Source organism: Pseudomonas sp. BS3767 (assembly GCF_900099665.1).
Classification (GTDB): domain Bacteria; phylum Pseudomonadota; class Gammaproteobacteria; order Pseudomonadales; family Pseudomonadaceae; genus Aquipseudomonas; species Aquipseudomonas cerasi.
In genome coordinates, this window is sequence record NZ_FNCX01000006.1 from 285139 (window position 1) to 342809 (window position 57671).

The 57671-nt window shown below is 60.5% G+C and carries 42 protein-coding genes and 1 tRNA gene (2 of these 43 only partly in view); 24 read left to right on the forward strand and 19 right to left on the reverse strand.

Annotated elements, in window-relative coordinates; all coding sequences use genetic code 11:
* A protein-coding gene (fucP, locus tag BLR16_RS18800) for an L-fucose:H+ symporter permease (protein ID WP_060708867.1) crosses the window boundary here: on the reverse strand, nt 1–594 show its 5' end (the start). Its footprint begins 738 nt before the window's first position; the window shows 594 of its 1332 coding nt (coding positions 1–594); it begins with the start codon at nt 592–594; its stop codon lies beyond the left edge, outside the window.
* 29 nt (nt 595–623) lie between these two features.
* On the reverse strand, nt 624–1550 hold the full coding sequence (rbsK, locus tag BLR16_RS18805) for a ribokinase (protein WP_074808045.1): 927 nt from the start codon (nt 1548–1550) through the stop codon (nt 624–626).
* Nucleotides 1551–2734: 1184 nt separating this feature from the next.
* Between rbsK and BLR16_RS18815 the strand changes: the two genes are divergently transcribed.
* Entirely contained in the window at nt 2735–2920 is a 186-nt protein-coding gene (locus tag BLR16_RS18815) for a hypothetical protein (RefSeq protein WP_004664555.1), read from the forward strand.
* A 254-nt stretch (nt 2921–3174) separates the two neighbouring features.
* On the opposite strand, the gene BLR16_RS18820 is transcribed toward BLR16_RS18815, so the two are convergent.
* Together BLR16_RS18820 and BLR16_RS18825 are read right to left on the reverse strand one after the other, a co-directional pair.
* Nucleotides 3175–3264 (reverse strand) — tRNA-Ser (locus BLR16_RS18820).
* A gap of 178 nt (nt 3265–3442) precedes the next feature.
* The gene (locus BLR16_RS18825; protein ID WP_003436634.1) at nt 3443–4192 is read right to left on the reverse strand and encodes a 3-oxoacyl-ACP reductase family protein; all 750 of its coding nucleotides are present in this window, start codon (nt 4190–4192) and stop codon (nt 3443–3445) included.
* 113 nt (nt 4193–4305) lie between these two features.
* Between BLR16_RS18825 and BLR16_RS18830 the strand changes: the two genes are divergently transcribed.
* Entirely contained in the window at nt 4306–4872 is a 567-nt protein-coding gene (locus BLR16_RS18830) for a cysteine hydrolase family protein (RefSeq protein WP_003371601.1), read from the forward strand.
* A gap of 13 nt (nt 4873–4885) precedes the next feature.
* Here BLR16_RS18830 and BLR16_RS18835 read toward each other — a convergent pair whose 3' ends face one another.
* The 3 genes from BLR16_RS18835 to mfd form a co-directional block, all read right to left on the reverse strand.
* The gene (locus BLR16_RS18835; protein ID WP_074808048.1) at nt 4886–7630 is read right to left on the reverse strand and encodes a DEAD/DEAH box helicase; all 2745 of its coding nucleotides are present in this window, start codon (nt 7628–7630) and stop codon (nt 4886–4888) included.
* A 75-nt stretch (nt 7631–7705) separates the two neighbouring features.
* Nucleotides 7706–8230 carry a CsiV family protein gene (locus tag BLR16_RS18840; protein ID WP_003436629.1) on the reverse strand — a complete coding sequence of 175 codons (525 nt, stop codon included), beginning with the start codon at nt 8228–8230 and terminating at the stop codon, nt 7706–7708.
* Between the two features lie 11 nt (nt 8231–8241).
* Nucleotides 8242–11694 carry a transcription-repair coupling factor gene (gene mfd, locus BLR16_RS18845; protein WP_003436628.1) on the reverse strand — a complete coding sequence of 1151 codons (3453 nt, stop codon included), beginning with the start codon at nt 11692–11694 and terminating at the stop codon, nt 8242–8244.
* 190 nt (nt 11695–11884) lie between these two features.
* Between mfd and BLR16_RS18850 the strand changes: the two genes are divergently transcribed.
* Together BLR16_RS18850 and BLR16_RS18855 are read left to right on the forward strand one after the other, a co-directional pair.
* Nucleotides 11885–13348, forward strand: a complete 1464-nt coding sequence (locus BLR16_RS18850) for a glyceraldehyde-3-phosphate dehydrogenase (RefSeq protein ID WP_003371610.1) — start codon at nt 11885–11887, stop codon at nt 13346–13348.
* 146 nt (nt 13349–13494) lie between these two features.
* Entirely contained in the window at nt 13495–14757 is a 1263-nt protein-coding gene (locus tag BLR16_RS18855) for an MFS transporter (RefSeq protein ID WP_003371612.1), read from the forward strand.
* A 62-nt stretch (nt 14758–14819) separates the two neighbouring features.
* On the opposite strand, the gene BLR16_RS18860 is transcribed toward BLR16_RS18855, so the two are convergent.
* Nucleotides 14820–16112 carry an MFS transporter gene (locus tag BLR16_RS18860; protein ID WP_003371614.1) on the reverse strand — a complete coding sequence of 431 codons (1293 nt, stop codon included), beginning with the start codon at nt 16110–16112 and terminating at the stop codon, nt 14820–14822.
* Nucleotides 16113–16494: 382 nt separating this feature from the next.
* On the opposite strand from BLR16_RS18860, the gene BLR16_RS18865 reads away from it, so the two are divergent.
* Together BLR16_RS18865 and sthA are read left to right on the forward strand one after the other, a co-directional pair.
* On the forward strand, nt 16495–17517 hold the full coding sequence (locus BLR16_RS18865) for an FAD:protein FMN transferase (RefSeq protein WP_161437871.1): 1023 nt from the start codon (nt 16495–16497) through the stop codon (nt 17515–17517).
* Between the two features lie 165 nt (nt 17518–17682).
* On the forward strand, nt 17683–19077 hold the full coding sequence (gene sthA / locus BLR16_RS18870; protein WP_003436620.1) for a Si-specific NAD(P)(+) transhydrogenase: 1395 nt from the start codon (nt 17683–17685) through the stop codon (nt 19075–19077).
* Between the two features lie 42 nt (nt 19078–19119).
* On the opposite strand, the gene BLR16_RS18875 is transcribed toward sthA, so the two are convergent.
* Both BLR16_RS18875 and BLR16_RS18880 read right to left on the reverse strand, forming a co-directional pair.
* Complete coding sequence (locus BLR16_RS18875; protein ID WP_003371619.1) at nt 19120–19842, reverse strand: glycerophosphodiester phosphodiesterase; 723 nt, start codon at nt 19840–19842, stop codon at nt 19120–19122.
* Nucleotides 19843–19886: 44 nt separating this feature from the next.
* Nucleotides 19887–20474, reverse strand: a complete 588-nt coding sequence (locus BLR16_RS18880; RefSeq protein WP_003371621.1) for a PilZ domain-containing protein — start codon at nt 20472–20474, stop codon at nt 19887–19889.
* Nucleotides 20475–20576: 102 nt separating this feature from the next.
* Here BLR16_RS18880 and BLR16_RS18885 point away from each other — a divergent pair, with 102 nt between their 5' ends.
* The 4 genes from BLR16_RS18885 (at nt 20577) to queF (ending at nt 24798) form a co-directional block, all read left to right on the forward strand.
* Nucleotides 20577–21827 (forward strand): lipoprotein-releasing ABC transporter permease subunit, encoded by a 1251-nt coding sequence (locus BLR16_RS18885; protein ID WP_003315078.1) that lies wholly within the window; start codon nt 20577–20579, stop codon nt 21825–21827.
* A 7-nt stretch (nt 21828–21834) separates the two neighbouring features.
* Nucleotides 21835–22518 (forward strand): lipoprotein-releasing ABC transporter ATP-binding protein LolD, encoded by a 684-nt coding sequence (lolD, locus tag BLR16_RS18890; RefSeq protein WP_016567727.1) that lies wholly within the window; start codon nt 21835–21837, stop codon nt 22516–22518.
* A gap of 75 nt (nt 22519–22593) precedes the next feature.
* Nucleotides 22594–23838, forward strand: a complete 1245-nt coding sequence (locus BLR16_RS18895; RefSeq protein WP_003371628.1) for a lipoprotein-releasing ABC transporter permease subunit — start codon at nt 22594–22596, stop codon at nt 23836–23838.
* A gap of 129 nt (nt 23839–23967) precedes the next feature.
* Nucleotides 23968–24798, forward strand: a complete 831-nt coding sequence (queF, locus tag BLR16_RS18900; protein WP_003436606.1) for an NADPH-dependent 7-cyano-7-deazaguanine reductase QueF — start codon at nt 23968–23970, stop codon at nt 24796–24798.
* 172 nt (nt 24799–24970) lie between these two features.
* Here queF and BLR16_RS18905 read toward each other — a convergent pair whose 3' ends face one another.
* Nucleotides 24971–25240, reverse strand: a complete 270-nt coding sequence (locus BLR16_RS18905) for a DUF4404 family protein (RefSeq protein ID WP_003315072.1) — start codon at nt 25238–25240, stop codon at nt 24971–24973.
* 103 nt (nt 25241–25343) lie between these two features.
* Complete coding sequence (locus tag BLR16_RS18910) at nt 25344–25952, reverse strand: HAD superfamily inactivated hydrolase PcrP (protein ID WP_003436603.1); 609 nt, start codon at nt 25950–25952, stop codon at nt 25344–25346.
* Between the two features lie 198 nt (nt 25953–26150).
* On the opposite strand from BLR16_RS18910, the gene BLR16_RS18915 reads away from it, so the two are divergent.
* Nucleotides 26151–26852 carry an MlaA family lipoprotein gene (locus BLR16_RS18915; RefSeq protein WP_003371636.1) on the forward strand — a complete coding sequence of 234 codons (702 nt, stop codon included), beginning with the start codon at nt 26151–26153 and terminating at the stop codon, nt 26850–26852.
* An 88-nt stretch (nt 26853–26940) separates the two neighbouring features.
* Here BLR16_RS18915 and BLR16_RS18920 read toward each other — a convergent pair whose 3' ends face one another.
* The gene (locus BLR16_RS18920; protein ID WP_003371638.1) at nt 26941–27240 is read right to left on the reverse strand and encodes a PilZ domain-containing protein; all 300 of its coding nucleotides are present in this window, start codon (nt 27238–27240) and stop codon (nt 26941–26943) included.
* A 267-nt stretch (nt 27241–27507) separates the two neighbouring features.
* Between BLR16_RS18920 and rssB the strand changes: the two genes are divergently transcribed.
* Nucleotides 27508–28692 (forward strand): two-component system response regulator RssB, encoded by a 1185-nt coding sequence (gene rssB / locus BLR16_RS18925; protein ID WP_003315068.1) that lies wholly within the window; start codon nt 27508–27510, stop codon nt 28690–28692.
* A complete protein-coding gene (rssC, locus tag BLR16_RS18930; protein ID WP_003315067.1) occupies nt 28689–29174 on the forward strand; it encodes an anti-sigma factor antagonist RssC in 486 nt (161 codons plus the stop codon). Before rssB ends, rssC begins: the two co-directional genes overlap by 4 nt.
* Nucleotides 29175–29259: 85 nt before the next feature.
* Here rssC and tal read toward each other — a convergent pair whose 3' ends face one another.
* On the reverse strand, nt 29260–30189 hold the full coding sequence (tal, locus tag BLR16_RS18935; protein ID WP_003423528.1) for a transaldolase: 930 nt from the start codon (nt 30187–30189) through the stop codon (nt 29260–29262).
* 354 nt (nt 30190–30543) lie between these two features.
* Between tal and BLR16_RS18940 the strand changes: the two genes are divergently transcribed.
* The 6 genes from BLR16_RS18940 to BLR16_RS18965 all read left to right on the forward strand — a co-directional run bounded on the left by BLR16_RS18940 (nt 30544) and on the right by BLR16_RS18965 (nt 35776).
* Nucleotides 30544–31806 (forward strand): M20/M25/M40 family metallo-hydrolase, encoded by a 1263-nt coding sequence (locus tag BLR16_RS18940; protein ID WP_074808054.1) that lies wholly within the window; start codon nt 30544–30546, stop codon nt 31804–31806.
* Between the two features lie 137 nt (nt 31807–31943).
* Entirely contained in the window at nt 31944–32387 is a 444-nt protein-coding gene (locus tag BLR16_RS18945; RefSeq protein ID WP_003371644.1) for a LexA family protein, read from the forward strand.
* 78 nt (nt 32388–32465) lie between these two features.
* Nucleotides 32466–32705 (forward strand): hypothetical protein, encoded by a 240-nt coding sequence (locus BLR16_RS18950; RefSeq protein WP_003346461.1) that lies wholly within the window; start codon nt 32466–32468, stop codon nt 32703–32705.
* Nucleotides 32706–32838: 133 nt separating this feature from the next.
* Nucleotides 32839–33966 (forward strand): sensor histidine kinase, encoded by a 1128-nt coding sequence (locus BLR16_RS18955; RefSeq protein WP_161437870.1) that lies wholly within the window; start codon nt 32839–32841, stop codon nt 33964–33966.
* 263 nt (nt 33967–34229) lie between these two features.
* On the forward strand, nt 34230–35228 hold the full coding sequence (dusA, locus tag BLR16_RS18960; protein WP_042931028.1) for a tRNA dihydrouridine(20/20a) synthase DusA: 999 nt from the start codon (nt 34230–34232) through the stop codon (nt 35226–35228).
* Between the two features lie 116 nt (nt 35229–35344).
* Complete coding sequence (locus BLR16_RS18965) at nt 35345–35776, forward strand: universal stress protein (protein WP_003371651.1); 432 nt, start codon at nt 35345–35347, stop codon at nt 35774–35776.
* Here the strand turns inward: BLR16_RS18965 and BLR16_RS18970 are convergent, their stop codons facing one another.
* The 4 genes from BLR16_RS18970 to BLR16_RS18985 are packed head-to-tail and all read right to left on the reverse strand — an operon-like array spanning nt 35777 to nt 40423.
* Nucleotides 35777–36241, reverse strand: a complete 465-nt coding sequence (locus tag BLR16_RS18970; protein WP_003406975.1) for a response regulator — start codon at nt 36239–36241, stop codon at nt 35777–35779.
* Nucleotides 36238–38577, reverse strand: a complete 2340-nt coding sequence (locus tag BLR16_RS18975) for an ATP-binding protein (RefSeq protein WP_074808061.1) — start codon at nt 38575–38577, stop codon at nt 36238–36240. Before BLR16_RS18975 ends, BLR16_RS18970 begins: the two co-directional genes overlap by 4 nt.
* On the reverse strand, nt 38574–39242 hold the full coding sequence (locus BLR16_RS18980; RefSeq protein ID WP_003371654.1) for a response regulator: 669 nt from the start codon (nt 39240–39242) through the stop codon (nt 38574–38576). Before BLR16_RS18980 ends, BLR16_RS18975 begins: the two co-directional genes overlap by 4 nt.
* Nucleotides 39239–40423, reverse strand: a complete 1185-nt coding sequence (locus BLR16_RS18985) for a sensor histidine kinase (protein ID WP_003371656.1) — start codon at nt 40421–40423, stop codon at nt 39239–39241. Before BLR16_RS18985 ends, BLR16_RS18980 begins: the two co-directional genes overlap by 4 nt.
* Before the next feature lie 192 nt (nt 40424–40615).
* On the opposite strand from BLR16_RS18985, the gene BLR16_RS18990 reads away from it, so the two are divergent.
* On the forward strand, nt 40616–41140 hold the full coding sequence (locus BLR16_RS18990; RefSeq protein ID WP_003371658.1) for an SgcJ/EcaC family oxidoreductase: 525 nt from the start codon (nt 40616–40618) through the stop codon (nt 41138–41140).
* Between the two features lie 78 nt (nt 41141–41218).
* On the opposite strand, the gene BLR16_RS18995 is transcribed toward BLR16_RS18990, so the two are convergent.
* Nucleotides 41219–41755, reverse strand: coding sequence for an RNA polymerase factor sigma-70 (locus BLR16_RS18995; RefSeq protein ID WP_003319375.1), 537 nt, complete (start codon nt 41753–41755; stop codon nt 41219–41221).
* 315 nt (nt 41756–42070) lie between these two features.
* Here BLR16_RS18995 and BLR16_RS19000 point away from each other — a divergent pair, with 315 nt between their 5' ends.
* From BLR16_RS19000 to BLR16_RS19015, 4 genes are all read left to right on the forward strand, one after another.
* Complete coding sequence (locus BLR16_RS19000; RefSeq protein ID WP_003371661.1) at nt 42071–42829, forward strand: thioesterase II family protein; 759 nt, start codon at nt 42071–42073, stop codon at nt 42827–42829.
* A 95-nt stretch (nt 42830–42924) separates the two neighbouring features.
* On the forward strand, nt 42925–55935 hold the full coding sequence (locus BLR16_RS19005) for a non-ribosomal peptide synthetase (RefSeq protein WP_074808063.1): 13011 nt from the start codon (nt 42925–42927) through the stop codon (nt 55933–55935).
* Nucleotides 55936–56099: 164 nt separating this feature from the next.
* Nucleotides 56100–57512, forward strand: coding sequence for an aspartate aminotransferase family protein (locus tag BLR16_RS19010; RefSeq protein WP_058415952.1), 1413 nt, complete (start codon nt 56100–56102; stop codon nt 57510–57512).
* An 81-nt stretch (nt 57513–57593) separates the two neighbouring features.
* A protein-coding gene (locus BLR16_RS19015; RefSeq protein WP_003304661.1) for an MbtH family protein crosses the window boundary here: on the forward strand, nt 57594–57671 show its 5' end (the start). Its footprint extends 141 nt past the window's final position; 78 of the gene's 219 nt are visible here — the first part of the coding sequence; it begins with the start codon at nt 57594–57596; the stop codon falls past the right edge of the window.

Below are 57671 nucleotides of genomic sequence, written 5' to 3' on the forward strand. Positions count from 1 at the left end.
CATTTGCAATTGCTGCGCTGCTGCCTCGCTGGCGCTCATCTGGGCCAACTGTTCGCTGGTGGCGTCGGTGTCCTTGAACATCACGAAGCTGCCGACGTATACCCCGGTCATTGCGCCGAACGGGTGGAAGGTCTGCGAGATGTTCAGGCGCCGTGTGCCGGTTTCCCGTGGCCCCATCAGTGTCGAATAGGTGTTGCACGCGGTCTCGAGAAACGACAGGCCGGCGGCGATGACGAACAGCGCCATCAGGAACATGCCGTACTTGGCGGTCGACGCTGCTGGAAAGAACAGGGCGCAGCCGAACAGGTACAGCATCAGGCCGATGAGGATGGTGGTCTTGTAGCTGAAGCGGCGCACCACCAGTGCCGCCGGAATGGCGACGAAAAAGTAGCCCAGATAGAACGCCGACTGGACGAAAGCGGTCTGGAAGTCGCTGAGCAGGAAGGCCTTCTTGAAGTGCGCGATGAGTACATCGTTCATGCTCGCGGCCGCCGCCCACAGGGCGAAGATGCTGCAGAGCAGGATGAAGGCGAACCACGGCGTGCGGTTCAGGTAGAACCCGTCCGGGGTTTGTTGCAGCGCAGGCTTATTCATTATTGTTCTCCGCGAGATGCTGGTGAGTGTCAGTTGGCCGATGCATCGAGGAAGCGCGCAAACGTCGGCGCATCGGGGTAAGAAGATTGCGTGCCGAGGCCGGTGACCGAGCAGGCCGAGTAGGCCACCGCCTGGTGCATGGCCTGGCGAATATTTCCGTCCTGACTCCAGTGCCGGGCGAAGCAGCCAATGAAGGCGTCACCGGCACCGGTGGTGTCACGCGCCTGAACCTTGACCCCTGGCACCTGCCATTCGCCTTCGGCGCCGACGTACAGCGCCCCTTGTTCGCCCAGGGTGACGATGACGTGGCGTACACCCAGCGTGACCAATTGCCGTGCCGCCTGAGCTGCCTCTTCGGCGCACGTCACCGGCTGGCCGCTGATCAATGCCAGCTCGCTTTCGTTGGGGATCAGGAAGTCCAGTTGCGCCAGGTGCTCGCGGCTCAGGCCGGCCAAGGCCGGCGCCGGATTGAGCAGCACCGGGATGGCATGCCGGTGAGCGAAGGCGATGGCGTGGTAAACGGTCGCCAACTCGACTTCCAGTTGCAGCACAATCAACGCGCAATCGCGCAGCTGCGCCTCGGCGCGGTCGATATCAGTCGGGCTCAGGTGGGCATTGGCGCCTTTGACGATGAGAATGCTGTTGTGGGAGTTCTCCTGAACGAAGATCGGCGCCACGCCGCTCGACACGCCCGGCACCCGTTCAACGAAGCGCGTATCAATACCCAGCCGTTGAAAATTGGCCAGGGTGGTATCAGCAAAAGCATCGTCGCCGACCTTGCTGAGCATCAGCACGTCCGCGCCCAACAGCGCTGCGGCAGCGGCCTGATTGGCACCCTTGCCGCCGCAGCCCATGGCAAAACGCGGTGCTTCGAGCGTCTCGCCTTGGGCAGGCATGCGTTCGATGTAAGTGATCAGGTCGACCATGTTGCTGCCGATGACTGCAATCTTGCTCATTGTTATTTTGACCTCACCAGCGCCGATGGAAGCCTCGACGGCTTTATTTATGTTATTTAAATAACATTTTCTGTGAGGATTCAATCTTTATTTTTTGATGTGAGCGTGCGCTATCAAAACGCCTGTAGGGCGTTTGGGTGGCCGTTCCGGATTGGAGAAAGGGGTGGCCGCGTGTGAGGCATGCTGCTAAGCAATCGATCCCACGACCATTTTTTCAGGCCCATAAACCACTAAACCCCTGAAATTCTTAAATGAATTCAGGGGGTTTGTGTGTTTCAAGTATGGCGGTGAAGCAGGGATTCGAACCTGTCCGATATAGGACTCGGAAGGAAAAGGGTGACTAAATTAGTGCAATCTTGGATGTTTTAGTCGGTTGCACCTGACCGCTTTTTAAGTCGTCAACAATTTCTTGGACACATCTGACCCACAGCTTTTGGTCGACTCTTTTGAACATGTCGTTTTTCTTCGAAATCGTCAGTAGGCTGGCCAGGAAACTTTGGCGGTGCACGTCACGTTTTCATATCACTGCTTTTCGCGCAAATACAGCGCGGAGAAAAATTCTGCTGGTGAACCGATTATTGATCCGATCAGCCAGCGACCACGCACGTTCTGTCCGATCCGTTATCGGCTGCCCAAGCAGCTGCCAGTATTGATACTTGGTCTGATTCACCGAAGTGCAAAGTGAGCCAGACCAAGGCACTACGAAATTGGGCATACACCCTGCAAATCAACGATCCATCGGGGCTGTAGTACTTCATCTTCTAGATCCGCAAAGCGGTGCAGCCAGGATGGCAGAAACAGGATCTGACAATCAGAAAAGCTTGTGGACGCGATTTCTGACGGCAATCTAGTACTTTTCAGAAAAACCCTAGGAAAAACCGGAGAGGTGACAAATATTCTGACATCGGTGACGCGTGTGCTGCCTGACCTTGTGGCATGAGGCTATTAGCCCATTCGTGCTATTGATCGTATTGGGTTTTAGTACTCAAATGTGCCATAGAGAAGCGCATCTCTAAATCAAAAATCATACAGCTGACTTAGGGTCGCTGTTTGCCTGGTCACAGTTTAGGGCCGCTGCAGTGTACCTTGAGTGCCGACAATAAAGCGTTAAAGTCGGTAGGGTATTGTGACGTTCATGCAGCCTTTACAGGCTCGCATTACCTGCTAAAACTATGGAGCATTTTATGAAAGACAATATGAAGAAAGTGCGTTCGCGAAATATTGGAATAGCCTTGGCGCTCGCATTGGGCGTTGCATTCAGCGGCACTGCAAGTGCGTTTACATTTGAACACGGGTGGAGTTGCCAGAATAAATGGTATCAAATGGGACTTATTGAACTGATTTCGTGCGGCGGTGGCGGCGAAGGTTGAGTTTTTTACGATACACGCGATATGCGGTAAAAGTAACATATGCTTCAAGCCTGTGCATGCCTGTGAAGATGCGGTCAAACGGTCGCATCTTCACGCCGCATCATCGTGTCCGACGTCCTTGGCATTGCCACCCTTAATTTCTGCTCTGTCCCAGCTCTGTCCCATGAGCGTCCAACGATCACTTTTTCAGACCCCGGAAACCAAAAAACCCCTGAATTCGTTGAGGAATTCAGGGGTTTTGTGTATTTCAAATATGGCGGTGAAGGAGGGATTCGAACCCTCGATACAATTTCTTGTATACACACTTTCCAGGCGTGCTCCTTAAGCCACTCGGACACCTCACCGTATCTCGACGACAACGTTGTGTCTGTCGAGGCGCGCTAATGTAGTCGAAACCTTTTCCTAACGCAAAACTTTTTTTCAGATTTTTCATGCGCTTAAGCAAATAAACGCTTATGTGCCACTGAAAAGCCCAAGAAGGCGGTGCGGCGCTGAGGCGCAGCGCCGCTCGTCTCGTGAAGTTCAGGCGCTAAAGCCGCCATCGATGGTCAGGCTGGCACCGGTGATGTAGCTCGCTTCCGGCCCAGCGAGGTAGGCAACGAAGCTGGCGATTTCTTCGCTTGTGCCATAGCGGGGCAGGGCCATCAGTGCTTTCAGGGTTTCGGCGAATTCGCCCTGCGCCGGGTTCATGTCGGTGTCCACCGGGCCGGGCTGGACGTTGTTGACGGTGATGCCCTGCGGGCCGAGGTCGCGGGCCATGCCTTTGGTCAGGCCGATCAGCGCCGACTTGCTCATGGCGTACGTGGCACCGCCCGCAAAGGGCATGCGATCGGCGTTGGTGCTGCCGATGTTGATGATGCGGCCGCCTTCTTCCATGTGCCGAGCGGCTTCCTGGCTGGCGATGAACACGCTGCGCACGTTGATTGCCAGAGTTTTGTCGAAGTCCTGCATGCTGAATTCATTGAGCGGCGCAATGGCCAGAATGCCGGCGTTGTTGACCAGAATATCCAGCCTGCCTAGGGTCTCGGCGGTGGTCTGTACGGCCTGGCGGATGGCTTTTTCGTCGGCGCTGTCTGCGCGAATGGCCAGGGCCCGGCCGCCGTTGGCGACGATGCTGTCCTGAATCTCCAGAGCGTTGACCTCGGAGCTGACGTAGGTAAACGCCACGGCAGCGCCTTCTTTGGCCAGGCGCTGGACGATGGCCGCGCCGATACCGCGTGAGCCGCCCTGCACGAGCGCTACTTTGCCGGCGAGTTTAAGGTGTTCGATCATGATGTTCTCCTTGGGGGCAGGTCTCGGACAGGCCTGAGCCTATCGACGATTGCGACCAGAATAGACCTTGATTGCGATAGTCTTGCTGAACCAAAAGTTCGGACTGATTCATCATGGATATTCAAGGCAACAGCGCGCTGATCCTGATCGACATGCAGCAGGGCATCAATCACCCCAAGCTGGGGCGGCGTAACAATCCGCAGGCCGAGGCGAATATCGGCGCGCTGCTGAGTGCCTGGCGACAATCCGGGCGGCCGGTGATTCATGTCCGGCATTTCTCGACGTCGCCGCAATCAGTGTTCTGGCCGGAGCAGTCGGGGGTCGAGTACCAGCCAGCGTTCTTGCCGCACGCCGATGAGCGGGAATTGAGCAAGCAGGTGCCTGACGCGTTTTGCGGATCGTTTCTGGAGATGTGGTTACGTTCGGACGGGATTGGGCAGGTGGTGATTGTCGGCGTGATCACCAACAATTCGGTCGAGTCCACCGCGCGCAGTGGCGGCAATCTGGGGTTTGATGTGCTGGTCGCGCACGATGCCTGCTTTACCTTCGATCAACAGGACTTCTTCGGCACGCCGCGCAGTGCCGAGGACGTGCATGCAATGTCGCTGGCCAACCTGCACGGTGAATACGCCACGGTCCTGTCCACGGCGCAAATTCTCCAGCAGGTTGCTGTCGAATGAGCGCCTGACGGGCTTACTTGCGGGTTTTCTTCGGCGCGGCGGGCAATGGCGCGAACAGGGCCTGCAGGTCTTCATCGCGCAGTTTCCAGTCGCCGGTTGTACGGCCGTCGAGCACGCCCGAGGCCAGCGCTGATTTTTCCCGTTGCAGGCGCTGGATTTTCTCTTCCACGGTGCCGCGCGCGATCATCTTGTAGACGAACACCGGCTTGTCCTGGCCGATACGGTACGCGCGGTCGGTCGCCTGATTTTCCGCTGCCGGGTTCCACCACGGGTCGTAGTGGATCACCGTATCGGCGGCGGTCAGGTTGAGGCCGGTGCCGCCTGCTTTGAGGCTGATCAGGAAGATCGGCAGCTTGCCACTCTGGAAATCATGGATCGGTGTGCGGCGATCGCGAGTCGACCCGGTCAGCAGGGCGTAGGCGATACCGCGTTGCTTGAGCTCTTCCTCGATCAGGCTGAGCATCGAAGTGAACTGCGAGAACAACAGAATCTTGCGACCTTCGGCCAGCAGTTCTTCGAACATCTCCATCAGGCTGTTGAGCTTGCCTGAGGTGCCCTGTTTGCTGTTGACCGGCATGTCCTGATTGACCAGACGCAGGTCGCAGCAAACCTGACGCAGCTTGAGCAGCGCTTCGAGAATGATGATCTGGCTGCGTGCCACGCCTTTGCGGGTGATTTCGTCCCTGACCTTTTTATCCATCGCCAGGCGCACGGTTTCGTACACATCGCGCTGCGCGTCGTTGAGGTCTACCCAGTGGATGATCTCGGTCTTGGGTGGCAGTTCGGTCGCGACCTGTTCCTTGGTGCGACGCAGCAGGAACGGCTTGATGCGCGCATTGAGGTGATGCAAGCGGTCCTGGTTGCCGTGCTTTTCGATCGCCGTGCGGTAATTGCTGTTGAATTCCTTGCTGTTGCCCAGCCAACCGGGCATCAGGAAGTGAAACAGCGACCACAGCTCGCCCAGGTGGTTTTCCAATGGCGTGCCGCTCAGGCACAGACGCTGGCGGGCGTTGAGGTTGCGTGCGGCCTGGGCGGCCTTGCTGTTGGGGTTCTTGATGTACTGCGCTTCATCGAGAATCAGCACGTGGAAGGGCTGTTTTTCGAGCAGTTCCAGGTCCCGTGGCAACAGCGCGTAGGTGGTCAGGATCAGGTCGTAATCCTGAAGATTGCCGGCGTCCTGGTGGCGATTGGCGCCGTACAGAGCCAGCACTTTCAAATCCGGGGTGAAGTGCTCGGACTCGTCCAGCCAGTTGGGTATCAGGCTGGTCGGCATGACCGCCAGCGCCGGGCGGTCGAGGCGTCCGGCCTGTTTTTCCATCAGCAGATGAGCGAGGGTCTGCAGGGTCTTGCCCAGGCCCATGTCGTCGGCCAGCACACCGCCGACTTCCAGCTCGCGCAGCGACTGCATCCAGCTCAGGCCTTCCAGCTGATACGGGCGCAGCGTGGCGTTCAGGCCATCGGGCAGGCTGACCGGCGCGTCCTTGATGTTGATCAGGCGTTCGGCAAAGTGACGCAGGCGGTCGCCGCCCTGCCAGGTCAGCGGCAGGTCTTCGAGCTGGGTAAGGCGCGCCGCATCGGCTTTACTCATGCGCAGCGCGTTGTTGCCCTCCTGACGCCAGTAGAAGTCCCCCAGCGTCGCCAGTACCGGCTTGAGTCGGCCATAGGGCAGGGCGATCTGTACCGGGCTGCCGCCGCTTTGCGTGAAGTGGTTGAGCTGCACCAGCAATTGTTCTTCGTCCCCGCGCTTGGCCACGGCCGACGGGCTCATCAGTTCGGGATGGCTGCGGATCAGGTTGATCAGAATCGGCAGCAGGCTCAGGCGCTCGCCGTTGACGATGATGCCCAGTTCCAGGTCGAACCAGTCGCGTTCGTTCTCTTCGTCGATGACCGCGTACCAGTCTTCCACCGGCGTGACGTCGAAACCGAACTCGTCCTGAATGTCGATTTCCCAGCCTTGCTCGCGCAGTCGCGGCAGGTCATCAAGGACAAAGTGCAGCCAGGCCTTGTCGTTGGGCAGTTCGTACATGTCGCCGGCGCTGTCGGGCAACGCCTTGCTTTGCCGGGTGGCGACCTTGAAGCCCAGGTCGGCCAGTTCCTGACGCAACTGCCGCTCCCGTTCGCCCTGACGACGGATGCGCAGGGTTTCGGTGTCGGTGTGTTCGATGATGTCGCTTTTCTGATTCACCAGATCGCTGCCCAGCGAACTGACCAGAATGCTGACGTTGGTGGTGCCGACCGCGTAATGCTTGCCGTAGGCAAAGGCCAGCGCGGCACGGTGCTGAATGTGCCGCTGCATGCGCCCGTTGCGCGGCTCGTAGGCACTGAACTCGATGCTGGCCAGAATCAGCCTGGGCCGTGGCTGCAGGTCATCGATCAGGCGCTCCGGCAGCCTGGGTTTTTGCTCGACGGGCTTTTCCGGCTCTTGCTGGTGCGAGGCCAGTGCGGCCTGCAGCAACGGACGGTTTTGCGGGTCCTGCAGAAACAGCAGGGCGGCCACGCAATGTTTGCAATCGTTGCGAACCGGGCAGGTGCATTTGCAGGTCAGGTAATTCTTGTAGCGATCGGGGTCCTTGAACAGCAGTGTCTGGGTATAGATTTCCAGGCCCGAGCCCCGACAGGCGGTGCGGATGATCTGCGGGCTGGAGTCTTCCAGCACGATGCGTTTTTGCCGGGCGTAGTCGCGCCCTCGCTCAAGCGTTCGCTCGTGGAATAGGTCTGTCCAGGCCGCAGCCAGGACTTTTTCGAGAATGGACGACAAGTTTTAAAAAGCCCTACGCCGCAGCGATGCTCAAAAAGAAAGGGGACGCCCGGGCGTCCCTTGCGTACGTAAAGATCAAAGAGGAGAAACCTTGATCAGCAACGCGAGGTTGCCGTTGTCCAGATAGGTCAGCTCACCGTTCTTTACCCTGGCAGTCTGCTTCAATCGTTCACTGCTGATGACCACGCCATGCGGGTCCAGCTGGTTGACCCAGAATTGTGCACCAATATCGGTGAAGCGTGCCATCGCCAGACTCACTGTACCTTCGATCGGGAAATGCCCAAGCCGCTCTTCACCATTGGTGATGGCGACTTTGCCCGGTTCGCTGCCGATGCTCTGCTGCCAGGCGCGCTGCATCAGCACTTCATAGTTGCCACTGCCTTGCAGTTTGCTCGCCAGATCATTGAGGGCGGGGCTTCGTTCATCGTTCGCGTCGATCTTCTGTGCGCCCTTGTCCCAGTTTTCCGGTACAAGCTGGCGGGTCGAGGCCGGCTCGCCGTTCTGGCGAAACAGCAGAATCTCGACCTGATACAGGCCGTCGGCGAACGCGGTCGGCGCGATCAGCGTCAGCAGCAGGATCAATGAACGAAACAGACGCATGCGTGAATCCTTCAAGCAGTTTTCGGGGTCAGGCGCTCAAGCAGCGCTTCGATCGTGTTGAAGCGCTCTTCCGGGCGCTCCATGGGAACCATGAATTTGAACAGCGTGGCACCTTCGAACTTATAGCGGTTGGGCTGGCTCTGGATCAGCTTGATCAGGGTCAGTGGGTCAACCGGCGTCTCGGCCGCGAACTCGATACGGCCACCTTGCGGGCCACCGTCGATTTTCCGGATGCCCAGCTGTTCGGCGTGCAGTTTGAGCAGCGTGATACGCACCAGATTCTTGGTCGGCTCCGGAAGCAGGCCGAAGCGGTCGATCATTTCGACCTGCAGGTCCTTGAGGGCCTCTTCGTCAGCGGCGTTGGCAATGCGCTTGTAGAGAATCAGGCGCGTATGCACATCCGGCAGGTAGGCTTCGGGGATCAGTGCCGGCACGCGCAGGTTGATTTCCGGTCCGCCGCCCAGCGGCTGGTCGAGATTGGGCTGCTCGCCCTTGCGAATCGACTTCACCGCGCGCTCGAGCATTTCCATGTACAGGGTGAAGCCCACCGCCTGGATCTGGCCGCTCTGGCCGTCACCGAGCAGTTCGCCTGCGCCACGGATCTCCAGGTCGTTGGTGGCGAGCACGAAGCCCGCGCCCAGGTCCTGGGTGTTGGCAATCGCTTCCAGACGCTTTTCGGCATCCGGGGTGATCTGTTTGCGTGGCGGGGTCAGCAGGTAGGCATAGGCCTGGTGGTGACTGCGCCCGACGCGACCGCGCAACTGGTGCAACTGGGCAAGACCGAACTTGTCGGCGCGCTCGATGATGATGGTGTTGGCGCTCGGTACGTCGATGCCGGTCTCGATGATGGTCGAGGCGATCAGCACATTGAAGCGCTTGTGGTAGAAGTCGCTCATCACCTGTTCGAGTTCGCGCTCGCGCATCTGCCCGTGGCCGATGCCGATACGCGCCTCCGGCACCAGCTCGGCCAGGTCGGCGGCGCATTTCTCGATGGTCTTGACGTCGTTGTGCAGGTAATAGACCTGACCGCCGCGCAACAGCTCGCGCAGCAGGGCTTCCTTGATGGTCGGCTTGTTCTGCTCCATCACGAAAGTGCGCACCGACAGCCTGCGCGCCGGTGGCGTGGCGATGATCGACAGATCACGCATGCCCGACACGGCCATGTTCAGGGTGCGCGGGATCGGCGTTGCAGTCAGGGTCAGAATATCGACCTCGCTGCGCAGCGCCTTGAGCTGTTCCTTCTGGCGCACGCCAAACCGGTGTTCTTCGTCGATGATCACCAGACCGAGGTTCTTGATCTTGACGTCATCCTGCAACAGCTTGTGCGTCCCGATAACGATGTCGATCTTGCCCTCGGCCAGATCGGCAACCGCGGCGCTGACTTCCTTGGCCGACTTGAAGCGGCTCATCACCTCGACGGTCACCGGCCAGTCGGCGAAACGGTCGCGGAAACTGTTGTAGTGCTGCTGGGCGAGCAGGGTGGTCGGCACCAGAATGGCCACCTGACGCCCGCCATGCACGGCGATGAAGGCAGCGCGCATGGCCACCTCGGTCTTGCCGAAGCCCACGTCGCCACAGACCAGCCGATCCATCGGCTTGGGCGCCAGCATGTCGGCGCGCACGGCATCGATGGTGGTCTGCTGGTCCGGTGTTTCTTCGAACGGGAAGCCTGCGCTGAAGGTCGCGTAATCGGCTTTCGGGTCGGCAAACGCATAACCTTCGCGGGCTGCGCGACGCGCGTAGATATCCAGCAGCTCGGCCGCCACGTCACGCACCTGCTCGGCAGCCTTGCGCTTGGCTTTCTGCCAGGTTTCCGAGCCCAGGCGGTGCAGCGGCGCGGTTTCATCGTCGCTGCCGGTGTAGCGGGCAATCAGGTGCAGGTTGGCGACCGGGACGTACAGCTTGGCGTCTTCGGCGTAGGCCAGCATCAGGAATTCGGCGACCTGGTTTTCAACTTCCAAGGTCGCGAGCCCGAGATAACGACCTACACCATGATCGATGTGCACCACCGGCGCGCCTTCGCGCAGCTCGGTGAGGTTCTTGATGACTGCATCGTTATTGCCGCCGTCGGTGCGCTTTTCGCGGCGACGGCGTTGCATGACGCGCTGGCCGAACAGCGGGCTTTCTGCGATAAGCGCCAGGGCTGGCTGTTCCAGCAGCAGGCCTTCGTCAAGCGGCGCGATGGTGATCGCCAGCCGGTCCTTGCCGTCGACGAAGTCCAGCCAGCTGTCGACGGTCTTGGGTCGCAGCTTGAGGCGTTCGAGCAGTTCCAGCAGCACTTCCCGGCGCCCGGCGGACTCGGCGGTGAACAGAACGCGACCGGGGAAGTCATCCAGAAAATTCGACAGGGCCGCCAGTGGTTGAGTGGCCTTGGCTTCGATGGACAGGTCCGGCAGGGACTGCGCCGGGAAGCGCTCGCGTCCGGCACCGGCGTCGACATCCTGCTGGCTGGCGACCACGCGCGGCCAGTTTTTCAGGCGCGCGAAGCAGTCCTCTACCGGGAGAAACAACTCGGCTGGCGGCAGCAGCGGCCGGGCCGGATCGACGCGGCGTTCTTCATAGCGGTTGCGCACGTCGTTCCAGAAGTTCTCGGCAGCCTGTTCGATGCCCGGCAGGGAGAACACCTGGGTGTCCTGCGGCAGGTAATCGAACAGCGTCGAGGTTTCCTCGAAGAACAACGGGATGTAGTACTCGATGCCGGCAGGCGTGATGCCGCTGCTCAAGTCCTGGAAAATCGGGCTGCGCCGGAAGTCCACGTCGAAGCGCTCGCGAAAGCGCGCCTTGAAGCGTGTGACTTCCTCTTTCTGCAGCGGGAATTCACGGGCGGGCAACAGGCGTACCGACTCGACCTTGTCGATGGAGCGCTGAGTGTCCGGGTCGAAGGTACGCAGCGTTTCGATCTCATCGTCGAACAGGTCGATACGAAACGGCAGCTTGCTGCCCATCGGGAACAGATCGATCAGCGCCCCGCGCACGGTGAACTCGCCGTGTTCGTAGACCGTGTCCACATACCGGTAGCCGCTGGCTTCCAGACGCGTACGCATGGCTTCCACATCGAGCTTCTGGCCAACATCCAGCACCAGGCTGCTGCCGAGCAGGAATTTGGTCGGCGCCAGTCTGTGTAGGGCGGTGGTGATGGGAACTACCAAAACGCCATGCTCCAGTTCCGGCAGGCGATAGAGGCTGGCAATACGCTGGGAAATGATGTCCTGGTGCGGCGAAAACAGGTCGTAGGGCAGGGTTTCCCAGTCCGGGAAGTGCAGAACCGGCAGCGTAGGCGCAAAAAACTTCAGCTCTTGCTCGAGCCGCTCGGCGCTTTGGCTGTCGGCGGTCAGGAGCAGGGTGAAGCGCTTCGCCGCGCTGGCGGCTTCGGCAATGGCCAGGCTCAGTGTGGCACCGGGAAGATTGCCCCAGTGTTGTTTGCCTGCAGCGGCAGAAAGATGCGGTAGACGCAGAACTGGCACGGGAAGGTCGGGCTCCAGGCGTTGCAACAGGGGCGGCGATTGTAACGGGGGAAGGTGGTGGCTGTCAGTTTTCCGGAGTATTACCGAGTGTTTACGGGCGAAAATTATGTAGTGCGCGTCGATATGACAGCCGTGCATTGCTCATAAACAAAGGCGCGGTCATAATGTAGCCCCTTTTTTCAGCCCCTACATGTGGAAGGTTCCCGTGACTCAGAAGCCCGACCAGTGTCTTGGTGAATGGATTGATCGTGAAGCTCTCGCCGAAGCGATGATCCCGCTCATCGGTCAGCTCTACCGCAATAATAATGTGGTGAGCTCGATCTATGGCCGTAGCCTGATCAACCGTTCAGTCATCGCGATTCTCAAAGCTCACCGCTTTGCGCGTCATCGTCAGTCCGATGCGGTTGAGTTGTCCGTACACGAGACGTTCCCGCTGATCAAGGCGATGAGCGAGCTCAAGCTGGGTGCCGCTTCGGTGGACCTGGGCAAGCTGGCCGTGAAGTTCAAGACCGAAGGCAATGGCCGCACGCCAGAGCAGTTCGTTCGCGAAGAACTGGCCAGTGTAGTGGGTCAGCAGGGCACCAGCCCACGCAAGGGCACCGATGTCGTGCTGTACGGTTTCGGTCGTATCGGCCGCCTGCTGGCGCGGATCCTGATCGAGAAGACCGGTGGTGGCGACGGCCTGCGTCTGCGCGCCATCGTGGTCCGCAAGGGCGCGGAAAACGATCTGGTCAAGCGCGCCAGCCTGCTGCGCCGTGACTCGGTTCACGGTCCGTTCGATGGCACCATCACCATCGACGAAGCCAACAGCACGCTCACCGCCAACGGCAACCTGATTCAGGTGATCTACGCCAAGAACCCGTCCGAGGTGGATTACACCCAGTACGGTATCAAGGACGCTCTGCTGGTGGACAACACCGGTGTATGGCGTGATGCCGACGGTCTGGGTCAGCATCTGGCCTGCCCGGGCATCGACCGCGTGGTCCTGACCGCGCCGGGCAAGGGCAAGCTGAAGAACATCGTGCACGGTATCAACCACGGTGAAATCACTGCGGACGACAAGATCGTCTCGGCGGCATCCTGCACCACCAACGCCATCGTGCCGGTGCTCAAGGCGGTCAACGACAAGTTCGGCATCACCAACGGTCACGTCGAAACGGTTCACTCGTACACCAACGACCAGAACCTGATCGACAACTTCCACAAGGGCGACCGTCGTGGCCGTAGCGCTGCATTGAACATGGTCATCACCGAAACCGGTGCCGCTACCGCTGCTGCCAAGGCATTGCCTGAGCTGGCCGGCAAGCTGACCGGCAACGCTATTCGCGTTCCGACGCCGAACGTGTCCATGGCCATTCTCAACCTCAACCTCGAGAAGCAGACCACTCGCGAAGAAATGAACGAGTACCTGCGCTACATGGCGCTCCACTCGGACCTGCACAAGCAGATCGACTTCGTGAACTCGCAGGAAGTGGTCTCCACTGACTTCGTCGGCTCGCGTCACGCCGGTGTGGTGGACGCCGAAGCGACCATCGTCAATGACAACCGCGTTGTGCTGTACGTCTGGTACGACAACGAATTCGGTTACAGCCATCAGGTAGTTCGCGTGATGGAAGACATGGCAGACGTCAATCCGCCAGCATTCCCGCAGTAAACGTTGAACGCTTGAGCTGCCCGGTCTGACTGGGGCAGCAGATAAACGGGCCGATCCCTGCGCAAGCAGGCTTCGGCCCGTTTTGTTTTGTGGCTGGCCATGAGAATCTGTCACGCGCAGATTTTCTGAACGATGGAGTATCAAGGATGAGCAGTTCGGCCCTGGACGGTTCGCAACACCCCCTCAAAAGCAGCTTCTTCCTGCTGTTTCTGACGATCTTCATCCCCTTCGGGCTGGGGCATTTCGTTTCCTACCTGTTTCGTACCGTCAATGCGGTGATCTACGTCGATCTGCAAACTGACCTGAGCTTGCCCGCCAGCAGTCTGGGTTTGCTGACCGGCGTGTACTTTCTGACCTTCGCCGCCGCGCAGATTCCGCTCGGCGTCATGCTGGACCGCTATGGGCCACGCAGCGTTCAGGCGCCGATGCTGTTGTTCGCGGTTGCCGGTTCGGTCATCTTCAGTATTTCCAGCACCGAAACCGGGTTGTTGATCGGGCGTGGTCTGATCGGCCTGGGGGTGGCGGGTTCGCTGATGAGCGCCATCAAGGCGTGTGCCATCTGGTTGCCGGTCGAGCGTTTGCCACTGAGTACCGCCTGTCTGCTGTCGATTGGCGGGCTGGGCGCGATGGCGTCGACTACGCCTTTGCATGTGCTGCTGAGCTGGTTGACCTGGCGAGAAGCATTTCTTGTTCTGGCGCTGCTGACCTTTTGTGTGGCGGTGGTCATACACCTCAGCGTCCCCAAAGCCTACGAAAGTAAAAACACGCGATACAGCGATATGTTTGCCGCGGTCGGCAAACTGTACTCGTCGTGGACGTTCTGGCGTCTGGCGCTGTACTCGGTGTTCGCGCACGCCATCTACATGTCGGTACTGTCTCTGTGGATGGGGCCGTGGTTACGTGATATGGCGGGCTTGAGCGATTCCGGGATGGCCAATGTGCTGTTGTTCGGAGCTATCGCGATGGTGGCGGGATCTCTGACGTTCGGCGCGATCACCGATTATCTGCGCAGGTTCGGTGTGCAGCCGATCATGATCTGTGGCACCGGTATGGTGATCTTTATCGGTTTTCAGGTGCTGATGGCCAGCGGCTTGCCGGTATCGCCTTATCTGATTGCCATGGGCTTCAGCTTCTTCGGCACCTCGACGACCATGAACTACGCCATTGTGGCGCAATCGGTATCACCGGAACTGGCGGGCAGGGTGAGTTCTTCATTCAATCTGGTGGTATTCGTGCTGGCGTTTTTCCTCCAGTGGCTGATGGGCGCTGTCCTTAATCTATGGCCAGCATCTCAGGGCGCCGGTCACTCGTTCGAGGCTTACCAGTGGTCGTTGGGCCTCATGATTGCCCTGCAATTGCCTGGCGTGCTGCTCTGGCTCAGCTTCCGTCCCTGGAAACGCAGTGCCTGAAACGCAAAACCCCGGCCGAGAGTCTCTCAAGCCGGGGTTTTCTTTTGCGATGCAGCGATCGATCAGCTGGCGGAAGCCGCCACAGGCGCTTCAAGCTTTTGCCCGCCCTTGCGGAACAGCACCAGCGTGGCCACCAGGCCCAGCACTGCTGCGCCGGTCAGCCAGATGCCTGGCGCTGCCTTGTTGCCCAATTCGTGAATCAGGTAAGTACAGGCCGCCGGGGTGAAGCCGCCGAAGGTCGCGGTCGCCAGGCTGTAGGCCAGCGAGAAACCCGTGGTGCGGACTTCGACCGGCATGATCTCGGTCAGCGCCACGACCATCGCGCCGTTGTAGGAGCCGTACAGGAACGAGAACCACAACTCGACCATCAGCAGATTGCCGAAGCTCGGGTGTGCGACCAGCCACGACAGGGCAGGGTAGGCAGTGGCGATGGCCAGCACGGTCGCGGCAATCAGCAGCGGCTTGCGGCCGATGCGATCGGAGAACGAACCCATGATCGGCAGCCAGATGAAGTTGGACACACCCACGCAGACCGTCACCAGCAGGCTTTCCAGGTCGGTCAGGTTCAGTTCGTTCTTGCCGAAGGTCGGAGTGTAGGCGGTGATCAGGTAGAACGACACGGTGGTCATCACCACCAATGCCATGCCACCCAGCACCAGGCCAAAGTTCTGGCTGATGGAGCGCACCACTTCACGCAGCGTTGGGCGATGGCTACGGGCTTCGAACTCCGGGGACTCTTCCAGCGAGCGACGGATGATGAAGATCGCCGGCACGATCAGGCAGCCGATCAGGAACGGCACGCGCCAGCCCCATTCGCCCATCTGCTCAGGGCTCAGCCAGTGGTTCAGACCCACGCCCAGCAAGCCGGCAAAGACCACGGCGGCCTGTTGGCTGGCGGACTGCCAGCTGACGAAGAAGCCTTTGCGGCCCGGTGTCGAGATTTCAGCCAGATACACCGAAACGCCACCCAGTTCCACACCCGCCGAGAAACCTTGCAGCAAACGACCGAGCAGCACCAGCAAGGGTGCGATGACACCCAGTGTGGCGTAGCCCGGCACGCAGGCAATCAACAGAGTGCCCATTGCCATCATCGCAAGGGTGATAATCAGCCCTTTGCGACGCCCGTGACGGTCGATGTAAGCGCCGAGAAAAATCGCGCCCAGAGGACGCATGAGGAAGCCTGCGCCGAAGGTCGCCAGCGACAGCATCAACGAAGCGAAAGCGCTGTCGGAAGGGAAGAAGGTTTTTGCGATGGCCGTGGCGTAGAAGCCATAGACCATGAAATCGAACATCTCGAGGAAGTTACCGCTGACAACGCGAAAGATCGCTTTGCCCTTACTTGTTGTGGAGGCCATTTAGTTACTCGCTCAGGCTCGTCGGCTTGGAGTCCGTTGTCGTTTTTATCCCGTTCGCATCGTCACTTCGTGTGTGCAACTGGCGATGCGCACTTGTAACAGTATGTGTAACAGGGCTCAAAGACAACCGTTTCGGCGATTTGCTATCGGTTAACTGACGCTTGACAGGTCAAGACAATTGAGATCTTGCGGCGTGTCATTTTGATGAAACCTGATGAACAGGCATGTCACGCAGGGATCATAAGTCGCCTTCGACCACTCAATATGCCGGTTGGCCTTGTATTGGGGTTGTTCACGGGGTGTCAGGGCGGGTTTATGGACGCTTTTCTGTCTTGTTCGCCGATGGCGGCAAGTCACTTTGAAGGTTTTTATAGTGCGGGGCATGGGTTTGCGTAGGTTTGGCAAGGTTGCAGGGTGCCTCGTGTTGCTGGTGTGCGGTGGTTGTGGCCAGGAACGCAAGCTGGAAAGCTTTGGCGGGCCGACCATGGGCAGCCATTATTCCGTGATGTATGCGCGCGCTTCCGGGCAGCCAGAGCCTGCGGCTGTGCGTCCCGAGGTTGAAGCGATTCTGGACGAGGTCGATCAGCAGATGTCGCTCTGGCGCACTGATTCTGATATCGAACGCTTCAATGCATTGCCTGCCAATAGCTGCCAGGCGATGCCGGAATCGGTCTTGAAGATGATCGGTGTGGGCGAACAGCTATCGCAGGAGAGCGACGGTGCCTTCGATCTGACGATCAAGCCGCTGATGGACCTGTGGGGATTGGGGCCTCATATGCTGTTCGAGCAGATGCCGCTGGTGCGGCAACTGGCCCGGACTCAGGCGCTGGTCGGCTATCGCAACCTGCGCATCGTCGGCGACCGGTTGTGCAAGAGTGCTGCCGTGCAAGTGGACCTCAACAGCATCGCCGCCGGCTATGCGGTAGATCGCATCAGCGAGCGGATGGACGCGCTCGGCTTGCACGATTATCTGGTGCAGGCTACGGGTGAACTGAAAGTCAGCGGGCTTAAGCCTGACGGCTCGCCCTGGCGAGTGACGCTCGATGCGCCGCTCGATGATGGCAATGTCACGCAAAAGGTATTTCCGCTGAAGGGCTACGCCGTATCTACGTCGGGCGACTATCGTCGTTACATCGACCATGACGGGTGGCGCATTTCCGATACGCTCGATGCCTTGACCGGTAAGCCGACCAGCCACGGCCTGGCGTCGGTGACCGTCATTCATCCCTCGGCGCTGATGGCCGACGGTCTGTCCTCCCTGCTGTTGATTCTCGGCCCGCAACAGGGCTGGAATTATGCGCAAGAACATAAAATCCCTGCTTTTTTTGTGATTCGTGCCGATAAGCGCTTTATCATCCGCAGCAACGCGTCGTTTGATCGTCTGGTCGTGGAGCAGTCGCGCTAATTCAACATGCCGGATCAGCCGGTCACTGGCGCCTCGTGCAGACAAAAATTGGCCTTCGACGCGACCAAGGGTTAATGTTCGCCGCCTCGGTGTAGCGCTAGACTGCGCCGCGTGATTTAGCCAGAGATGCCAGAGTGGCGCCTCGGTCTGTTTAAAGGAGTACGCATGGCTGTCTACAACTACGACGTAGTGGTACTGGGTTCCGGCCCTGCCGGAGAAGGCGCGGCAATGAACGCCGCCAAGGCGGGGCGCAAGGTCGCCATGGTCGACAGCCGTCGGCAGGTGGGCGGTAACTGCACCCATTTGGGTACCATTCCGTCCAAGGCCCTGCGTCACTCGGTCAAGCAGATCATTCAGTTCAACACCAATCCCATGTTCCGTGCCATCGGCGAGCCGCGCTGGTTTTCGTTTCCGGATGTGTTGAAAAACGCCGAAATGGTCATCTCAAAGCAAGTGGCCTCGCGCACCAGTTACTACGCCCGTAACCGCGTCGACGTGTTCTTCGGCACCGGCAGTTTTGCCGACGAGACCAGCATCAACGTGGTCTGCACCAACGGTGTGGTGGAAAAGCTGGTGGCCAACCAGATCATCATCGCCACCGGTTCGCGCCCTTATCGGCCGGCCGATATCGATTTCAGTCACAAACGCATCTACGACAGCGACACCATCCTCAGCCTGGGCCATACCCCGCGCAAGCTGATCATTTATGGCGCCGGTGTGATCGGCTGTGAATACGCCTCGATCTTCAGTGGCCTTGGCGTGCTGGTCGAGCTGGTCGATAACCGTGACCAGTTGCTGAGCTTCCTGGATTCGGAAATTTCCCAGGCGCTGAGCTATCACTTCAGTAACAACAACGTGATGGTTCGCCACAACGAAGAATACGAGAAGGTCGAAGGTCTGGATAACGGCGTTATCCTGCACCTCAAGTCCGGCAAGAAGATCAAGGCCGATGCCTTGCTGTGGTGCAACGGCCGTACCGGCAACACCGACAAGCTGGGTCTTGAGAACATCGGTCTGAAGGCCAACGGCCGTGGTCAGATCGAAGTGGACGAGACCTACCGCACCAGCGTTTCCAACGTCTACGGCGCCGGCGATGTGATTGGCTGGCCAAGCCTGGCCAGTGCGGCTTACGACCAGGGTCGTTCGGCAGCGGGCAGTATGGTCGACAATGGCAGCTGGCGTTATGTCAACGATGTGCCGACCGGGATCTACACCATCCCCGAGATCAGCTCGATCGGCAAGAACGAACACGAACTGACGCAGGCCAAGGTGCCTTACGAAGTGGGCAAGGCGTTCTTCAAGGGCATGGCGCGTGCGCAGATTTCCGGGGAGCGGGTCGGGATGCTGAAGATCCTGTTCCACCGCGAGACGCTCGAAGTGCTGGGCGTGCATTGCTTCGGTGACCAGGCGTCCGAGATCGTGCACATCGGTCAGGCAATCATGAGCCAGCCGGGTGAAGCGAACACCATGAAGTACTTCGTCAACACCACCTTCAACTACCCGACCATGGCCGAAGCCTATCGGGTAGCTGCATACGACGGCCTTAACCGGCTTTTTTAAGCGACTCCGGCCGGTGGCCTGAGCCGGCCGGGGAGACCGATTTCAGCGATTCCCGAGCGTGGCAGTGGCCAAACCGGGAAAGTCTGTAATCAGGCTGTCGACGCCGAAATCAGCGAGCCTGCGCATCAAGGCAGGCTCGTTGACTGTCCATACCGACACATGCAGGCCCTGACGCTGTGCTTTCTGCAGACGCTCCGGGGTACACAGTGTCCAGTTCAATGCCAGAATTTCACAGCCGTAACTCTGGGCGACCTTCAGTGGGTCAAGCCAGGCGTACTCGGCTACCAGCCCGCGCGATATGTCCGGCGTCAGGTCCATCGCGGCGCGCAGTACTTCGCGAGAGCTGGAGGTGATCGTCACCTTGTCCAGCAAGCCATGGCGCTGAGCCATTTCACGAATCGCCAGCACGGTGTTGGCGGCGCGAGTGCGTGAAGCGCTTTTGACCTCCAGCTGCCAGTGCTCGAAATCGCATTGTTCGAAGAGTTCTTCCAGGCGTGGAATCGGGCACGGTGAGACCCAGCCAGGGCCTCCCTTGCGTGCGTCATACGTCACCAGATCGGCTGCCAGGTGTTCATTGACCTTGCCGCGCCGGTCGGTGGTGCGCTTGAGGGTAGGGTCGTGAATGACCATCAACTCCCCGTCCTTTGAAAGGTGCAGGTCCAGTTCACAGCGGCGCACGCCGTGCTTGAGGCATTCCTGAAAGCTGGTCAGGGTGTTTTCCGGTGCTTCGCCCTTGGCGCCGCGGTGGCCGTAGATAAGGGTCACGTTTACTCCTGGCTACTGCTGATAGTGAAAAAGGGGCAGGGCGTTCAATTTCCGGAGGGCTGGCCCTGTTCCAGTGCCTGACGTCGCTGCTGAGCCTGACGCTGCAACACATGGCGGGCGAGTAACTGGCGCTGGGCGTCCGGAAGATTGACAAAATCGGTGCTGACATCGAAGTTGCCGTCTGCCAGCGTGTCGCACTGCGAAACCCTCGCGCGCAGCATCAGACCCGCGGCCTGTGGCATGAGCACCATCTTGATCGACAGCTGTTCGCCGACGGCAAAAGCCTGTTGCGAATTGAACTGGATCCCGCCTTCGGACAGTTTGACCGGCTGGGGAGCGCCCAGTTTGCCCAGTGCGGTGTGGGCAACCACTTCGCCCAGCAGGTCGATGCGCTTGCTCAGCGACTTGAGAAAACTGTTCAGCACCCGGTCGCGCTCGTCGAGCTGGCGCATCAGATGCTGCGACTCGAACTCGCTGACGTGCAGCTCGCTGAGCAGGTCGAACAGCGTCGAGGTGTCCTGCATGGCATCCTGGCTTGCCTGATCGGCGGCAGACAGGGGGTTAATTTCCAGTGCGACGCTGTCGTCGATACGGTAGTATTCGCGGCGTCCTGCTTCATCTAATGTCGACATGGCGAACCCAAGCTAGCGGCGGTGGTCAGAGAGTTTCGAGTGTAAAGCTGCACGTCAAGGCCCGCCACACGGACGTCCTCATTCCTGCGAACAAATTCCTACATGTTCAGACCTCTTTTTGTATTTATCGGCACGCGCTACACCCGTGCGAAGCGACGCAATCATTTTGTTTCCTTCATCTCCCTGACATCCATGATCGGCCTCGCCCTGGGCGTTGTGGTCATGATAGTCGTGTTATCGGTGATGAATGGTTTCGATCACGAAATGCGTACCCGTGTGCTCGGCATGGTGCCGCACGCGACCATCGAATCCGCTGACCCGATCACCGACTGGCGCGGTCTGGCCGCGAAGGTTCAGGAAAACCCGCAGGTGCTGGCCGTGGCGCCGTTCACCCAGATGCAGGGTTTGCTGACTCACGACGGCAAGGTCCAGAAAGTGCTGCTCAACGGTATCGACCCGCTTGAAGAGCGCAAGGTCTCGATCATTGACCACTTCATCAAGCAGGGCCAGCTCGACAGTCTTTCGCCCGGCAGCTTCGGCATCATGATCGGCGACAAGGCCGCGGCCAAGCTGGGCGTCGGCATCGGTGACAAACTGACCTTCGTTGCACCTGAAGTAACGGTGACGCCGGCCGGGATGTTCCCGCGCATGAAGCGTTTCGAGGTGACCGGCATCTTTCACGTCGGCGCTGGCGAAATCGACGGTTTCCTCGGGCTGACCAACCTCGATGACCTGGGCCGTCTGCACCGCTGGAAGCCCAATCAGGTGCAGGGCCTGCGTCTCAAGTTCGACGACCTGTTCGCCGCGCCACGTACCTCGTGGGAAATCGCGCAGAAGCTGGGCGAAAACAATTTCTACTCGCGTGACTGGACGCGCACCCACGGCAACCTGTATCAGGCCATCCGCATGGAAAAGGCCATGATCGGTCTGTTGCTGCTGCTGATCGTGGCGGTGGCGGCCTTCAATATCATTTCCACGCTGGTGATGGTGGTCAATGACAAGAAGGGCGACATCGCCATTCTGCGTACCCTGGGCGCTACGCCGCGACAGATCATGGCGATATTCATGGTCCAGGGCACGGTGATCGGCGTGGTCGGTACGCTGATCGGCGCGGCACTGGGTATTCTGGCGGCGCTCAATGTCAGCGCAGCCATTGCTGCACTCGAAGGGCTGATCGGCCACAAGTTTCTCAACGCCGACGTCTACTTCATCGATTACCTGCCTTCGCAACTGATGGCCCAGGACGTGTTCCAGGTCTGCGGTGCAGCGTTGGTCCTGAGTTTCCTCGCCACCCTGTATCCCGCCTGGCGTGCTGCGCGCACCCAGCCGGCGGAGGCGTTACGTTATGAGTGAGTCGGGCATGTCTGATAAAGCAGTATTGAGTTGCCGCAACCTGGGTAAATCCTACGAGGAAGGCCCGGAATCCGTGGTGGTGTTGTCCGGTCTGCAGCTGGAGTTGCACCCCGGCGAGCGTGTCGCGATCGTCGGCAGTTCGGGGTCGGGCAAAAGTACCTTGCTCAACCTGCTGGGTGGGCTGGATACGCCGTCCGAAGGCAGTGTGTGGCTCGCGGGCGAAGAGTTGTCGGCGCTGGGCGAAAAGGCCCGAGGCCTGCTGCGTAACCGGGCGCTGGGTTTCGTCTACCAGTTCCACCATCTGCTGCCGGAATTCACTGCGCTTGAAAACGTCTGCATGCCATTGCTGATCGGCCGTACGCCCATCCCTGAAGCCCGCAAGCGTTCCACCGCACTGCTGGAGCGTGTCGGTCTCGGGCATCGTCTGGCGCACAAGCCTTCGGAGCTGTCCGGTGGCGAGCGTCAGCGTGTGGCAATTGCCCGTGCCTTGATCAATCAGCCGGGTCTGGTGATGCTCGACGAGCCTACCGGCAACCTCGATCACCACACGGCGCAGGGCATTCAGGACCTGATGCGTGAATTGAGCACGTCGTCGCGCACGGCGTTTCTGATCGTGACCCATGACATGAACCTGGCCCGGCAAATGGACCGTGTCCTGCGTCTGGAAGACGGCCGCCTCGTCGAGGCCTGATCGACCCGGCCCGGCGCCATTCATCGCGTCGGGTTCCAGTTTTTATACGGTGTATTTTTCCACGGTGCTTCGCGAATGTTCAGACCGTTACCCATCTTCATCGGCATGCGCTATACCCGCGCCAAACGCCGCAAAAGCTTCATCTCGTTCATTTCGATGACCTCGATGATCGGTCTGGCACTCGGTGTCCTGGCGATGATCGTGGTGCTGTCGGTCATGAACGGTTTCCAGCGGGAAATGAGCTCGCGGATTCTCGGCATGGTGCCGCACGCGGTCATTGCCGGTACCACGCCGGTCGATGACTGGAAACCGCTGGCCGACGCTGCGCTGAAAAACCCTGAAGTCACTGCTGCCGTGCCGTTCACCGACATGGAAGGCATGCTGTCCTACAAGGGCTCGATGCAGCCGATCCAGATCAGCGGTGTCGACCCGGCGCTGGAACATGAAGTGTCGATCGTCACGCAGCACATCACCCGCGGAAGCCTCGAAGACCTCAAGCCGGGCGAGTTCGGCGTGGTGCTCGGTGATATCACCGCACGCCGCTTTCGTTTGACTATCGGCGACAAGCTGACCCTGATCGTGCCGGAAGTGAGCAGCGCCCCTGGCGGCATCACGCCGCGCCTGCAACGCCTGACTGTCGTGGGTATCTTCAAGGTCGGTGCCGAGCTGGACGGTTCGATGGGCCTGATCAACATCGCCGATGCGGCACAGATGCAGCGCTGGCAGCCGAACCAGGTTCAGGGTGTGCGACTGGCGCTCAAGGATCTGTACAAGGCGCCTCAGGTGTCCACCGCCATTGCCGCCGGCCTCGGTGAGGGCTATCGCGCCGATGACTGGACCCACACTCAGGGCAGCCTGTTCAGCGCCATGAAGATGGAAAAGACCATGATCGGTCTGTTGCTGCTGATGATCGTCGCCGTGGCTGCGTTCAACATCATTGCCACGCTAATCATGGTGGTCAACGACAAGGGCGCAGATATCGCCATCCTGCGCACCATCGGCGCCACGCCGCGGCAGATCATGGCGATTTTCGTGGTCCAGGGCACCGTCATCGGCATTGTCGGTACATTGATCGGCGGCATCCTGGGGATTATTGCAGCGCTGAACGTCAGCAGCCTGGTGGGCTGGATCGAGCGGGTCAGCGGCCAGCACATCTTCAGTTCCGATGTGTATTTCATCAGCAACCTGCCGTCCGAACTGCAGGCCGGTGACGTGCTGCTGATCTGCAGTGCCGGGTTTATCCTGAGCTTTCTGGCGACCATCTACCCCGCATGGCGCGCCGCGCAGATCCAGCCAGCGCACGCACTGCGTTACGAGTGACAGGGCCTTAGCCACCTTCGTCGAGGCCGCACGGCGGCCTGCGCGGGTGGCGGGGCAAGGCTGATTTCGCTGAAAGCCCCGCGCAAACGCTATAAACTCGCCGCGTTAATTCATGATCCAGGTATCGCCATGCATCCCGCAGCCGAACACTCGCCGCTGGGCAAGTCCAGTGAGTACATCGCCACCTACACGCCGTCTCTGTTGTTCCCGATTCCTCGTGCCGCAAAATGGGCCGAGCTTGGGCTCACCGCGCAGACGCTGCCTTATCAGGGTGTCGATTTCTGGAACTGCTACGAGCTGTCATGGCTGCTGCCTTCCGGCAAGCCGGTGGTGGCCATTGGCGAATTCAGTATTCCGGCCGAATCGCCGAACATCATCGAATCGAAGTCGTTCAAGCTGTACCTCAATTCGCTGAATCAGACAGCTTTCGCGAGCGTCGAACAGCTGCAGACCACCCTTGAGCAGGATCTGTCGGCCGCGGCGGGCAAGCCGGTCGGGGTGCGTATTCGCAGTCTGGCGGCGATCGAAGAAGAAGGTGTCGCGGCTTTGCCGGGCGTATGTATCGACGACCTGGACATCTCGGTCAGCAGCTATGACCGGCCGCAGCCCGAGTTGCTGCATTGTGATGACTCGCGGGTGGTGGAAGAGAGCGTGCACAGTCACCTGCTCAAGTCCAACTGCCCGGTCACCAGTCAGCCCGACTGGGGCAGTGTAGTCGTCGAATATCGCGGCGCGGCGCTGGATCATGCCAGCCTGCTGGCGTATATCGTCAGCTTCCGCCAGCATTCGGACTTTCACGAGCAGTGTGTGGAAAGAATCTTCCTCGACCTGCAGCGTTTGCTCAAACCGGAAAAACTGACGGTTTACGCACGCTACGTGCGCCGCGGGGGTCTGGATATCAACCCGTATCGCAGCACAGAAACGCTGGACGTGAGCAATCGCAGGCTGGCGCGGCAGTAATAGCGTCTGCCGCCAAGGGCGTGGACGCAGAGCGTCCGGAACGGCATTCCCACGCGGAGCGTGAGGAACGATAGGTGTGTGGGCATGCATTGGGTGACGCTCTGCGTCAAAACTCTGCGTCGCACCGCGCATCAGCGGCCGGACGCAGAGCCATTAGAACGGCATCCCCCAATCAGACCCCGATATTGCCTAGCGTCTGCACGATGTTGCGCAAGGTGCCGGCGATGGTCGGATGCTCCAGCTCGAAACGCTCGACGGCCAGATTCACGCCATCAGCCAGGCTGCTGTCCTGCTCGTGGGTGGCCTGTTCCAGCTGAATTTTAGTTTCAATTTGTTGCATGAGTTCGTGCAGGTTTTCCCGCTCGGACTCTGACATCGGCGGGTTATGCTCCAGTTGCTCGCGCAGGGTATTGAGTTGCTCTTGCAGTTCGCGGGCGGGCATGACGTGCTCCTTGATTGATAAGTCTGTCTCATGGACTTCGCCGGAGCGTTAAAGGTCCATGTTCACTCAAGACTAATCCAGTCAACGCCTTGCTGCATATGTATCAGGGTTTTTCGCCCTTGCTGCGTCGCAGGGCAATGTCGGCCAGGCAGGATTCCAGTTCACCCAGGTGGTCGATCACCGAATGCACGCCCAGCGAATAGAGTTTGAGCGTGGCCTGTGCGCGTCGCTGTTCGCGTTCTGCATCGCCGAGTGCCTGCCATTGTGAAGGCGAGAGCCCGCACAGTGGTCCGCAGGATGCCAGGCCAATGGTCCACAGTCCGGCGTTCAGTCCGGACTGCAACAGGCGCGGGTCGCCGCTGATCAGGACGCAACCATCCAGGTGGCTGACTTTCAGGGCCATCAATGCCATCCAGCAGGCATCCGGGGCGGGCCAGCCTGCAGTGGGGCGGGGCGCGGGAATCATCCAGTCATTCACCGGCACAGCCAGTGCGCTGCTCACGCTTTCAGGCAGTTCCTCGAGCCAGGCGCAAGGCATGCTCTGCTCGCGCAGGGTCTGCAGAATAGCCTCTGCGCCCGGTGTGAACTGTGTGTGCTCATGGCCGGGTGCGCGCGAGTTCGCGGCCTGCGCACCGAAGTCCACCAGGCAGCCGCTCAGGCCGAACAGCAGGGCAGGGAAGGTTGGCAAAGGCGTGATGACCGGGGCGAGCATGAGGATCTCTCTGAAATATCGAGAAACGCTACCGATCTTTTGTGACGCTTCGATGAATGTGCGATGACGGGGTTTATGCGGAACCCTTTGCTGACAGACCTGCCTTATTCTCGACAGAAGGCTTTATACTCCCTGTCCTAGCGTGTGGGGCGTAGCACCCGCGTCATTATTTCGATATCTCGATCAGGAGTGTCAGCTATGCCCGTGACCGGTGCAGGCTTTATCAAACGTTTGGTGCAATTGTCCCTGTGTGCAGGCATCGCGCTGGTTCCAGTAGCCGTTCAGGCCGCTGAGGACGATCCCTGGGAAGGTATCAACCGTTCCATTTTCACCTTCAACGATACCCTTGATGCCTACACGCTCAAGCCGCTGGCCAAGGGGTATCAGTACATCGCGCCGCAATTCGTCGAAGACGGTATCCATAACTTCTTCAGCAACATCGGCGATGTCGGCAACCTGGCGAACAACGTGCTGCAGGCCAAGCCTGAAGCGGCGGGCGTCGACACGGCGCGCCTGATCGTCAACACTACTTTCGGTCTGCTGGGCTTCATCGACGTGGGTACCCGCATGGGCCTGCAGCGCAACGATGAAGACTTCGGTCAGACGCTGGGCTACTGGGGCGTGCCGAGCGGCCCGTTCGTGGTCATTCCGTTTCTGGGGCCAAGCACCGTACGTGATGCGTTCGCCAAGTACCCGGACACCTACACCTCGCCTTACCGCTACATCGATCATGTCCCGACCCGTAACACGGCGCTGGGCGTCAACCTGGTCGATACGCGGGCCAGCCTGCTGTCTGCCGAGCGCATGGTCAGTGGCGATCGCTACACCTTCATTCGCAATGCCTATTTGCAGAACCGCGAGTTCAAGGTCAAGGATGGCAAGGTCGAAGACGATTTTTAATCACTGCTTTGCCTCTGCATGAATCAATAAAGGCGACCCTGGGTCGCCTTTATTATTTTGTAAAAATGTGAACCTGTTCCGCCTGTTTTCACTTCATCGAGACGATTGAAAGTCCCAGTTTCTGTACGCCACCTTCTTCATCATTCACCCAGACCACCTCGGTTTCGGCTTCAAGCCCTTTGAGCGCAGGATGGTCAGAGTCAATGCGCACGCTGAGTTTGTCTCCGACCTGGAACAAGCGTGGCGCCTGAACCTGCATGCCGGAGCTTGAAAGATCAATGCATACGGCAGGGATGACCTGGCCGGCGTGGATCAGGTTGACGTCTGCATCGACGCGCATGCGGATGTAATCCCGCTTTTCCTCGTAGTCGCGATCATTTCGACTCATGTACAGTCCTTCGTTTTAGTTGCTGATTTGTGAGTTCTTATAACTCTGGGTGATTTGCGATGTAAAGAGCGCAAAGTGAGGGTAGGAGCATGCTTGAAACACCCGTCGGATGGGAGTACCGTCTGCGCCTTGAAGGGCACCTCTGAAACACGACAGACTTATCAAGTTACTGCGTGTTATTGCGGAGAGGCTAGAAGCGAATCCAGTAAGCGGTTTCCGGTAATCCCGGGCCGCCTACGCCAACCTGATCTGGCGCCGTTTGCCCCCATGCCAAAAACCAGTGCCAAGCTGCTGATTATCGATGACGACGACGTAGTGCGCGCAAGCCTTGCCGCCTACCTTGAAGACAGTGGCTTCAGCGTTCTGCAAGCGAGTAATGGCTTGCAGGGAATTCAGATATTCGAGCAGGAGAACCCCGATCTGGTGGTCTGCGATCTTCGCATGCCACAGATGGGCGGGCTTGAGCTGATCCGTCAGGTCACCGCCATCGCTCCGCAGACGCCTGTCATCGTCGTTTCCGGTGCGGGCGTGATGAGCGATGCAGTCGAGGCCTTGCGCCTTGGCGCTGCCGACTACCTGATCAAGCCTCTCGAAGATCTTGCCGTGCTCGAGCATTCGGTGCGCCGTGCGCTGGATCGGGCGCGCCTGCTCACTGAAAACCAGGTCTACCGCGAAAAGCTGGAAAAGGCCAATCGCGAACTCGAAGCCAGCCTTCACCTGTTGCAGGAAGACCAGGACGCAGGTCGGCAAGTGCAGATGAACATGCTGCCAATCACTCCGTGGTCGATTGATGCATTCAAGTTTGCCCACCAGATCATTCCGTCGTTGTACCTGTCCGGCGATTTTGTCGATTATTTCAGGGTCGACGAGCGGCGTGTCGCTTTTTACCTGGCCGATGTTTCAGGTCATGGGGCGTCATCGGCATTCATTACCGTACTGCTGAAGTTCATGACCACGCGGCTGCTGTTCGAGTCCAAGCGTGGCGGAACGCTTCCGGAGTTCAAGCCATCGGATGTGCTGGGGCATATCAATCGCGGCCTTATCAGTTGCAAGCTGGGCAAGCACGTTACGATGGTCGGCGGTGTCATCGATGAAGAGTCAGGTAAACTGACGTACGCAGTGGGCGGACATCTGCCACTGCCTGTGTTGTATTCCGAAGGGCAGGCGCATTATCTGGAAGGTCGTGGACTGCCGGTCGGGTTGTTCAATGAGGCCACCTATCAGGATCATGAAATTGATCTGCCCGAGTCCTTCAGTCTGACCATGTTGTCTGATGGCATACTGGACTTGTTACCCGGTGATACACTCAAAGAGAAAGAAGCCGTCCTTCCCGAATTGGTCAAGACGGCTGGCGGCAGCCTGGATGGCTTGCAGCGGGTTTTTGAATTGGCAACGCTAGGGGAGATGCCGGATGATATCGCCTTGTTAGTGTTAAGCAGGAATCTTGAATGAGTACCGGTAGAATCCAGTTCGCCGAGCAGGAAGGCACCTTCGTTCTCAAGTTCGTGGGTGAAGTACGGTTGACGCTGTGTTCGGCCCTGGATGCGACTATCGAGCGCATCTTCACTGCGCTGAATTTCTCGGCGGTGGTCATTGACCTGACCGAAACGCGCAGCATTGACAGCACCACGCTTGGCCTGCTGGCCAAACTCTCGATTCTGTCACGCCAGAAGGTGGGCCTGTTACCGACGCTCGTGACTACTCACGAGGACATCACGCGCCTGTTGCAGTCGATGGGCTTCGATCAGGTCTTCAACATCGTTGACCGGCCTCTGCCGCGGCCTGAGTGCCTGACTGATCTGCCTTCACAGGACCAGTGCGAAGAAGTGGTGAAAGCCAAGGTGCTTGAAGCGCACAAGATCCTGATGGGCCTCAACGATTCCAATCGTGAAGCGTTCCATGATCTGGTCAATGCACTGGAAGGTCAGCGCTAGGTATCAGTTGCGTCTGTCTCTCTGATCGCCGAACCCCAGGCAGCAAAAAGGGCGACACCTGCGAAGGTGTCGCCCTTTTTCATGTTCAGGCTTTTTTGGCGGAGAGCAGTGCTTCCAGCTTTTCCTGATCGCGAGCGAACTGGCGAATACCTTCAGCCAGCTTTTCAGTGGCCATGGCATCCTCGTTGGAGGCCCAGCGGAACTGGCTCTCGGTCAGGCTCTGACGCGCTTCGCCGGCGTTACCCGGTGCAAGCTTGCGTTCCAGAGTGCCGGTGTCTTCGGCCAGCTTCTTGAGCAGGTCGGTGCTGATGGTCAGGCGATCACAACCGGCCAACTGTTCGATCTGGTTCAGGTTGCGAAAGCTCGCACCCATGACCACGGTCTTGAAGTCGTTGGCCTTGTAGTAGTTGTAGATGCGCGTAACCGACTGCACACCCGGGTCTTCTGCGCCGGTGTAGTCGGTGCCTGTCGACTTCTTGTACCAGTCGTAGATGCGGCCCACGAACGGCGAAATCAGGAACACCCCGGCCTCGGCGCAGGCGACTGCCTGGGCGAAGGAGAACAGCAAGGTCAGGTTGGTCTGGATGCCATCCTTCTCGAGCTTTTCAGCTGCGCGGATACCTTCCCAGGTGGCGGCCAGTTTGATCAGCACCCGGTCACGCTTGATGCCTGCGGCGTCGTACAGACCGATCAAACGCTCGCTGCGCTCGATCAGGGCATGGGTGTCGAAGGAAAGGCGTGCGTCCACTTCAGTGGATACGCGGCCCGGAACCACCTTGAGAATCTCCTGACCGATGGCGACTGCAAAGCGGTCGCAGGCCAGGCCGATGTCGCCCTTGCTACCGTCGAACGCTTCGCCCAGCATCTTGGCGTTGTTCGCGTCGGAAGCGGCCTTGAGCAACAGGGAAGGGTTGGTGGTGGCGTCCTCGGGTTCGAGGCTCTTGATTGCGCCGAAGTCGCCGGTGTCAGCAACAACGGTGGTGAATTTCTTGAGTTGATCCAGCTTGGAAGTCATGAGCGTGCTCTGTCCTGTGCGGTTGGATGACATTACCCGAGCGCTGCCGACCACTCAAGGCCGCAGCGTTTACTGCTGCCGATGATAGGCCCTGAGGGACGGCATTGTCGTGAATACCTTTGTCTAGGATGTTTTTGAGCCTCGCACCGACTGCTTGTTCCCTTGATGTGAATTTAACCTCTTGAAGAGCGGCCTGCACGTTGCGCAATGGGCGCGAACATCAGCTTACCGTGCCTTTGACAGAAGGCCGCTGCGCCGGGGTGAGCCGGGTTCGCAATCAGACCGGGCTGTGGCGTCGAGCGGCGCATTGGGGTAAAGATGCTGTTCAACTCGCGATGATCTGAAGGAACCAGCATGCATTCACGACGCTTCCCCCTCACTGCCGCCATCGGACTTTCCCTGGTTTCCATGGGTCTGTTTTCCATGGCTGCCAATGCCGCCGAGCTGTCACCCGATCAGTTGCTGAAAAAAGCCCAGGCCGAACAACCGGCCTACCTCGACACTGTCCGGCAACTGGTCGATATCGACACAGGCACCGGCCAGGCACCCGGGCTGAAGACCGTCAGCGCGATGCTGGTCGAACGTCTCAAGGCGCTGGGCGCTGAAGTCTCCACCACGCCGGCAGATCCTTCGGCGGGGGACAATATCGTCGGCACGTTCAAAGGCAACGGCACGCGTTCTTTTCTGTTGATGGTCCACTACGACACGGTGTTCGGGCCGGGCACAGCCGCCAAGCGTCCCTTCAGGCTCGACAGCGAGCGCGCCTATGGGCCAGGGGTGGCAGATGCCAAGGGCGGCGTGGCGATGATTCTGCACGCACTGCAGTTGTTGCAGAATGAGCACTTCAAGGAGTTCGGTACGCTCACTGTGCTCTTTAACCCGGACGAGGAGACCGGCTCCAGCGGTTCGAAAAAAATCATCGCCGAACTCGCTCGCCAGCATGACTACGTGTTTTCGTACGAGCCGCCTGACAAGGATGCCGTCACCGTCGCCACCAACGGCATCAATGGCCTGCTCCTCGATGTCAAAGGCAAATCATCACATGCGGGCTCCGCTCCCGAGGCCGGGCGCAATGCCGCCATTGAGCTGGCGCATCAGTTGCTGCAGCTTAAGGACCTCGGCGACCCAGGCAAAGGCACGACCGTCAACTGGACACTGATCAAGGGCGGGGAGAAGCGCAACATCATTCCATCCAGCGCATCAGCCGAGGCGGACATGCGCTATTCCGACCTCAGCGAGAGCGATCGCGTACTGGCTGATGGCCAAAAAATCGTGAAGAAGACACTGGTCGATGGCACCGAAGTGACCTTGCGAATGGAAAAAGGCCGACCGCCGCTGGCCAGAAACCCTGGCTCCGAACAGCTGGCGAAAACCGCGCAGGCGCTGTACCAGAAAACAGGCCGCACTCTGGAGCCGATTGCCATGCGTTTCGGTACCGACGCGGGCTATGCCTACGTACCGGGGAGTGCAAAACCTGCGGTGCTCGAAACCATGGGCGTGGTCGGTGCCGGCCTGCATGCCGACGATGAATACATTGAGTTGTCGAGCATTGCGCCCAGGCTTTACCTGACCGTGGCGCTGATTACGCAGTTGTCGAAGGGCGATGCTGCGCCCTGACGACTCGTGAGGGGAGCGTTGACAGGCGTGGTCTGCGGGCCACGCCATCTGTCGATGCGTGGGGCATTGCGATTGACCTGATCACCGATAAACGATTAACTGTATATGCATACAGTTAATCAGAAAAGGCTCGCCTCATGAGTGTTACATTCCTTGGCCCGTTGTCGGCAGGTGGCATCAAGCTTCCGTTCATATCGCTGTCGTCCGTTGGCTCCAGATCGCCAGTGGTCGAGAAGCATGTTTCCATCGCCGAGCTTTGCGAGGTCCGTGAGCCGCACGCCTACCTGGCCAGGATCGAAGACCAAGGCATGCAAGGGGGCGGCATGTGCAGCGGGGACATGCTGGTGGTCGACCGCAGCCAGTACGCTGAGCACGGTGACATCGTCGTTGCCTCGCTCAATGCACGGCAGATCTGCCGGCGTCTGCACATGCGCGGCGATGTGGTGATTCTGGAATCGCAAAATCCGGATTACCCACCACTGCGTGTCACCGACAACGATGACCTGATCATTTTGGGCGTGGTCACCTACAGCCTGAAAAACCTGCTGGAGGGCCGCGCTGCATCATCAGCTCATCGATGAACAGACGCATGTCCTTGCATTGCACGCTGCTGCGTGATCTGCTGCCCACTCTTTGGCTTTTATCGGAATACCGAGCGCATGCAAGAACGACTTGACCAGCTACGGCTCCCCAAGCCTGTACAGGGAGCAATCAGTGATCTGGTAAGGGCGCTCGACGCAACCAGCACCTGCGCCGACGTGGAAGCCGAAGCCGCGTTGCAGATCGAATACATTCACGGTCTTGAGACCAGCAGAAAGTTGCGTCCAGCGGATGCCGAAGCGCTTTACATCATTTTCGACGACGCAGTTCAGGCTCGTTTACAGGCACTTGCCGATTAGATTCGGTAATCCGTTATTCCCCTGCCTGCGTGAACTTCACCTAAGACGCTATCTGTCCGCTGGGCCGGGACGCATGCTTTGGCTCACCCTGCGAATCTGCAATCTGCGGGCTCTTGTTCAGGTTTGAATGGTTATGCGTTTATCAGGCTTCATCCTCGAGAACATCGAACCTATCGTGCGCGAGTGGACCGATTTCGCACGCACCCTGTCTGCGCTCGGCGAGCCTCTGGATACCACAGAACTCAGGGACCATGTCGAGCAAATGCTGCGGGCGATCGCCACTGATCTGCAAACGGATCAATCGTTGCAGCAACAGGTCGACAAATCCCAGGGCCACCGTGTGTCAAATGAACAGACCGCAGCGAAAAGCCACGCGATTACTCGATTGATGTCGGGCTTCACCATCGATCAGGTGGTTTCAGAGTTTCGGGCATTGCGGGCGAGCGTGATCAGGCAGTGGATGTCGCGAGAGACGCAGGACGCTCAACAGCAGATCGAAGACATGATCCGCTTCAATGAAGCCATAGATCAGGCCCTTGCCGAGTCCATCTCCAGCTACACAGGCGCGGTTCAGGCGTCGCGCAATATCTTTCTGGGCATCCTCGGGCACGATTTGCGTACCCCGCTAAGCGCCATACTGCTGGGGGCCGACGTATTGCTGCGCACCCATGATCTGGGCGCGCGGCCAACCAAGGTTGCATCGAGGATCTACTCCAGCGTGAAGCGGGCCAACCAGATCGTCGGCGATCTGCTCGACTTCACGCGCTCACAGATTGGTCCAGGCATCCCGTTGAAAAAGACCAAAATAGACATGCAACCGATCTGCGTTCGCATCGTTGACGAATCGAGTACCGTCAACCCGGAAGCAGACATTCGCTTGACGTCGGAGGACCCGGTCATCGGCCGCTTCGATGGCGATCGACTGGAGCAGGTCTTCTCGAACCTCATCGGCAACGCCATACAGCACGGCAATAGCTGCGATCCCGTCGAAGTGACGCTGGCCGTTTCGGAGGGCGAGCTCCGCTTTATCGTCCACAACACCGGCAGCCCGATTCCCGCAGATGTGCTGCCGTTCATCTTCAACCCGATGGACCGCTACTCACCCGAAAAGATGATCGACAACGGACCTTATTCAAGCCTGGGGCTGGGTCTGTTCATCGTCGACAGGATTGTCGACGCGCACGGCGGGCGTATCGAGGTGACGTCGAAAGCGGATCATGGGACTACGTTTGCGGTGTTCATTCCGTTGAGTGCGGGGTGAGGTGGGGGCGGTTGTCAGTCAGAGGTGTATATCCGACACCGACACACATAGTGTCCCGGTCTTGCTCCTGAGGTGAGGACCTGCTTTCAAGCATCTTGCGGGCGACAGAGATGCCCGCTTGATCAATTCCTAAAGACCTCAAACTTATCCATCAAAACCTTCCCAATTTACAGCCATCCAGCGGCATCAATTGGCTAACTTGGCTGCACAACGACGCCCGATGATAGAATGCCTCCATACTTCTCTCTGAGCTACCGACGCTAATGTCATCCGCAAGCCCCGATAAAAGGCGCTCGTTCACGCGCCGCTTCTCCGTCGCTCCGATGATGGACTGGACCGACCACCACTGCCGCTACTTCATGCGCAAGCTCTCAAAGCATGCCTTGCTCTACACCGAGATGGTCACCACCGGCGCCTTGCTGCATGGCGACCGCGAGCGGTTCCTGCGGCATGATGAAACCGAGCATCCGTTGGCATTGCAGTTGGGTGGCAGTAAGGCGGCGGATCTGGCTGCGTGTTCGCGTCTGGCGGAAGAGGCGGGGTATGACGAGGTCAATTTGAACGTCGGTTGCCCGAGTGACCGGGTGCAGAACAACATGATCGGTGCGTGCCTGATGGCGCATCCTGCGCTGGTGGCGGATTGCGTCAAGGCGATGCGCGATGCGGTTGGTATTCCGGTTACGGTCAAGCACCGGATCGGTATCAATGGCCGTGACAGCTACGCCGAGTTGTGTGATTTCGTCGGCAAGGTTCAGGAGGCGGGTTGCCAGAGTTTCACGGTTCACGCGCGTATCGCAATTCTCGAAGGACTGTCTCCCAAGGAAAACCGCGATATTCCGCCACTGCGTTACGACGTGGTCGCGCAGTTGAAGTCTGACTTTCCTGACCTGGAGATTGTGCTCAACGGCGGCATCAAGACGCTGGAGCAGTGCAGTGAGCATTTGCAGTCGTTCGATGGCGTCATGCTGGGGCGTGAGGCTTATCACAACCCGTATCTGTTGGCGCATGTCGATCAGCAGTTGTTCGGCAGCACGGCGCCGGTCATCAGTCGTTACGACGCGTTGGAGTCGATGCGGCCGTACATTGCGGAGCACATTGCCAGCGGCGGCAATATGCACCACGTCACCCGGCATATGCTCGGTCTGGGCCTGGGTTTCCCTGGTGCGCGACGCTTCCGGCAGTTGCTGTCGGTTGACATACACAAGGCCGAAAACCCGATGCTGTTGCTGGATCAGGCCGCGGCGTTTCTGCAGGGGCATTGATCGCATGTGCCGTGAATTGATCTGAGTTGAGCCGAATCAAAGGAAACGCTTATTCCAGTAGCGGCGTTATCGGGCTGCGGTTATGTTGAGCGCATAACCCAACAAGGAAAACGCCCATGCACAAAGTTCTGGTTCCTTTCGACGGCTCCGAGCACGCCATGCGTGCCTTGGGCTATGTCATCGAGTTGTCTGGCGAGCTCACCAAGTCGCTCGAGGTACATATCCTGAATGTGCAGGCCAGCCCCATCGATTACAGCCTTTATCTGGCTCCCGACATGATTGATGGCGTCAAGGCCGGCTTGACCAATGAAGGCAAGCGGGTGCTGGCTGATGCGGTTGCATTGTTGACTGCTGCTGGTGTGCCGTTTCAGGCCCACGTCGATCTGGGCAACGTGGCAGAACAGGTCGAGGCTGAGGTTCAGCGGCTCGGCTGCGACGCCGTGGTCATGGGCACCCGCGGGCTCGGTAACTTTGGCGGCCTGCTGCTGGGCTCCGTGGCCACGCGGGTGATCCACGAAGCATCGGTGCCGGTGACGCTGATCAAATAATCACTGCTGCGCCAGCGTTCGCGGCTGGCGCAGCAGTTCGATATTTTCCGCAGGCACCAGCTCGCGCAGCGATTTATACAGTGCGCGGGTTTCCAGCAGGTTCCAGATGCGCAGCATGGTTTCCAGGGCATCCAGCGGCTTGCTGATGAAGTCCCGCGCGCCCAGCGCCAGTGCGCGCAGGCGGGTATCGCGTGTCGCGTCGGCGGTCAGCACCATGATCGGCAGGTAGTCATTGGCCGGTATGCGCCGGTTGAGCTGCTCCAGCACCGCAAAGCCATCGAATTCGGGCATGTGCAGATCGAGGACAACCAGGTCGGGCTCGAAGCTGTTGAACAGGTCCAGCGTGCGCAACGGCTCGGTGCTGCTCAGGACGTTGGTCAGCCCCTCGCGGGCAAGCAGTTGCTCCATCAGATCGAGGTTGGGCCGTTGGTCATCAATGATCAGAATGCGAAAGTCGCCGGTCATGTGGGCTCCGGTAAATACTGGTCCAGGAGGGCAAGAAACACCGGCACCTGGATGGGTTTGATCACAATGGCCGTGGCTCCGGCCTGTTTCAGTTCGCGATGGGCTTTATCACTGGTGTCGGCAGTGATCATCAGCACCGGTGTGTGAGCAGTAGCCGGCAGGCGTCGCAGACGTTGCAGCACCTCAAGCCCCTTGATGTCCGGCAGGCTGAGGTCGAGAAGAATCAGCTGTGGCGCATGCTGGCGCGCCAGATCAAGCCCCAGCTGGCCCTGCATGCTCGACAGCAACTGGATACCCGGTCTGCGTTGCAGCAGCGTTTCAATCAAGGCCATGCTCGACAGATTGTCTTCGATGCACAGCAGCTTGCCATGATAGGCCGGGCGGGCGGGCGAGCGGACATCCGGCGTTATCTCGAGAGCAGTGTCAGCTTGACGCGGCGGTTTGGCGGCGGGCGGCTGCACCCGCACAAGCGGCAGCGCGAGTATGAACCGGCAGCCCTCGTCCGGTGTGTTCTGTACGGACAGCGTGCCGTGCATCATCTCCAGCATGCTTTTGCTCAGCGCCAGTCCCAGCCCGGTGCCTTCGACGCTCGGGTTGGCGTCCAGCCGCTCGAACGGCTTGAACAACTGTCCGATACGCTCCGGCGCAATCCCGTAGCCGGTGTCCATTACGCTGACCGTCACCTGCTCGGTAGTCTGCTCGATTTCAATCCGCACCTGGCCAGCGGGCCGATTGTATTTGATCGCGTTGGACAGCAGGTTCAACAACACCTGAATCAAGCGCTGGCGATCAGCGACCACGCCGATCTCGTCAGGCAGATTCGGCAAGGGCTTCAACTCGATATTGGCGTCGGCAGCCATCGGCGAGACCAGCACCAGCGCTTCTTCAAGCACGCTCGACAGGGATACGGGCTCGAGGACCAGGGAAACATGCCCGGCTTCGATTCTGGCGATATCGAGTACTTCATTGATCAGCTTCAGCAAATGCTGGCCCGCTCGCAGAATATGACCGATTTGCGGGCGCTGGCTGGCGGGCGAGTCCATGTCCAGCAACTGGGCAAAGCCCAGAATCGAGTTCAGCGGTGTGCGCAGTTCATGACTCATGCGCGACAGGAATTCACTTTTGGCCCGGCTGGCGCGTTCGGCTTCCTCACGCGCAGTACCCAGAGCAATTTCGGCAACGCGACGATCACTGATGTCACGGGTGATCTTGGAAAAACCGCGCAGTTCGTCATTGCTGTCGTATTGCGCGGTGATCACCACGCTGGCCCAGAAACGGCTGCCGTCCTTGCGCTGGCGCCAGCCTTCCTCGGTATACCGGCCGTTGACGGTGGCCTCATGCAATGCCATGTCGGGGTGTTGCGGACATTCCTGCTGCAGATAGAACACAGAAAAGTGCTGGCCGATGATTTCTTGTTCCGTGTAGCCCTTGATACGCTCGGCTCCTGCGTTCCAGGTGGTGATGTAGCCGTTGCGGTCCAGCGCGAAGATGCCGTAGTCCTTGACACCTTCGATGATCAGCCTCAAACGCTCCTCGTTGTCGCGCAGTGCGCGTTCACGTTCGGCCAGCAGCTGGCCGGCCTCGACCAGACGAGTGCCGAGCTGGCCGATCTCGTCCTTTTCAGGCGGTTGGGGCAGCAGCGGATGCCCGAGCGCCAGACGCTGGGCGTTGCGCTGCACCTGATGCACCCTGGCGACGATGCCTTTGGACAGCATCAACACGGCAAGAATGGCACCGAAGATGCCGCAGGCTGCGGCCAGCAGAGTCGATAGCAGCAGGCGCTCGCGAGTGGCTGCCGCAGCCTCGGTACGTTCGGCGAGCAGCGCGTCTTCACGCTCGCGCATGATGCCGATGCGTTCGCGCAACTGGTCGAGCACGTACTTGTTTTCGATCAGGATGCGGGCGACGGTTTCTTGATCTTGCCTATCCATCGAGCGCAGTTTTTCCAGGCCTTCGACCTTGGTGTTGATCAGCGGCTCGATGGCTTTCAGGTGTTCGCGCATCTGCTCGTCACGCACATTGGTGTTGAGCCGGGTCAGCGCCGCCTCGATCAGCGGTTGCGCGTTGAGGTAGCCGGGCAGGAAGTCTTCCCGGTGAGTCAGCAGGTAGCCACGTACGCTGGCCGCACCTTCTGCGATCTGCGTATGAAGGGTCTGAATGTCGCCTTGCACAAGCAGCACGCGCCTTACGTCCTCCTCTGCCTGAGCGGTCTGGCGCTCGGCGATATAGATCAGCACCAGCGAGAACATGAGAATCGCCAGTGGCAGCGAAATGGCCACCAGCGCCTTGCCGCGTAGCGGAAGGTCTTCCCAGCGACTGCTGGCGTTTGCGGTCATTGCCAGTCGCTCGTTGATTGGCTCACCAGCCCCAGCGCCACACCGCGTACCGCCGCCTGAGTGCGGTCCGAGGCGCCGAGTTTGCCGATGACCTTTTCCACGTGGGCCTTGGCCGTGCCGGTGGTGATGCCAAGTTTTTCGCCGATTTCCCGATTGCTGAAGCCGCCCGCCACCAGCCCGAGCACCTGGCGTTCACGCGGGGTGAGGGTTTCCGGCAGGGCTGCGCCACTGGTATTGCGTTCGGTCATGCGCCGCAGCAGGCGCGCGCTGACGGCGCTGTTCAGTGCTTCTTCACCACGCGCCACGCGTTGCAGGCCGTCGATCACTTCGTCGCGGCTGGCATCCTTGAGCAGATAGCCCACCGCGCCCGCGCTGATGGCGGCTTCCAGGTGATCGGTGCTGTCGTCCATGGTGAAAATCACCACTTTCAGATCCGGCATGCGCTGCTGGAGAATCCGCGCAGCGCCCAGCCCGTTAAGCACCGGCATACGGATGTCGAGGATGGCGATGTCCGGTTGCAGCTCCTGGCACAGATCGATGGCTTGCTGGCCGTCGGCCGCCTGACCGACCACTTCGAACTCCGGATGCCCCGCCAGCAGTGAGACGAACCCGGTACGCGTCACTTCATGATCGTCCGCCAAAACCAGTCGTACAGTGTCAGTCATGTCATTGCCTTGTCTGCGGTAAAAGGAACGATGGCGCGCAGTCGGGTGCCGTGCCCGGGCCGACTGACGCAGGTCAGACGGCCGCCGAGCAGGCTGGCGCGCTCTTGCATGGCCACCAGGCCCAATTTCTGCACGCCTTTGTCATTGAACGGTTTTTGGGTGACGAAACCACTGCCGTTGTCTTCGAGCAGCAGTGAAATGTGCTCTTCACTCAGTTCCAGAGCCAATTCTACGTTGCTCGCAGCGGCGTGTTTGAGCACATTGTTGATGCCTTCCTGGGCAATACGGAACAGGGCGATTTCCAGGTGGCTGGGCAGGCGGGTCAGGGAGCGCGACTGCCAGTGCACCGCGATTCCGGCTTCGCGCAACCGGTCAGCTTCCTTGTCGACCGCCTGCAGCAGGCCGAAATCGTCCAGCACGCTTGGCCGCAAGCCACTGATCAGTTGGCGACCTTCGCCCACGCAGTGCTGCGCCAGCTTGAGAATGGCCTGCAGATCGGCGTCCAGCGGCTCAGGCAGATCAGGACAGCGACCGGCAAAACCCTGCAGCCGCTGGTGCAGCCCGGCCAGGGTCTGGGCCAGCCCATCATGCAGGTCGTAGGCCACGCGTTTGCGTTCGTCTTCCTGAGCGGTGAACAACTGGCGGACCAGCTCGGACATGGTCTGTTCTCTGACCACCAGCGCATCAAGCAGCCGATTGTTCTCCAGGTGTGCCGCCAGCAACGTCGCCAGCAATTGCAGCGACTCGATGTCCTCATTGTCCGGCGTATTGATGCCCACGCTGTTGGCCAGCAGCAGGGTGCCAAAAGAGCCTTCGTCGGCGCCGCGCAACGGTAACAGCAGCATGCACGGCAGGTCGGCATCGGGCCGCTCCAGCCACTGCGGGCCGATGGCCAGCGGGTCGGCAGCGGTCTCAAGTGTCGCCAGGCGTTCTGCACTGCCATGACGGGCGGTGATCTGCACACCGGTGTCGGCGCTCCATTCCAGCAGCAGGCCATGGTCCATCGCCACGAATGCGCACGCGCGTTGCAGCACGCGCTGACGCATGGCCTGAGGTGGCAGATGGGTCAGCTCCTGGCCGGTATCCACCAGCAGGCGAAGCCGTGCGGCACGGCTTTGCGACTGGCGATACTGGTTACGAATGGCCAGTGCGCTTGCCGGATCATGGGGGGGACTTTGCATGCAATGCTCCAGCGAGGGTTGATGCCCGCGCGGGCATAACAGAAGTAAGGCTATTAGAACTGTATCAGGAGGTGAAGCCTATCTGCCGATCGGCATACACAGTTAACCCCGGTTGGCCGATGGCGAGCCGTGGCGGGGAGGGCAAAGTGGCACTCACTGAATCCCTGAACAGATCCCCGTAGGAGAGTAGCGATGAAAATGAAATTGACCGCCCTGGCCCTGTTGCTGGCTGTGAGTGCGCCGATGGTCCACGCCGCCGCCGAGCCTTCCGGCTACACCTATCGCATGGTGGCCGAGACCCCAAGCAACGTGAACGACAAGGAGATCGCCAGTCTGTTCGACCGCTGGAACAAGGCCCTGAAGACCGGCAGCTCGCAGACTGTGGTGTCGCTCTATGCACCGGACGCAGTTCTGCAGCCGACCGTTTCGAACAAGGTCCGGGCAACGCCTGCGGAGATCAAGGACTACTTCGATCACTTCCTGGCGCTCAAGCCGGCCGGTGAGATCAACTACCGGGAAATCCGCCGCCTGGGTCCGGATGCAGCGGTGGACAGTGGTGTCTACACGTTCACCCTGACCGCCGCTGACGGCAAGAAGAGCACAGTCCAGGCGCGCTATACCTTTCTGTACCACCGCGTCGGCAACGAGTGGAAGATTCTCAACCACCATTCCTCGGCGATGCCGGAAGTACAGCCCGAGTATCAGGTCAGCCGCTGATCTGTTATCCGCCAGGCGGAAAACAAAAAATCCGGAGCCAGTGCTCCGGATTTTTTTGCCTGTCTGAACCGCTCGCTCTCAGGCTTCGGCCTGTGCGCCATTGACCTTGCGGCAATGAATCAGCGCATCGCGAATCATGAAGTTGACCAGCGTCGGCGACACACCCAGTTCCTTGGCAATGTCCTTTTGCGGCACGCCGTGCAGGCGGTACATCTCGAATGCATAGCGAGTGCGGGGCGGCAGCTCGGTCAGGGCATCGGCAATTTTCTCCAGGCTGGAGAAGTTGATGTGCGAGATTTCCGGCGAGGCACCTTGAATCACCACGTTCAGCCCCTCGGCCTCCGGGCCGGTGTATTTCTGTTCGAGCGCCTGTTTGCGGTAATGATCGATGGCCAGGTTGCGCACGATCTGAAACAGGTAACTGAGCTGGGCCTTGAAGGTCAGCGTGGCCTGAGGTGCCGAGCGCAGTCTGAAAAAGGCATCCTGCACGACGTCTTCGGCGCGCGAGCGACAACCCACGATGCGGGCCGCAATCTTGACCAGCAGCAAGTAGTTATCGACGAAGGCCTGGAGTAAGGGTGAGTCGCACTTACTTGTGATTACGTGTTCCGTCATGGAATTCACCTTGCTGCTTCAACAATGGAGGGGAGGGCCGCATGGAGGGGCAGCACCGTCACATGGGGCGACAAATTAGCCTTAATGATAATTATTGTCAAATGCGAAATCCAATCAGTGCACTTTAAAAGGGCGCTTTCATCGTGCCTGTTCTCGCTGCGTGCATCCGCCTAATTATTTGCAGACGCCATCCGTTCTCATTGGTGACAGGCCCGACCACGGTTGCGGCCAGGGAATACCTCAGGAGAACCCCATGCGTTCCGATCACGCGCATCGCCGCCTTTACATCCGCGCCCACAGACAGGCGGTTTCGATATGAGCACGCCGGTGAGCCTGACGCTGTTCTGTCTGCCTTATTCCGGGGCCAGCGCGATGTTCTACAGCCCTTGGCGGCGCAAATTGCCGGAGTGGCTGAACGTGCGCCCGCTGGAGCTTCCCGGTCGTGGCATGCGCATGGACGAGCCCTTGCAGATCGACATCGTGCAACTGGCCAATCATCTGGCCGACGAAATCAGCGCCGAGCTGGACAAGCCCTATGCGTTGTTTGGCCACAGTCTGGGCGGGCTGCTGGCCTTTGAGCTTGCGCACGCCTTGCGCGAGCGCGGTCTGCCCGCACCGCTGGCGCTGTTCGCATCAGCGACTGCCGGTCCGGTGCGCCGCGATGTCAGCGAATACGTCGCCGCCAAGACCGATGCGCAACTGATCGACCGGCTGCGCACGCTCAAGGGCACCAGCGAAAACGTCATCGCCAATCAGGAACTCATGCAGTTGATGCTGCCGATCCTGCGCGCCGATTTTCTGCTCTGCGGCAGCTTTGTGTACGGCAGGCGCGAGCCGCTCAGCGTGCCGATCCATGTATTTGGCGGCAAACAGGACAGCATCAGCGTCGAGGAACTGCTCGACTGGCAGGAAGAGACCCGCACCGGATTCTCTCTGGACATGTTCGAGGGCCATCACTTTTATCTGGTCGACGAGCAAACACAGCTGCTCCGTCTGCTGCGGCGCTATTGCGAACAGCACCTGGCCCGCTGGCGCAACAGCACCTCACGGCAAATGAACCGGGCCGCCGGTTGACCCTGTTTGCCTCGCGCGCGGCCTCTTTGCAGGGCGCGCGTCTTTTTTGAAATTCAGATTTTATCTGGCACGCCGAATCTAGCAGGAACCCCATCATGGATGCGTTTGAACTCCCCGACACTCTGGCTCAGGCTCTTCAGCGTCGCGCCTTGCACACGCCGGATCGGCTGGCGCTGCGTTTTCTCACCGATGAGAAAGACCAGGGCCTGGTGTTGACCTACCGTGATCTGGACCTGCGCGCGCGGACCATCGCTGCTGCGTTGCAACGTCAGGCCGTGCCGGGGGATCGGGCGATTCTGCTGTTCCATAGCGGGCCGGACTATGTCGCGGCGTTCTTCGGCTGCCTGTATGCCGGGGTCATTGCCGTGCCGGCTTATCCGCCGGAATCCAACCGTCGCCATCACCAGGAGCGCCTGCTGTCGATCATCGCCGATGCCGAGCCGCGTCTGCTGCTGACCGGTTCCGATTTGCAGCCGGCCTTGCTGCAGATGGACGAGTTGACCGCCGCCGATGCGCCGCCACTGCTCTGTGTCGACACGTTGCCTGCTGCCCCGGCACGAGACTGGCAGGGCCCGCAGTTGCAGGCCGACGACATCGCATTCCTGCAATACACCTCGGGCTCGACCGCGCTGCCCAAGGGCGTGCAGGTCACGCATGGCAATCTGGTCGCCAACGAGTTACTGATCCGCCACGGCTTCGGCATCGACCTCAACCCGGACGACGTGATTGTCAGCTGGCTGCCGCTGTACCACGACATGGGCCTGATCGGCGGCTTGTTGCAGCCGATTTTCAGTGGTGTCCCGTGCATCCTGATGGCCCCGGCGTACTTCCTTGCCCGGCCATTGCGCTGGCTGGAAGCGATCAGTGAATACGGCGGCACCATCAGCGGCGGGCCTGACTTTGCCTACCAGCTGTGCAGCGCACGGGTCAGCGAGTCGGCGCTGGAGCGTCTGGACCTGAGTCGCTGGCGCGTGGCGTATTCGGGCTCCGAGCCGATTCGCGAAGACAGCCTGAGGGCATTTGCCGAGAAATTCGCCAGTTGCGGCTTCACGCCTGACAGCTTCATGGCGTCCTACGGCCTGGCCGAAGCGACGCTGTATGTGGCCGGTGGCAAGCGCGGCAAGGGTATTCCATCGTTGCGCCTGAATGCGCAGGCGCTGGCGCGCAACGTCGTAGAACCGGGCGACGGTCAGCCGGTCATGAGCTGCGGCACAGGCCAGCCAGGGCATGGCGTACTGATTGCCGACCCGGCCAGCCTGCAGGTGCTCGACGAAAATCAGGTTGGCGAAGTCTGGGCCAGCGGGCCGAGCATCGCCCACGGCTATTGGCGCAACCCTGAGGCCACCGCCAAGGCATTCGTGCAGCATGCCGGGCAGACCTGGCTGCGCACCGGCGACCTGGGTTTTCAGCGTCACGGCGAGCTGTACATTACCGGTCGCTTGAAGGACATGCTGATTGTTCGTGGCCATAACCTGTACCCACAGGACATCGAAAAGCTCATCGAGAGTGAGGTGGATGTCGTGCGCAAAGGCCGTGTGGCGGCGTTTGCCGTCACTCAGGACGGTAACGAAGGCATCGGCATTGCTGCTGAAATCAGTCGCAGCGTGCAGAAAAGCCTCACGCCCGAAGCGTTGATTAAAATCATCCGGCAGACCGTGGCCGAGGCGTTTCAGGAAGCGCCGAGTGTCGTGGTGCTGCTCAATCCGGGCGCGCTGCCCAAGACCTCCAGCGGCAAATTGCAACGCTCGGCCTGCCGCACGCGTCTGGCCGACGGCAGCCTGGACAGCTACGCGGTGTTCCCCGCGAGCGATACCACTCTTTCAGGCTGTGTCCCAAACAGCGGCTCGGACCTGCAAGCGCAGATTGCCACAGTCTGGTGCGAGCAGTTGCAGTGTGAGCAGGTCAGTGCCGACGACCATTTCTTCCTGCTGGGCGGCAACTCGATTATCGCGACTCAGGTGGTGGCCCGCCTGCGCGAAACGCTGGGGATCGACCTGAACCTGCGACTGCTCTTTGAAGCGCCGACGCTGGCGGCCTTCGCGGCGCAGGTCGAAGCGCTGCAGGTCGCCGCCTTGCAAGGCGACAGCCAGACGCAGAGCGCCATCGCCCGATTGCCCGGCAACGAGCATCTGCCACAGTCCATGGCCCAGAACCGCCTGTGGTTCCTCTGGCAGCTCGATCCGCACAGCAGCGCCTACAACATTCCCGGTGGGCTTCACTTGCGCGGTGAACTCGACAGCACTGCATTGCGCACCAGCTTCCAACGCCTGATCGAGCGTCATGAATCGCTGCGTACGCGCTTCTACGAACAGGGTGGCGTGGCCCTGCAACGTATCGACGCGCCCAGTGAATTCCACCTCGACACCCTCGATATCAGCGATCTGCCCAGCACCGAGCGTCAGGCACGGGCCGTGGCAATTCGCGAACAGCAGGCGCGTCTGCCGTTCGATCTGCAACATGGTCCATTGCTGCGCGTCACGTTGTTGCAACTGGACGAAGAAGAGCATCAATTGCTGGTCACGCTGCACCACATCATTGCCGATGGCTGGTCGCTGAATGTGCTGATCGACGAGTTCTCGCGCCTTTATGCCTCGGCCGTTCAGGGCCAGACCCTGGAGCTGACACCGTTACCGCTACGTTATGCCGATTACGGCCAATGGCAGCGCGAATGGCTGGCGAACGGCGAGGCCGAGCGCCAGTTGGCTTACTGGCAGCAGCAACTGGGTGATGAACAACCGGTCCTGACGCTGAACACCGACCATCCACGTTCGGCCCGTCAGCAGCACAGCGCTTCGCGCTACAGCCTGCGCTTGACTGCCGAACTGAGCACCGCCGTGCGCAACACCGCGCAAGCCTGGCAGTCGACGTCGTTCATGTTCCTGCTGGCAGGGTTCCAGACCCTGTTGCATCGTTACAGCGGGCAAGCCGACATTCGCATCGGTGTGCCCGGCGCCAATCGGCCACGCCATGAAACCCAGGGCCTGATCGGCTTCTTCATCAACACCCTGGTGCTGCGCGCAGAGCTGGACCCGCGTCTGCCATTCTCGACCCTGCTGGCCCAGACCCGGCAGGCGGCGCTTGAAGCCCAGGCCCATCAGGACGTGCCGTTCGAGCAACTGGTCGAAGCGTTTCCGCAGGCGCGCGAGCACGGTCTGTTTCAAGTCATGTTCAACCATCAGCAACGCGACCTCGGCGCACTGCGTCGTTTGCCGGGGCTGCTGGCCGAAGAGCTGCCGTGGCACAGCCGCGAGGCCAAGTTCGATCTGCAACTGCACAGCGAGGAGGACCGCAATGGTCGCCTGACGCTGTCTTTCGATTACGCTGACGAACTGTTCGAGCACGACACCATCGTCGCCATGGCTCGGCACTATGTACGGCTGCTGACGCAGATCAGCCAGCAGGCACAGCTCGCGCTGGGTGATGTGCAACTGCTCAGCGCCGAGGAGCAGGAGCAACAGGCGCAATGGAGCGCCGCGCCTTGCGCAGCGGCCGCGTTGTGGTTGCCTGATCTGCTGGACCGCCAGGCGCGGCAGACCCCGGAACGTATTGCGCTGGTGTGGGAGGGTGGCAGCCTCGACTTCGCCGGCCTGCACACGCAGGCCAACCGCCTGGCGCATTACCTGCGCGACAAGGGCGTTGGTCCGGACATCAAGGTGGCGATCGCCGCCGAGCGTTCGCCGCAGCTGTTGATCGGGCTGCTGGCGATCCTCAAGGCGGGCGGGGCGTACGTGCCGCTGGACCCGGACTATCCGATGGATCGACTCGCCTACATGCTCCAGGACAGCGGGGTCGAACTGCTGTTGACCCAGAGCCATCTGCTGGGCGACCTGCCGAGCGCCGAAGGCGTGTGCACGGTCGCGATGGATAGGCTGCACCTGGACAACTGGCCGGTCAGCGCGCCGCGTCTGAACCTGCACGGCGACAACCTGGCGTACGTGATTTATACCTCCGGCTCGACCGGTCAGCCCAAAGGCGTCGGCAACACCCATGCGGCACTGGCCGAACGCCTGCAATGGATGCAGGACACCTACGCGCTGGATGAAAGCGACGTGCTGATGCAGAAGGCACCGATCAGCTTCGACGTCTCGGTGTGGGAGTGCTTCTGGCCACTGATCACCGGCTGCCGTCTGCTGCTGGCAGGCCCTGGTGAACACCGCGACCCGCAGCGCATCGCGCAACTGATCAACGCGTATTCGGTCACCACGCTGCACTTCGTGCCGCCGCTGCTGCAACTGTTCATCGATGAGCCGCTGGCGCAACAGTGCAGCAGCCTGCGTCGGCTGTTCTCTGGCGGCGAAGCATTGCCCGGCGAGCTGCGCAACCGGGTGCTGGAGCAACTGCCCGGCGTACAGTTGCACAACCGCTATGGCCCGACTGAAACCGCGATCAACGTCACCCACTGGCAGTGCCGGATCAGCGACGGCCTGCGTTCGCCGATCGGCCGTCCGCTGGGCAATGTGCTGTGCCGGGTGCTGGACAGCGAACTGAATCCGCTGCCACGCGGGGTGGCCGGTGAGTTGTGCATCGGCGGCATCGGTCTGGCGCGCGGTTATCTGAAGCGTCCCGGGCTGACCGCCGAGCGCTTTGTCGCCGATCCGCTGGGGCGAGCGGGTGAGCGCCTGTACCGCACAGGGGACCTGGTACGCTGGGGCACTGATGGCGCGCTGGAATACCTTGGCCGTCTGGATCAGCAGGTCAAACTGCGCGGTTTTCGCGTCGAACCACAAGAGATCGAAGCCCGCCTGCTGGCCCAGCCAGGCGTAGGCCAGGCAGCCGTGCTGCTGCGCGAAACCGTTGCCGGGCCGCAACTGATCGGTTACTACACCGCCGAAGCAGGGCAGAGCGTCGAGGCCGAGCGGATCAAGTCGGCGCTGGCCCTGGAACTGCCGGATTACATGGTCCCGGCGCAGCTGGTGCGTCTCGACAGCATGCCCCTGAGCCCGAGCGGCAAGCTGGATCGCCGCGCCTTGCCCGAGCCGCAATGGCAGACCCGCGAGCACGTAGAGCCGCAGACGGATCTGCAAAAACAGATCGCCGCTGTCTGGCGACAGGTGCTGGGTGTGCCGCGTGTCGGCCTGCGCGATGATTTCTTCGAACTGGGCGGGCACTCGTTATTGGCCACGCAGATCATTTCCCGCGTGCGGCAGGCGTGCGACATCGACCTGCCGTTGCGGGCGCTGTTCGAAGCCAGCGAGCTGGGCGCGTTTGCCGAACAGGTTGAGTGCATTCAGCAGTCAGGTGCACGCAGCAGCCTGCAGCCGATTGCCCGTGTCGACCGCAGCCAGCCGGTGCCGTTGTCCTATTCCCAGCAGCGCATGTGGTTCCTCTGGCAAATGGAGCCGGACAGCCCGGCCTACAACGTCGGCGGCATGGCGCGCCTGAAAGGCGTGCTGAACATCGAGTGTTTCGAGGCAGCGCTGCAAGCCTTGATTCTGCGCCACGAAACCCTGCGCACCACGTTCCCGAGCGTCAACGGCGTAGCGTGCCAGAAGGTCAGCGAGCAGTCCGGCCTGTGCGTGCAATGGCAGGACTACTCGACATTGCCCGCCGAGCTTCGTCAGCAGCGCATTCAGGCGCTGGCCGACAGTGAGGCGCACCAGCCCTTCGATCTGGAAACCGGACCGTTGCTGCGCGCGTGTCTGGTCAAGTCGAGCGACCTTGAGCATTACTTCGTCCTGACCCTGCACCACATCGTCACCGAAGGCTGGGCGATGGACATTTTCGCCCGCGAACTGGGACAGCTTTACGAGGCCTTCCTCGAAGGACGACCTTCGCCGCTGGAACCGCTGGCAGTGCACTACCTGGATTACAGCGTCTGGCAACGGCAGTGGATGGAAGCCGGTGAACGCCAGCGCCAGCTCGATTACTGGACCGCACAGCTGGGCAACGAGCACCCATTGCTGGAGCTGCCTGCGGACCGACCGCGTCCGCCGGTGCAAAGCCATCAGGGCGAACTGTATCGCTTCGACCTGAACGCCGACCTGGCCGCGAAAGTTCGTGCATTCAATGCCCGCAATGGCCTGACCCTGTTCATGACCATGACCGCCACCCTGGCGGTATTGCTCTACCGCTACAGCGGCCAGAACGACCTGCGCATCGGCGCACCGGTGGCCAACCGTATCCGTCCAGAAAGCGAAGGGCTGATCGGCGCGTTCCTCAATACCCAGGTGCTGCGCGTGCAGCTTGACGGGCAGATGAGCGTCGCCCAGTTGTTCGAACAGGTTCGCCACACGGTGATCGAAGGCCAGTCACATCAGGACCTGCCGTTCGATCATCTGGTCGAAGCCCTGCAACCGCCACGCAGCGCCGCCTACAACCCGCTGTTTCAGGTGATGTGCAACGTGCAGCGCTGGGAATTCCAGCAGAGTCGCGAACTGCCGGGCATGACCGTCGAGTACCTGGTCAACGATGCGCGGGCCACCAAGTTCGACCTCAATCTGGAAGTCACCGAACTGGATCACCGACTGGGTTGCTGCCTGACCTACAGCACCGATCTGTTCGACGAACCGCGCATCGCGCAGATGGCCGAGCACTGGCTGAACCTGCTGCAGGCGCTGCTCGCTGATCCACAACAACGCCTGAGTGAATTGCCGCTGCTGCAGGACACAGAGCGTCAGCAACTGCTCGACAGCCTCGGCGTCGAAGCGGGTGAGCAGCGGCTCGACCAGTGCATTCACAGCCTGTTCGCCGAACAGGCACAACGGCGTGCAGACGCGCCGGCGCTGACCTTCGCCGGGCAAACCCTCAGCTACGCCGAGCTGGACGCCAAGGCCAACCAATTGGCCTGGATGCTCCGCGAGCGCGGCGTCGACCCGCAGGTTCGCGTCGGTCTGGCGCTGCCGCGCTCGCTGGACATGGTCGTCGGCCTGCTGGCGATCCTCAAGGCTGGCGGTGCCTACGTGCCGCTCGACCCGGAATACCCGCTGGAACGCCTGCACTACATGATCGAAGACAGCGGCGTCGGGCTGCTGCTGAGCGATCGTGCCCTGTTTGCCGCATTGGGTGAGTTGCCTGAGGGTGTTGCCCGCTGGTGCCTGGAAGATGATCAGCCATTGCTGGCGTCCTGCCCAACCTGTGAGCTGCCGTTCATCAACCTGCCGCAGCACCAAGCGTACCTGATCTACACCTCCGGATCGACCGGCAAACCCAAAGGCGTGGTGGTGTCCCACGGTGAAATCGCCATGCATTGCCAGGCGGTGATCCGGCGCTTCGACATGCGCCCTGACGACTGCGAGCTGCATTTCTACTCGATTAATTTCGATGCTGCCACCGAGCGCCTGCTGGTGCCCTTGCTCAGCGGTGCACGCGTGGTGCTGCGTGCTCAGGGGCAGTGGGACGCCGAAGAAATCTGCACGCTGATTCGCCAGCAACAGGTCAATATTCTCGGCTTCACGCCCAGCTATGGCAGCCAGTTGGCGCAGTGGCTGGCAACCCAGGGCCAGACCCTGCCGGTGCGCATGTGCATCACCGGCGGCGAAGCGCTGACCGGCGAACACCTGCAACGTATCCGTGCAGTGTTCCAGCCCGAGCTGTTGTTCAATGCTTATGGCCCGACCGAAACCGTGGTCATGCCGCTGGCCAGCCTGGCCCCGCAGCAACTGGAGGAGGGCGAAGCCAGCGTGCCGATCGGTCGCGTGGTCGGCGCAAGGGTGGCTTACATTCTCGACGCCGATCTGGCGCTGGTGCCCCAGGGCGCGAGCGGTGAGCTGTACATCGGCGGAGCGGGCCTGGCGCAGGGCTATCACCAGCGCCCCTGCATGACTGCCGAACGCTTCGTGGCCGATCCATTCGCCAGCAACGGCGGGCGTCTGTACCGAACCGGCGATCTGGTGCGCCAGCGCGCCGACGGTTTGGTGGAATACCTGGGGCGTATCGACCATCAGGTGAAGATTCGCGGCTTCCGCATCGAGCTGGGTGAAATCGAGACCCGTCTGCTGGAGCATGCAGCGATCCGCGAAGCCATTGTGCTGGCGCTGGACACGCCGTCGGGCAAGCAACTGGCGGGCTATCTGGTCAGCGATGTGGCCGGGCAGGGCGACGAGCAGCAGACGCAATTGCGTGAAGCGCTCAAATCGCACCTCAAGGCGCAACTGCCGGACTATATGGTGCCGACCCACCTGATCCTGCTCGACAGCATGCCGCTGACCGCCAACGGCAAACTCGACCGCCGCGCCTTGCCTGCACCAGACCCGGAACTCAATCGTCAACACTACGTAGCGCCCGCCAGTGAGCTGGAACAGCAGTTGGCGGCAATCTGGTGTGCGGTGCTGAACGTGGAAAAAGTCGGCCTCAACGACAACTTCTTTGAACTGGGCGGCGATTCGATCCTGTCGATTCAGGTGGTCAGCCGGGCGCGTCAGTCGGGCATTCATTTCAGCCCGCGTGATCTGTTCCAGCACCAGACCGTACAGACCCTGGCCGCCGTGGCGACCACCCGCGAATTGATTCAGGCCGAGCAGGGCCAGCTTGACGGTGCTTGCGGCCTGACGCCGATTCAGCACTGGTTTTTCGACACGCCTATCCCCGAGCGTCAGCACTGGAACCAGTCGCTGCTGCTGGAGCCGCTCAGCGCCCTGGACCCGAACCTGCTGGAGCAGGCGTTGCGTGCGCTACTCGAACAACACGATGCCCTGCGCCTGAGTTTCACCGAGCACGAGGGTACGTGGCAGGCAGAACACCGCGCAGTGACCGCCGACACCCTGTTGATTCGGGCGCGGGTCACCGATATGGCCGAATGCGCAGCCCTGTACGCCGACACCCAGCGCAGTCTCGATCTGCAAGACGGTCCGCTGCTGCGCGCCTTGCTGGTCGATGGGCCGCAGGGCCGGCAACGGTTGCTGATGGTGATTCATCACCTGGTGATCGATGGCGTGTCGTGGCGTGTGCTGCTCGACGATCTGCAAAACGCTTATCGTCAACTGCGCGACGCGGCGTCTGTGCGCTTTACGGCGAAGACCAGCGCCTTCCGCGACTGGGCCGCGCGTCTGCAGGCCTATGCAGGCAATGAATCGTTACGTGAAGAACTGCAGCTGTGGCAGCGCCAGCTGGGCGGTCCTGCGACGACTCTGCCGTGCCATAACCCGCAGGGCGGTCAGCAGAATCTGCATGCGCAGACGGTCAGCGTGCGACTGGATGCCGAACGTACCCGGCAATTGCTGCAACAGGCGCCGAGTGCCTACCGAACCCAGGTCAACGACCTGCTGCTGACCGCGCTGGCCCAGGTGGTCTGCCGTTGGAGCGGGCAGCCGTCGACGCTGATCCAGCTTGAGGGTCACGGCCGTGAAAACCTGTTCGATGACATCGACCTGACCCGCACGGTGGGCTGGTTCACCAGCGCCTATCCGCTGCGCCTGACGCCAGCGCCGGCTGCCGATTCGGCACCGGGCGACTCGATCAAGGCGATCAAGGAGCAACTGCGTCAGGTGCCGCACAAGGGGCTGGGCTATGGCGTGCTGCGCTACCTGGCCGACAGTGCCAGCAAGGCTGCCATGCAGGCGCTGCCGGTGGCGCCGATCACCTTCAACTACCTCGGCCAGTTCGATCAGAGCTTCGCTGACGACGCGCTGTTCCGTCCGCTGGAAGAGTCGCCAGGCGCGGCCCACGACCCGCAGGCGCCGCTGCCCAACGAACTGAGCATCGACAGTCAGGTGTATGGCGGCGAGTTGTTGCTGCGCTGGACCTTCAGTGCCGAGCGCCATGAACCGGCTGCCATCGAAGCGCTGGCACAGGATTACCTGGCCTGCCTGCAGGCGCTGATTGCCCATTGCCTGGCCGATGGCAGCGGCGGCCTGACGCCGTCGGACTTCCCGCTGGCTGCTCTGGATCAGGCGCAGCTCGACGCGCTGCCGGTTCCGCCAAGCCACATCGAAGACGTCTACCCACTGACCCCGATGCAGGAGGGCATGCTGCTGCACACGCTGCTTGAGCCGGGCACCGGGCTGTATTACATGCAGGACCGCTACCGCATCAACAGCGCGCTCGACCCAGAGCGTTTTGCCCAGGCCTGGCAGGCGGTGATCGCCCGTCATGAAGCGCTGCGCGCCTCGTTCTGCTGGGATATCGGCGAAGCCATGCTGCAGGTCATCCACAAGCCGGGCAGCACGCCAATCGATTATCTGGACTGGCGTGACGTACCGGAGGACCAGCAGGAGCCGCGTCTGCAGGCCTTGCTCAAGTCCGAGCGCGAGGCCGGTTTCAATCTGCTTGATCAGCCGCCGTTCCACCTGCGCCTGATCCGCATCGATGAAGCGCGCTACTGGTTCATGATGAGTAACCACCACATCCTGATCGATGCCTGGTGCCGTTCGCTGCTGATGAACGATTTCTTCGACATCTACACTGCGCTGGGCGATGGCCGCGACGCGCAACTGGCCCCCGCACCGCGCTATCGCGACTACATCGGCTGGTTGCAACGCCGAGGACTGACGCAGGCGCGTGACTGGTGGCGAGATAACCTGCGCGGCTTCGAACGACCGACGCCGATCCCCAGCGACCGGCCGTTCCTGCGTGAACATGCCGGCGACAGCGGTGGCATGGTGGTGGGCGACTGCTACACCCGTCTCGATGAACACGACGGTGCACAGCTGCGCGAACTGGCGCAGCAGCATCAACTGACCGTCAACACCTTCGCCCAGGCGGCGTGGGCGCTGACCCTGCGGCGCATGAGCGGTGAGCGCGACGTGGTGTTCGGCGTTACCGTGGCCGGGCGGCCGGTGGAACTGCCGCAGATGCAGCGCACGGTCGGCTTGTTCATCAATACCATCGCCCTGCGTGTCGGCATGCCGGCTGACGACCAGCGTTGCAGCGTTCGCCAGTGGCTCGGCCAGTTGCTGGACAGCAACATGCAACTGCGCGAGTACGAATACCTGCCGTTGGTGACCATTCAGGAAAACAGCGAGCTGCCCAAGGGCCAGCCACTGTTCGACAGCCTGTTCGTGTTCGAGAACGCGCCGGTCGAGGTCTCGGTGCTGGACCGTGCGCAAAGCCTGAATGCCACCTCGGATTCCGGTCGTACCCACACCAACTACCCGCTGACCGCAGTCTGCTATCCGGGCGATGACTTGGGGCTGCACCTGTCCTACGACCAGCGCTATTTCGACGAATCCACCGTGCAGAGCATGCTCGGTGAGTTCAAGCGCCTGCTGCTGGCGCTGGTCGAAGGCTTTCATGGCGACATGGCCGAACTGGCGCTGGTCAGTGAGCAGGAACGCGCTTTCCTGATCGACGGTTGCAACCAGAGTGACCATGCTTACCCGCTGGATAAAAGCTATGTCGAGCTGTTCGAAGCGCAGGTCGCGGCGCATCCGGAGCGCATTGCGGTCAGTTGCCTGGAGCGCGAGCTCAGCTATGCCGAGCTGAATATCGCCAGCAACCGTCTGGGCCATGCCCTGATCGAGGCCGGTGTCGGGTTCGATCAGCCAGTTGCCTTGCTGGCCGAGCGCGGTGTTGAATTGCTCGGCATGATCATCGGCAGCTTCAAGGCCGGTGCCGGTTACCTGCCGCTGGACCCGGCACTGCCGAACTCGCGTCTGAGCGGCATCATCGGCCAGAGCGCCACACCGCTGCTGGTGTGCAGCGCTGAGTGCCTGGAACAGGGCAGGGCGCTGCTCGAAGCACTGCCCGAAGGGCGCCGACCGCAGTTGCGGGTCTGGGAAGACGTGCAGCAGAGCGATTCCGCGCAGCACGATCCTGGTCGCTACAGCGCGCCGGACAACCTCGCTTATGTAATCTTTACCTCAGGCTCCACCGGGCTGCCGAAGGGCGTGATGGTCGAGCAGCGCGGCATGCTCAATAACCAGTTGAGCAAGGTGCCTTACCTGAGCCTGAGCGACCGCGATGTGATCGCCCAGACCGCCTCGCAGAGTTTCGACATTTCGGTCTGGCAGTTCCTCGCCGCGCCTCTGTTCGGTGCTCGGGTGGACATCGTGCCGAACGACATCGCCCGCGATCCGCAGGCGCTGTTGGCGCATGTTCAGGCACAGCGCATCAGCGTGCTGGAAAGCGTGCCGTCGCTGATCAACGGCCTGCTCGCCGAACCGCAGGCAGCGCTCGACGGCCTGCGCTGGATGCTGCCGACCGGTGAAGCCATGCCGCCGGAACTGGCCAGCCAGTGGCTGCAACGTTACCCGCAGATCGGCCTGGTGAATGCCTATGGTCCGGCTGAATGCTCTGATGACGTGGCGTTCTTCCGGGTCGATGCGCAGTCCACTCGCAGCGCTTATCTGCCGATCGGTTCGCCGACCGACAATAATCGTCTGTACCTGCTCGATGATGCGCTGGACCTCGTGCCGCTGGGTGCGGTTGGTGAGTTGTGTGTGGCCGGTGCCGGTGTCGGTCGTGGTTATGTCGCTGACCCTTCGCGCAGCGTACCGGTGTTCGTACCGCATCCGTTCGGTGCGCCGGGCGAACGTCTGTACCGCACTGGTGACCTGGCGCGGCGCCGCAAGGACGGCGTGCTGGAGTACGTCGGCCGGGTCGATCATCAGGTGAAGATTCGTGGTTATCGCATCGAGCTGGGCGAAATCGAAACCCGTCTGCTGGAGCATCCCGCTATCCGTGAGTCAGTGGTGCTGGACGTCGACGGCCCATTGGGCAAGGTGCTGGCGGCCTACCTGGTGCCGCGCTCCGCGACGCAGGATCATGAGGCCCTGCGTGACGAGGTGAAAGGCCACCTCAAGGCCAGCCTGCCGGACTACATGGTGCCGACGCATCTGGTGCTACTGGAGGCCATGCCGCTGACCCCGAACGGCAAGCTGGACCGCAAGGCCCTGCCGGCGCCGGACGTCAGCCTGGCGCAGCAGGATTACCTGGCACCACAGACGGAAATGGAGCAGCAGCTGGCAACGATCTGGGCTGATGTGCTCAAGGTCGAGCGCGTGGGCATTACCGACAATTTCTTCGAGTTGGGCGGGCACTCGCTGCTCGCGACCCAGGTGGTGACCCGTGCGCAGAAGCGCTTGCAGCGTAACGTGCCGTTGCGGGCAATGTTCGAATTCAACACCGTTCAGGCGTTGGCGCAGCATCTGGAAAGCGTTGGAGGAGCACAGGTCGACGAGCAGAAATTCGACCGTCTGGCGGACTTGATGGCGGAACTGGAAGGGCTCTGATCAGCCTCTCGTCGGAGCGGCGGGGCTGCGGATAAAAAACTCGTTACCGGGTGTAAATCCGCAGCTCGCTGGCGCGTTTTCAAAGGACCGAACACACACCTGAGGCGGCATGCGCCGACGCCCATGCTTCAGGTTATTCAAGACTCGAATTGAGGGTTGCACAGATGTCAGTCGCTACCAGGTTTATCGATGATCAGCCGACACGGGTTGCCCCGGCTGCGGCTGAGATGCTCTACCAGTTCGACGAGTCGCCACTGCTGGCCCGGCAGAGTCGCCAGGAGTCCAACGCACGCAGCTACCCGCGGCGCATACCGCTGGCGCTCAAACGCGCCAAAGGTATTCACGTCGAGGACGTTGAAGGGCGGCGCTTCATCGATTGCCTGGCAGGCGCGGGCACCTTGGCGCTCGGGCATAACCATGCGGTGATTATCGAAGCGATCCAGCAAGTGATCACCGACGAGTTGCCGCTGCACACCCTGGACCTCACCACGCCGGTCAAGGACCAGTTCGTTCAGGACCTGTTCGGCCTGCTGCCACCAGCGCTGGCCGATGACGCGAAGATTCAGTTTTGCGGCCCGACCGGTACCGATGCGGTGGAAGCCGCGTTGAAGCTGGTGCGTACCGCCACCGGACGCAGCACGGTGTTGTCATTTCAGGGGGGTTATCACGGCATGAGCCAGGGCGCGTTGAGCCTGATGGGCAGCCTGGGGCCGAAAAAGCCGCTGGGTGCGTTGCTCGGTACAGGCGTGCAGTTTCTGCCATACCCCTACGATTACCGCTGCCCGTTCGGGCTCGGCGGCGAACAGGGCGTGCGCGCCAACCTGCATTACCTGGAAAACCTGCTCAACGACCCGGAAGCTGGCGTGCAATTGCCCGCGGCGGTCATCCTTGAAGTGGTGCAGGGCGAGGGCGGAGTGATCCCTGCTGATCTGGACTGGCTGCGCGGCGTGCGGCGTATCACCGAAAAGGCCGGCGTGGCGCTGATCGTCGATGAAATCCAGAGTGGTTTCGCGCGCACCGGCAAGATGTTTGCCTTCGAGCATGCCGGAATCATCCCGGACGTGGTGGTCATGTCCAAAGCCATCGGCGGCAGCTTGCCGTTGGCGGTTGTAGTCTATCGTTCCTGGCTGGACACCTGGCTGCCGGGCGCACACGCCGGGACGTTTCGCGGCAACCAGATGGCCATGGCTACCGGTTCTGCCGTAATGCGCTATCTTCAGGAGCACTCTATTTGCGAACACGCGACAGCCATGGGCGCGCGGCTGTCCGGGCATTTGCGTGCCTTGCAGCGTGACTTCCCGCAACTGGGCGATATTCGCGGGCGCGGGCTGATGCTTGGTGTCGAGCTGGTCGACCCGTCCGGTGCATGCGATGCACAGGGTCATCCGCCGGTATTTGCGCGTCTGGCCCCGCTGATCCAGCGTGAATGCCTCAAGCGCGGGCTGATTCTGGAGCTGGGTGGGCGACATGCCAGTGTGGTACGTTTTCTGCCACCGCTGATTATCACCGCCGAGCAGATCGACGAGGTGGCAGAGATCTTCGGTCGCGCGTTGAATGCCGCTGTCGCCCAGGTTTAATTTTTCGACGTAGTGATACGTTCAATCCCTATAGCTGCCATGAATTGGCACGGCAGCCCTGAACACACATGGAGAGCAGCAATGACTTCAGTATTCGATCGGGAAGACATCGTCTTTCAAGTTGTAGTCAACCACGAAGAACAGTATTCCATCTGGCCC

What these genes read in the sequence shown, in the direction of transcription:
- rbsK (WP_074808045.1), bottom strand. Translation starts at nt 1,550, where the DNA reads ATGAGCAAGATTGCAGTCATCGGCAGCAACATGGTCGACCTGATCACT.
- BLR16_RS18815 (WP_004664555.1), top strand. Translation starts at nt 2,735, where the DNA reads ATGAAAGACAATATGAAGAAAGTGCGTTCGCGAAATATTGGAATAGCC.
- BLR16_RS18825 (WP_003436634.1), bottom strand. Translation starts at nt 4,192, where the DNA reads ATGATCGAACACCTTAAACTCGCCGGCAAAGTAGCGCTCGTGCAGGGC.
- BLR16_RS18830 (WP_003371601.1), top strand. Translation starts at nt 4,306, where the DNA reads ATGGATATTCAAGGCAACAGCGCGCTGATCCTGATCGACATGCAGCAG.
- BLR16_RS18840 (WP_003436629.1), bottom strand. Translation starts at nt 8,230, where the DNA reads ATGCGTCTGTTTCGTTCATTGATCCTGCTGCTGACGCTGATCGCGCCG.
- BLR16_RS18850 (WP_003371610.1), top strand. Translation starts at nt 11,885, where the DNA reads ATGTGGAAGGTTCCCGTGACTCAGAAGCCCGACCAGTGTCTTGGTGAA.
- BLR16_RS18855 (WP_003371612.1), top strand. Translation starts at nt 13,495, where the DNA reads ATGAGCAGTTCGGCCCTGGACGGTTCGCAACACCCCCTCAAAAGCAGC.
- BLR16_RS18860 (WP_003371614.1), bottom strand. Translation starts at nt 16,112, where the DNA reads ATGGCCTCCACAACAAGTAAGGGCAAAGCGATCTTTCGCGTTGTCAGC.
- BLR16_RS18865 (WP_161437871.1), top strand. Translation starts at nt 16,495, where the DNA reads ATGGGTTTGCGTAGGTTTGGCAAGGTTGCAGGGTGCCTCGTGTTGCTG.
- sthA (WP_003436620.1), top strand. Translation starts at nt 17,683, where the DNA reads ATGGCTGTCTACAACTACGACGTAGTGGTACTGGGTTCCGGCCCTGCC.
- BLR16_RS18880 (WP_003371621.1), bottom strand. Translation starts at nt 20,474, where the DNA reads ATGTCGACATTAGATGAAGCAGGACGCCGCGAATACTACCGTATCGAC.
- BLR16_RS18885 (WP_003315078.1), top strand. Translation starts at nt 20,577, where the DNA reads ATGTTCAGACCTCTTTTTGTATTTATCGGCACGCGCTACACCCGTGCG.
- lolD (WP_016567727.1), top strand. Translation starts at nt 21,835, where the DNA reads ATGTCTGATAAAGCAGTATTGAGTTGCCGCAACCTGGGTAAATCCTAC.
- BLR16_RS18895 (WP_003371628.1), top strand. Translation starts at nt 22,594, where the DNA reads ATGTTCAGACCGTTACCCATCTTCATCGGCATGCGCTATACCCGCGCC.
- queF (WP_003436606.1), top strand. Translation starts at nt 23,968, where the DNA reads ATGCATCCCGCAGCCGAACACTCGCCGCTGGGCAAGTCCAGTGAGTAC.
- BLR16_RS18905 (WP_003315072.1), bottom strand. Translation starts at nt 25,240, where the DNA reads ATGCCCGCCCGCGAACTGCAAGAGCAACTCAATACCCTGCGCGAGCAA.
- BLR16_RS18910 (WP_003436603.1), bottom strand. Translation starts at nt 25,952, where the DNA reads ATGCTCGCCCCGGTCATCACGCCTTTGCCAACCTTCCCTGCCCTGCTG.
- BLR16_RS18915 (WP_003371636.1), top strand. Translation starts at nt 26,151, where the DNA reads ATGCCCGTGACCGGTGCAGGCTTTATCAAACGTTTGGTGCAATTGTCC.
- BLR16_RS18920 (WP_003371638.1), bottom strand. Translation starts at nt 27,240, where the DNA reads ATGAGTCGAAATGATCGCGACTACGAGGAAAAGCGGGATTACATCCGC.
- rssB (WP_003315068.1), top strand. Translation starts at nt 27,508, where the DNA reads ATGCCAAAAACCAGTGCCAAGCTGCTGATTATCGATGACGACGACGTA.
- rssC (WP_003315067.1), top strand. Translation starts at nt 28,689, where the DNA reads ATGAGTACCGGTAGAATCCAGTTCGCCGAGCAGGAAGGCACCTTCGTT.
- tal (WP_003423528.1), bottom strand. Translation starts at nt 30,189, where the DNA reads ATGACTTCCAAGCTGGATCAACTCAAGAAATTCACCACCGTTGTTGCT.
- BLR16_RS18940 (WP_074808054.1), top strand. Translation starts at nt 30,544, where the DNA reads ATGCATTCACGACGCTTCCCCCTCACTGCCGCCATCGGACTTTCCCTG.
- BLR16_RS18945 (WP_003371644.1), top strand. Translation starts at nt 31,944, where the DNA reads ATGAGTGTTACATTCCTTGGCCCGTTGTCGGCAGGTGGCATCAAGCTT.
- BLR16_RS18950 (WP_003346461.1), top strand. Translation starts at nt 32,466, where the DNA reads ATGCAAGAACGACTTGACCAGCTACGGCTCCCCAAGCCTGTACAGGGA.
- BLR16_RS18955 (WP_161437870.1), top strand. Translation starts at nt 32,839, where the DNA reads ATGCGTTTATCAGGCTTCATCCTCGAGAACATCGAACCTATCGTGCGC.
- dusA (WP_042931028.1), top strand. Translation starts at nt 34,230, where the DNA reads ATGTCATCCGCAAGCCCCGATAAAAGGCGCTCGTTCACGCGCCGCTTC.
- BLR16_RS18965 (WP_003371651.1), top strand. Translation starts at nt 35,345, where the DNA reads ATGCACAAAGTTCTGGTTCCTTTCGACGGCTCCGAGCACGCCATGCGT.
- BLR16_RS18970 (WP_003406975.1), bottom strand. Translation starts at nt 36,241, where the DNA reads ATGACCGGCGACTTTCGCATTCTGATCATTGATGACCAACGGCCCAAC.
- BLR16_RS18975 (WP_074808061.1), bottom strand. Translation starts at nt 38,577, where the DNA reads ATGACCGCAAACGCCAGCAGTCGCTGGGAAGACCTTCCGCTACGCGGC.
- BLR16_RS18980 (WP_003371654.1), bottom strand. Translation starts at nt 39,242, where the DNA reads ATGACTGACACTGTACGACTGGTTTTGGCGGACGATCATGAAGTGACG.
- BLR16_RS18985 (WP_003371656.1), bottom strand. Translation starts at nt 40,423, where the DNA reads ATGCAAAGTCCCCCCCATGATCCGGCAAGCGCACTGGCCATTCGTAAC.
- BLR16_RS18990 (WP_003371658.1), top strand. Translation starts at nt 40,616, where the DNA reads ATGAAAATGAAATTGACCGCCCTGGCCCTGTTGCTGGCTGTGAGTGCG.
- BLR16_RS18995 (WP_003319375.1), bottom strand. Translation starts at nt 41,755, where the DNA reads ATGACGGAACACGTAATCACAAGTAAGTGCGACTCACCCTTACTCCAG.
- BLR16_RS19000 (WP_003371661.1), top strand. Translation starts at nt 42,071, where the DNA reads ATGAGCACGCCGGTGAGCCTGACGCTGTTCTGTCTGCCTTATTCCGGG.
- BLR16_RS19005 (WP_074808063.1), top strand. Translation starts at nt 42,925, where the DNA reads ATGGATGCGTTTGAACTCCCCGACACTCTGGCTCAGGCTCTTCAGCGT.
- BLR16_RS19010 (WP_058415952.1), top strand. Translation starts at nt 56,100, where the DNA reads ATGTCAGTCGCTACCAGGTTTATCGATGATCAGCCGACACGGGTTGCC.